Origin of the sequence: Litchfieldella anticariensis FP35 = DSM 16096 (assembly GCF_000409775.1) — a bacterium.
Classification (GTDB): domain Bacteria; phylum Pseudomonadota; class Gammaproteobacteria; order Pseudomonadales; family Halomonadaceae; genus Litchfieldella; species Litchfieldella anticariensis.
In genome coordinates, this window is the sequence record NZ_KE332395.1 from 1 (window position 1) to 57,671 (window position 57,671).

General features: G+C 59.3%; 49 protein-coding genes, 1 pseudogene and 1 riboswitch (1 of these 51 running past the window's edge). Of the genes and pseudogenes, 15 read left to right on the top strand and 35 right to left on the bottom strand.

Annotated features, from left to right (window positions below; translation table 11 throughout):
* Nucleotides 1–126: 126 nt before the first annotated feature.
* Genes L861_RS21295 through L861_RS21310 form a run of 4 tightly spaced genes read right to left on the bottom strand, consistent with a single transcriptional unit; the run spans nucleotide 127 to nucleotide 5,883 of the window.
* Nucleotides 127–3,018 (bottom strand): FAD-binding and (Fe-S)-binding domain-containing protein, encoded by a 2,892-nt coding sequence (locus tag L861_RS21295; protein ID WP_016418733.1) that lies wholly within the window; start codon nucleotides 3,016–3,018, stop codon nucleotides 127–129.
* A complete protein-coding gene (locus L861_RS21300; protein ID WP_016418734.1) occupies nucleotides 3,015–3,683 on the bottom strand; it encodes a LutC/YkgG family protein in 669 nt (222 codons plus the stop codon). The genes L861_RS21295 and L861_RS21300 overlap by 4 nt, the downstream gene beginning before the upstream one ends.
* Nucleotides 3,680–5,131, bottom strand: a complete 1,452-nt coding sequence (locus tag L861_RS21305) for a LutB/LldF family L-lactate oxidation iron-sulfur protein (protein WP_016418735.1) — start codon at nucleotides 5,129–5,131, stop codon at nucleotides 3,680–3,682. The genes L861_RS21300 and L861_RS21305 overlap by 4 nt, the downstream gene beginning before the upstream one ends.
* Nucleotides 5,128–5,883, bottom strand: coding sequence for a (Fe-S)-binding protein (locus tag L861_RS21310; protein ID WP_016418736.1), 756 nt, complete (start codon nucleotides 5,881–5,883; stop codon nucleotides 5,128–5,130). Before L861_RS21310 ends, L861_RS21305 begins: the two co-directional genes overlap by 4 nt.
* A gap of 363 nt (nucleotides 5,884–6,246) precedes the next feature.
* Between L861_RS21310 and L861_RS21315 the strand changes: the two genes are divergently transcribed.
* Genes L861_RS21315 through L861_RS21325 form a run of 3 tightly spaced genes read left to right on the top strand, consistent with a single transcriptional unit; the run spans nucleotide 6,247 to nucleotide 10,304 of the window.
* Nucleotides 6,247–7,023: a GntR family transcriptional regulator gene (locus L861_RS21315; protein WP_016418737.1), complete on the top strand. Its 777-nt coding sequence runs from the start codon at nucleotides 6,247–6,249 to the stop codon at nucleotides 7,021–7,023.
* Nucleotides 7,016–8,929, top strand: a complete 1,914-nt coding sequence (locus tag L861_RS21320) for a sensor histidine kinase (protein ID WP_027947966.1) — start codon at nucleotides 7,016–7,018, stop codon at nucleotides 8,927–8,929. Before L861_RS21315 ends, L861_RS21320 begins: the two co-directional genes overlap by 8 nt.
* Complete coding sequence (locus L861_RS21325) at nucleotides 8,922–10,304, top strand: sigma-54-dependent transcriptional regulator (protein WP_016418739.1); 1,383 nt, start codon at nucleotides 8,922–8,924, stop codon at nucleotides 10,302–10,304. Before L861_RS21320 ends, L861_RS21325 begins: the two co-directional genes overlap by 8 nt.
* Here L861_RS21325 and L861_RS21330 read toward each other — a convergent pair.
* From L861_RS21330 to L861_RS21340, 3 genes are all read right to left on the bottom strand, one after another.
* Nucleotides 10,280–10,951, bottom strand: coding sequence for a metal-dependent hydrolase (locus L861_RS21330; RefSeq protein ID WP_016418740.1), 672 nt, complete (start codon nucleotides 10,949–10,951; stop codon nucleotides 10,280–10,282). The two genes, L861_RS21325 and L861_RS21330, sit on opposite strands and share 25 nt — an antisense overlap.
* A gap of 125 nt (nucleotides 10,952–11,076) precedes the next feature.
* Nucleotides 11,077–11,607 carry a gamma carbonic anhydrase family protein gene (locus tag L861_RS21335; RefSeq protein WP_016418741.1) on the bottom strand — a complete coding sequence of 177 codons (531 nt, stop codon included), beginning with the start codon at nucleotides 11,605–11,607 and terminating at the stop codon, nucleotides 11,077–11,079.
* Between the two features lie 44 nt (nucleotides 11,608–11,651).
* Nucleotides 11,652–12,992: a sodium-dependent transporter gene (locus L861_RS21340; RefSeq protein ID WP_016418742.1), complete on the bottom strand. Its 1,341-nt coding sequence runs from the start codon at nucleotides 12,990–12,992 to the stop codon at nucleotides 11,652–11,654.
* Nucleotides 12,993–13,161: 169 nt separating this feature from the next.
* On the opposite strand from L861_RS21340, the gene prlC reads away from it, so the two are divergent.
* The 4 genes from prlC to L861_RS21360 all read left to right on the top strand — a co-directional run bounded on the left by prlC (nucleotide 13,162) and on the right by L861_RS21360 (nucleotide 19,089).
* Nucleotides 13,162–15,213 carry an oligopeptidase A gene (prlC, locus tag L861_RS21345; RefSeq protein ID WP_016418743.1) on the top strand — a complete coding sequence of 684 codons (2,052 nt, stop codon included), beginning with the start codon at nucleotides 13,162–13,164 and terminating at the stop codon, nucleotides 15,211–15,213.
* Nucleotides 15,214–15,261: 48 nt separating this feature from the next.
* The gene (locus L861_RS21350; RefSeq protein ID WP_016418744.1) at nucleotides 15,262–15,519 is read left to right on the top strand and encodes a YheV family putative zinc ribbon protein; all 258 of its coding nucleotides are present in this window, start codon (nucleotides 15,262–15,264) and stop codon (nucleotides 15,517–15,519) included.
* Between the two features lie 271 nt (nucleotides 15,520–15,790).
* On the top strand, nucleotides 15,791–16,798 hold the full coding sequence (locus L861_RS21355; RefSeq protein ID WP_016418745.1) for a TAXI family TRAP transporter solute-binding subunit: 1,008 nt from the start codon (nucleotides 15,791–15,793) through the stop codon (nucleotides 16,796–16,798).
* A gap of 95 nt (nucleotides 16,799–16,893) precedes the next feature.
* Nucleotides 16,894–19,089 carry a TRAP transporter permease gene (locus tag L861_RS21360; RefSeq protein ID WP_016418746.1) on the top strand — a complete coding sequence of 732 codons (2,196 nt, stop codon included), beginning with the start codon at nucleotides 16,894–16,896 and terminating at the stop codon, nucleotides 19,087–19,089.
* A 73-nt stretch (nucleotides 19,090–19,162) separates the two neighbouring features.
* Here L861_RS21360 and sodC read toward each other — a convergent pair whose 3' ends face one another.
* The 3 genes from sodC to yddG all read right to left on the bottom strand — a co-directional run bounded on the left by sodC (nucleotide 19,163) and on the right by yddG (nucleotide 21,742).
* A complete protein-coding gene (gene sodC, locus L861_RS21365) occupies nucleotides 19,163–19,702 on the bottom strand; it encodes a superoxide dismutase family protein (RefSeq protein ID WP_016418747.1) in 540 nt (179 codons plus the stop codon).
* A gap of 77 nt (nucleotides 19,703–19,779) precedes the next feature.
* Nucleotides 19,780–20,619, bottom strand: coding sequence for a methylenetetrahydrofolate reductase [NAD(P)H] (gene metF, locus L861_RS21370; RefSeq protein WP_016418748.1), 840 nt, complete (start codon nucleotides 20,617–20,619; stop codon nucleotides 19,780–19,782).
* Between the two features lie 217 nt (nucleotides 20,620–20,836).
* Nucleotides 20,837–21,742 carry an aromatic amino acid exporter YddG gene (gene yddG, locus L861_RS21375; RefSeq protein WP_016418749.1) on the bottom strand — a complete coding sequence of 302 codons (906 nt, stop codon included), beginning with the start codon at nucleotides 21,740–21,742 and terminating at the stop codon, nucleotides 20,837–20,839.
* Nucleotides 21,743–21,940: 198 nt separating this feature from the next.
* On the opposite strand from yddG, the gene L861_RS21380 reads away from it, so the two are divergent.
* The gene (locus tag L861_RS21380; RefSeq protein ID WP_016418750.1) at nucleotides 21,941–22,879 is read left to right on the top strand and encodes an AEC family transporter; all 939 of its coding nucleotides are present in this window, start codon (nucleotides 21,941–21,943) and stop codon (nucleotides 22,877–22,879) included.
* Here the strand turns inward: L861_RS21380 and L861_RS21385 are convergent.
* Together L861_RS21385 and L861_RS21390 are read right to left on the bottom strand one after the other, a co-directional pair.
* Nucleotides 22,863–23,585 carry a helix-turn-helix transcriptional regulator gene (locus tag L861_RS21385; protein WP_016418751.1) on the bottom strand — a complete coding sequence of 241 codons (723 nt, stop codon included), beginning with the start codon at nucleotides 23,583–23,585 and terminating at the stop codon, nucleotides 22,863–22,865. The two genes, L861_RS21380 and L861_RS21385, sit on opposite strands and share 17 nt — an antisense overlap.
* A gap of 89 nt (nucleotides 23,586–23,674) precedes the next feature.
* On the bottom strand, nucleotides 23,675–24,328 hold the full coding sequence (locus L861_RS21390) for a glutathione S-transferase family protein (RefSeq protein WP_027947963.1): 654 nt from the start codon (nucleotides 24,326–24,328) through the stop codon (nucleotides 23,675–23,677).
* Between the two features lie 133 nt (nucleotides 24,329–24,461).
* Between L861_RS21390 and L861_RS21395 the strand changes: the two genes are divergently transcribed.
* Nucleotides 24,462–25,034, top strand: a complete 573-nt coding sequence (locus L861_RS21395) for a TetR/AcrR family transcriptional regulator (RefSeq protein ID WP_016418753.1) — start codon at nucleotides 24,462–24,464, stop codon at nucleotides 25,032–25,034.
* A gap of 11 nt (nucleotides 25,035–25,045) precedes the next feature.
* On the opposite strand, the gene L861_RS21400 is transcribed toward L861_RS21395, so the two are convergent.
* Nucleotides 25,046–25,867 carry a UDP-2,3-diacylglucosamine diphosphatase gene (locus tag L861_RS21400; RefSeq protein WP_016418754.1) on the bottom strand — a complete coding sequence of 274 codons (822 nt, stop codon included), beginning with the start codon at nucleotides 25,865–25,867 and terminating at the stop codon, nucleotides 25,046–25,048.
* Nucleotides 25,868–25,945: 78 nt separating this feature from the next.
* Between L861_RS21400 and L861_RS21405 the strand changes: the two genes are divergently transcribed.
* Nucleotides 25,946–26,416 (top strand): DUF6152 family protein, encoded by a 471-nt coding sequence (locus tag L861_RS21405; RefSeq protein ID WP_236617190.1) that lies wholly within the window; start codon nucleotides 25,946–25,948, stop codon nucleotides 26,414–26,416.
* Nucleotides 26,417–26,425: 9 nt separating this feature from the next.
* Nucleotides 26,426–26,890, top strand: a complete 465-nt coding sequence (locus tag L861_RS21410; RefSeq protein WP_016418756.1) for a hypothetical protein — start codon at nucleotides 26,426–26,428, stop codon at nucleotides 26,888–26,890.
* A 53-nt stretch (nucleotides 26,891–26,943) separates the two neighbouring features.
* Here the strand turns inward: L861_RS21410 and L861_RS21415 are convergent, their stop codons facing one another.
* From L861_RS21415 to metK, 11 genes are all read right to left on the bottom strand, one after another.
* Entirely contained in the window at nucleotides 26,944–28,356 is a 1,413-nt protein-coding gene (locus L861_RS21415; RefSeq protein WP_016418757.1) for an NADH-quinone oxidoreductase subunit N, read from the bottom strand.
* On the bottom strand, nucleotides 28,356–29,843 hold the full coding sequence (locus tag L861_RS21420; RefSeq protein ID WP_016418758.1) for a complex I subunit 4 family protein: 1,488 nt from the start codon (nucleotides 29,841–29,843) through the stop codon (nucleotides 28,356–28,358). Before L861_RS21420 ends, L861_RS21415 begins: the two co-directional genes overlap by 1 nt.
* Nucleotides 29,840–31,705, bottom strand: coding sequence for an NADH-quinone oxidoreductase subunit 5 family protein (locus L861_RS21425; RefSeq protein WP_016418759.1), 1,866 nt, complete (start codon nucleotides 31,703–31,705; stop codon nucleotides 29,840–29,842). Before L861_RS21425 ends, L861_RS21420 begins: the two co-directional genes overlap by 4 nt.
* Nucleotides 31,705–32,070, bottom strand: a complete 366-nt coding sequence (gene nuoK / locus L861_RS21430) for an NADH-quinone oxidoreductase subunit NuoK (protein WP_236617191.1) — start codon at nucleotides 32,068–32,070, stop codon at nucleotides 31,705–31,707. The genes L861_RS21425 and nuoK overlap by 1 nt, the downstream gene beginning before the upstream one ends.
* Entirely contained in the window at nucleotides 32,042–32,665 is a 624-nt protein-coding gene (locus L861_RS21435; RefSeq protein WP_016418761.1) for an NADH-quinone oxidoreductase subunit J family protein, read from the bottom strand. Before L861_RS21435 ends, nuoK begins: the two co-directional genes overlap by 29 nt.
* Nucleotides 32,666–32,674: 9 nt before the next feature.
* A complete protein-coding gene (locus L861_RS21440; RefSeq protein ID WP_016418762.1) occupies nucleotides 32,675–33,604 on the bottom strand; it encodes a complex I subunit 1 family protein in 930 nt (309 codons plus the stop codon).
* Complete coding sequence (locus tag L861_RS21445) at nucleotides 33,601–34,902, bottom strand: NADH-quinone oxidoreductase subunit D-related protein (protein WP_016418763.1); 1,302 nt, start codon at nucleotides 34,900–34,902, stop codon at nucleotides 33,601–33,603. The genes L861_RS21440 and L861_RS21445 overlap by 4 nt, the downstream gene beginning before the upstream one ends.
* Complete coding sequence (locus L861_RS21450; RefSeq protein WP_236617192.1) at nucleotides 34,893–35,183, bottom strand: NADH-quinone oxidoreductase subunit A; 291 nt, start codon at nucleotides 35,181–35,183, stop codon at nucleotides 34,893–34,895. Before L861_RS21450 ends, L861_RS21445 begins: the two co-directional genes overlap by 10 nt.
* Before the next feature lie 508 nt (nucleotides 35,184–35,691).
* Nucleotides 35,692–37,236, bottom strand: coding sequence for a phospholipase D-like domain-containing protein (locus tag L861_RS21455; protein ID WP_016418765.1), 1,545 nt, complete (start codon nucleotides 37,234–37,236; stop codon nucleotides 35,692–35,694).
* A gap of 146 nt (nucleotides 37,237–37,382) precedes the next feature.
* Complete coding sequence (gene ahcY / locus L861_RS21460; protein ID WP_016418766.1) at nucleotides 37,383–38,792, bottom strand: adenosylhomocysteinase; 1,410 nt, start codon at nucleotides 38,790–38,792, stop codon at nucleotides 37,383–37,385.
* A 16-nt stretch (nucleotides 38,793–38,808) separates the two neighbouring features.
* Nucleotides 38,809–38,900: riboswitch (S-adenosyl-L-homocysteine riboswitch) on the bottom strand.
* A gap of 136 nt (nucleotides 38,901–39,036) precedes the next feature.
* The gene (metK, locus tag L861_RS21465) at nucleotides 39,037–40,257 is read right to left on the bottom strand and encodes a methionine adenosyltransferase (RefSeq protein WP_016418767.1); all 1,221 of its coding nucleotides are present in this window, start codon (nucleotides 40,255–40,257) and stop codon (nucleotides 39,037–39,039) included.
* A 345-nt stretch (nucleotides 40,258–40,602) separates the two neighbouring features.
* On the opposite strand from metK, the gene tkt reads away from it, so the two are divergent.
* Entirely contained in the window at nucleotides 40,603–42,612 is a 2,010-nt protein-coding gene (tkt, locus tag L861_RS21470) for a transketolase (RefSeq protein ID WP_016418768.1), read from the top strand.
* 128 nt (nucleotides 42,613–42,740) lie between these two features.
* On the opposite strand, the gene L861_RS21475 is transcribed toward tkt, so the two are convergent.
* Nucleotides 42,741–43,793: a class I fructose-bisphosphate aldolase gene (locus tag L861_RS21475; protein WP_016418769.1), complete on the bottom strand. Its 1,053-nt coding sequence runs from the start codon at nucleotides 43,791–43,793 to the stop codon at nucleotides 42,741–42,743.
* Between the two features lie 221 nt (nucleotides 43,794–44,014).
* On the opposite strand from L861_RS21475, the gene L861_RS21480 reads away from it, so the two are divergent.
* Complete coding sequence (locus L861_RS21480) at nucleotides 44,015–45,358, top strand: IS1182 family transposase (protein WP_035569199.1); 1,344 nt, start codon at nucleotides 44,015–44,017, stop codon at nucleotides 45,356–45,358.
* 237 nt (nucleotides 45,359–45,595) lie between these two features.
* Here L861_RS21480 and L861_RS21485 read toward each other — a convergent pair whose 3' ends face one another.
* The gene (locus L861_RS21485; RefSeq protein ID WP_027948140.1) at nucleotides 45,596–45,985 is read right to left on the bottom strand and encodes an Hsp20/alpha crystallin family protein; all 390 of its coding nucleotides are present in this window, start codon (nucleotides 45,983–45,985) and stop codon (nucleotides 45,596–45,598) included.
* A 20-nt stretch (nucleotides 45,986–46,005) separates the two neighbouring features.
* On the bottom strand, nucleotides 46,006–46,467 hold the full coding sequence (locus L861_RS21490; RefSeq protein ID WP_016418772.1) for an Hsp20/alpha crystallin family protein: 462 nt from the start codon (nucleotides 46,465–46,467) through the stop codon (nucleotides 46,006–46,008).
* A 190-nt stretch (nucleotides 46,468–46,657) separates the two neighbouring features.
* Here L861_RS21490 and L861_RS21495 point away from each other — a divergent pair, with 190 nt between their 5' ends.
* A complete protein-coding gene (locus tag L861_RS21495) occupies nucleotides 46,658–47,050 on the top strand; it encodes a CidA/LrgA family protein (protein WP_016418773.1) in 393 nt (130 codons plus the stop codon).
* Nucleotides 47,043–47,753, top strand: coding sequence for an LrgB family protein (locus tag L861_RS21500; RefSeq protein WP_016418774.1), 711 nt, complete (start codon nucleotides 47,043–47,045; stop codon nucleotides 47,751–47,753). Before L861_RS21495 ends, L861_RS21500 begins: the two co-directional genes overlap by 8 nt.
* 10 nt (nucleotides 47,754–47,763) lie before the next feature.
* Here L861_RS21500 and L861_RS21505 read toward each other — a convergent pair whose 3' ends face one another.
* From L861_RS21505 to tssM, 8 genes and pseudogenes are all read right to left on the bottom strand, one after another.
* Complete coding sequence (locus tag L861_RS21505; RefSeq protein WP_016418775.1) at nucleotides 47,764–48,894, bottom strand: hypothetical protein; 1,131 nt, start codon at nucleotides 48,892–48,894, stop codon at nucleotides 47,764–47,766.
* Between the two features lie 136 nt (nucleotides 48,895–49,030).
* A complete protein-coding gene (locus tag L861_RS23855) occupies nucleotides 49,031–50,023 on the bottom strand; it encodes a hypothetical protein (RefSeq protein ID WP_016418776.1) in 993 nt (330 codons plus the stop codon).
* On the bottom strand, nucleotides 50,013–53,570 hold the full coding sequence (locus tag L861_RS21515) for a hypothetical protein (protein WP_016418777.1): 3,558 nt from the start codon (nucleotides 53,568–53,570) through the stop codon (nucleotides 50,013–50,015). Before L861_RS21515 ends, L861_RS23855 begins: the two co-directional genes overlap by 11 nt.
* Nucleotides 53,567–54,430: a DUF4123 domain-containing protein gene (locus L861_RS21520; RefSeq protein ID WP_016418778.1), complete on the bottom strand. Its 864-nt coding sequence runs from the start codon at nucleotides 54,428–54,430 to the stop codon at nucleotides 53,567–53,569. Before L861_RS21520 ends, L861_RS21515 begins: the two co-directional genes overlap by 4 nt.
* Nucleotides 54,431–54,765: 335 nt before the next feature.
* Nucleotides 54,766–56,400, bottom strand: a pseudogene (locus L861_RS25345) (contractile injection system protein, VgrG/Pvc8 family); the annotation flags it as partial.
* Nucleotides 56,397–56,684, bottom strand: coding sequence for a type VI secretion system PAAR protein (locus L861_RS21540; protein ID WP_016418780.1), 288 nt, complete (start codon nucleotides 56,682–56,684; stop codon nucleotides 56,397–56,399). The pseudogene L861_RS25345 and the gene L861_RS21540, both read right to left, overlap by 4 nt.
* A 40-nt stretch (nucleotides 56,685–56,724) precedes the next feature.
* Nucleotides 56,725–57,315 carry a GNAT family N-acetyltransferase gene (locus L861_RS21545; protein ID WP_016418781.1) on the bottom strand — a complete coding sequence of 197 codons (591 nt, stop codon included), beginning with the start codon at nucleotides 57,313–57,315 and terminating at the stop codon, nucleotides 56,725–56,727.
* On the bottom strand, nucleotides 57,299–57,671 hold the 3' portion of the coding sequence (gene tssM, locus L861_RS21550) for a type VI secretion system membrane subunit TssM (RefSeq protein ID WP_016418782.1). Its footprint extends 3,299 nt past the window's final position; the window shows 373 of its 3,672 coding nt (coding positions 3,300–3,672); the start codon falls outside the window, past its right edge — the gene reads right to left on this strand; the stop codon is at nucleotides 57,299–57,301. Before tssM ends, L861_RS21545 begins: the two co-directional genes overlap by 17 nt.

A 57,671-nucleotide genomic window follows, 5' to 3' on the forward strand; every position in this document is an offset into this window, starting at 1 on the left:
CACCGCCAACAACGTGTGCCCGTCGTCAGCAGCGGATGCGTACTCTACGGATTCATCGGGTTTCCTGCAAGTGTTTTTTGACACCATGATGCCAAAAAGATGGCAAAGGAAAAGCCCCTCTCTCACTCATGCCTCTGAGACCCTCTCTTTCCGCTCAACGACTTCCTTTGAGCGACTAACCCGATCGACCAGTGAGAGGATCGAACGATAGGGAATACCACCATGCAGTGACAGGCCGATTTCGCAGGTGCGCGAGTTGGAATAGCCGGCCACGCACCCCTTCACTTGATGGGCCAGCCCTTGCAGTGCCGAGGCATTGAGTTCCGGCGTGGAAAAGCCCTTGTCACCGGCAAAACCGCAACAGGTGATCCCCGCGGGTACCACTACATTGGTGGAACAGGCTTTGGCCAAGGCCAGAAACTTGTCGGTCAACCCCATGCGCGTACTGGAGCAAGTCACATGAACGGCAATGCACTCGTCCACCGGTGTAATTTCCAGCCTCGGCAACAAGTGATCATGGGCAAAGTTCACCGGCTCCATCAGTACCAGGCGCTCGTCCAGGGTCTCTCTCATACGCAAAGTACATGGGCTAGTATCACACAGCACCGGGTAGCGTCCGTTCTGGCTGGCGGCCAGCAATTCGCGGTTGAGTTCCCGCGCCTTGTGGTCGGCCTCGCCAAACTGCCCTTTGGACTGAAAGGCCATACCACAGCACAGATGTCCCGGCATGGCCGGAATGATGACCTCGAATCCCGCCTTGTCGAGCAATGCCAGCGTCAACTCCATTACCGAACGCGATTCCTGATCGTCGCGATTGGCACCGAAAACTCGGGTGGCGCATGACGGCATATAGACGACCTTGTCACGTATACGGTCATCCCTGTTCACAGACCGTTTCAACACCTTGACCGAGGCAGCCCGGGGCATGCTTGGCAGCCATTGCGGCAACCGCTCTCCACTAAGTTTGCGCAAGGTCTGACTGACTTTGATCAAACCTTTGTCACCAAGCACGGCCTGTCCGAATGCTGCCATGTTGAGAGCTCCGCGGCCGAAGCGTGTGGTTCCGGAGAAATGCCGTCCCACCAGGCGCGCCACACCAGCCTTGCCAACATTGCGTTCCCGGCGCAGGCTGCGAATCAGGTCACCGGTATTGATGCTCACCGGACATTGGGTGGCACAAAGCCCATCGGCGGCACAGGTTTCGTCGCCCTGATACCGGTAATCACTCCAGAGCTGCTCGATACGCGCCTTATCGTCGTCGTTTGCCTGTTCGCCCAACGCTTCGAGTCGTGCCAGCTCACGGCGAATCACGATACGTTGACGCGGGGTGAGCGTCAGATCCCGCGACGGACAAACCGGCTCGCAGAAACCACACTCAATGCACTTATCCACTAATGGATCGGCAGCCGGTAGCGGCTTGAGATTTTCTAGGTGCAAGGTCGGGTTGCGGCTCAGGATCACCTCGGGATTGAGCAGATTCTCGGGGTCGAACAGTGCCTTGATGCGCCACATCAAGGCATAGGCATCAGCCCCCCACTCGAGCTCCACATAGGGCGCCATATTGCGTCCGGTTCCGTGTTCGGCCTTGAGCGAGCCGCCGTATTCGACTCCCACCAGTTGGGCAACCTCATTCATCAATGCCTGGTAGCGTTCGATCTCTCCTGGTTTCTCGAAACCTTGTGGAAAAACGAAGTGCAGGTTGCCTTCCAGCGCGTGCCCGAACAGGATGGCATCCTGATAGCCATGCTTGTGAAACACCTCGGTGAGCGCCAACACGCCTTCATCGAGTCGCTCGATGGGAAACGCTACGTCCTCGATGACCACCGTGGTGCCAGTTTCACGTATCGCGCCCACTGCAGGGAACAACCCCTTGCGAATCTTCCAATACAGCTCGTAGGTTGGCTGATCACGGGTGAAAGTCAGCGGCTCCAAGGTCTTGAGGCCTTCCAGGGCAGCATGGACCTGCGCTTCCCGCGACTCGAGTTCTGCTTCGTCATCGCCACGCACGTCGATCAGCAGCGCCGCCGTCCCCTCTGGCAAGGTCTTCAGTACCTCCGGCATGCCTGGCTTGTCCTGCACTGAGCACAGTGCAGCACGGTCCATCAACTCGACGGCAGAAACTAGTGTCTTCTTGAGTGCAATGGTGGCACGGCAGGTGGTGGCCATGTCTGGAAAGAAGGCCAAGGCAGCAGCCTTGACCGGCTCATCGGGCACGGTGTCGTAGGTAATCGAGCTGATGAAGCCCAACGTCCCCTCGGAGCCGATCATCAGGTGTTTGAGGATCTCAATGCCATCAGTGAAATCGACCAGGCTGTTCAAGGCATAGCCAGTCGTGTTCTTGAGCCGGTACTTATGACGAATCTTGTCGGCCAGTACGGGATTGGCCAGCGTCTCGCGCGACAACCGCTCGAGCGCCTCCAGCAACTCACCATGTGAACGCCGGAAGGCTTCGCGACTGGAGGAATCGGCAGTATCCAGCACGGCACCATCAGCCAGGATCACCCGAATATCGCGCAACGTGCGATAGCTGTTCTGGGCCGTGCCACAACACATGCCCGAGGCGTTGTTGGCGGCGATGCCACCGATCATACAACTATTTATCGAGGCGGGATCGGGCCCGATCTTGCGCTTGAAGGGAACCAGCAACTGGTTAGCCCGCGCGCCGATCACGCCGGGTTGCAGCTTGATCGCCGCCCCATCGTCGAGAATCTCGTGGCCACGCCAGGCTCGACTCAACAGGATCAGTACCGAATCGGTCACTGCCTGACCCGACAACGAGGTACCAGCAGCCCGGAAGGTTACCGGCAAGCCACGGGTATGGCATTCGGCCAGTGTAAGAATAAGCTCGGCCTCACTTTCGACTCGCACGATCAACTGTGGAATCAAACGATAGAAACTGGCATCAGTGCCATAAGCCAAGGTACGCAGCGGGTCGTCGATAAGCCGTTCGCTGGGGATCGATGCCGCCAGAGCCGTCTTGAGTTCGTGATAGGCTCGGGGGTGTCCGGATACGCTCATGTGGCCTCCCGCTGGTGGCGAATCAGCACTACCAGCTCACGCGGCCCATGCACCCCATAGGCCAGGGTCTGCTCGATATCGGCAGTCTTGCTGGGCCCGGAGATCAACAATGCGTTGGTGGGCATGCCGCCAGCCCAGCCATGCGTCTCGATCACATCGAAGAAGGTGTCCTCGATGGCATCGGCATCGAGGACCGCGATATGGACCGGCGGTACCAGGCTGATCAGACGCGGCTCGTCGGGGCTCGGCCACAGCCACAGGCTGCCGGTTTCGGCGATGGCACCGCCGGTCGAGGTCAGGCCGGCATCCACCGTTTCGAACTGCTCTCGCTTCCAGTCTTCGATATCACGATCGACATCGACCAACTCGACACCTTGATTCCTTAGCGCCGTTCGGGCCGCTACCGGTACTGGATGCTCATGCCCCAGCGCCAACCGACGAATCGATTTGGCAGCCAGCAACTCGATCAAGCGCTTTGTCCATTCAGCATGGGTAGTATGAATTACTTCGCCATGCACCGAGGTAATCAGCCGCTCAAAGCGCTCGAGGCGCTCTTGTGGGCTCCAGCCTCGACCCGTCACCACAGTGAAATCGCTTTGCGGCGCCTGCAAGGGGCCATCGCTACGTTCACGCAAGCGCTTGAGGATAATTTCGCGAGCACTCATGACCGTCCCTCTCCAGCCAGCTCCTCCCGGTGTGCTTTGACCAGGGCATGCAGCGAGACCTTGGCTGGCTTGGGAGCGGTTCGATACTCGGTCCAAGGGCCCAGCTTGGCCGGTGTTAAAGCACGCAGCTTGCCGGCGATCACCGTGCTGCCACGCCAGGCAGCGGGATGGGTAGCCAACCACTGCCAGCCTTTCCAGGCCAGCAGTTCTTTGCGCGACCGCTTGACCCCGGCACCAGGTACATTACCGCGGCCCTCACCGACAGATTCCTTGCGTAACCGCACCAGCAAGTCAGGGATTGGAATCTTCACAGGACATACCTCACCACAGGCACCGCATAGGCTCGATGCAGTGGGCAGATCCTTGGTTGCCTCCAGCCCCAGCATGTGCGGCATCAGGATCTTGCCAATGGGACCAGGGTAGGTGGTGCCGTAGGTATGGCCGCCAACACGGGTATACACCGGGCAGTGATTCATGCATGCCCCGCAGCGGATACAACGTAGCGTGTCGAGCAATTCATTGTCTTGATAGATGCCAGAACGGCCGTTATCGACCAGCACCAGGTGGACTTCCTCGGGGCCATCATGCTCACCGGGCTTTCGCGGCGAGCTGATCATATTGAAATAGGTGGTGACATGCTGGCCGGTCGCCGAGCGAGTCAACAACGCATAGAGCGGCGGAACATCGCGCAGATGTTCGACCACTTTCTCGATGCCAGTGACGGCGATATGCACCGGAGGCACCGTGGTGGTCATGCGCCCGTTACCTTCGTTTTCCACCAGGCACAAGGTACCAGTCTCGGCCACCGCAAAGTTGACTCCCGATATCCCCACGTCAGCGGCCATGAACCGCTCACGCAACTGAGCGCGAGCGGCAGCGGTCATGTAGTCGACGTCACGAGTTCGCTCGGTCCCCGTCTTGTCGTGTAGGATCTCGGAGATCTCGTCGGTATTGAGGTGTATCGCCGGCATGATGATATGCGAGGGGGTCTGTTCGTTGAGCTGTACCAGATACTCACCGAGATCTGACTCCAGCGCTTCGATTCCCGCCTCTTCAAGATGCGCGTTGAGGTGCATCTCCTCAGACACCATTGACTTGCCCTTGATCACCGACTTGGCGCCGCGTGCCTCGCACAGCTCACGAATGATCCGGCATGCTGCCTCACCATTTTCTGCCCAGTGCACACGGATACCGTTGGCCTGGCAGTTGGCTTCCAGTTGTTCAAGCAGATCGGGCAACTTGGCCAGTGCGCGCAGACGAATATTGGCCCCCAACTCACGCAATGCCTCCAGGTCCCAATCACTGAACACGTCCCGGCGCTTGGTTATCAGCCCATCCATGGCACGCCGGAAGTTGGCCCGGATTTGCGGATCATCCAGCGCCTCATGGGCCTGACGATGAAATGCCTGAGGTGTATAGGTCTGTGGGATAAAATGCTGCACGCTCATGAGGTCCTCCGCCACAGATAGGAGGCAATATGCTCTCCTCGCACTGCCTTCTTCTGATGTTCGAAGCGCCCCGCAATATTCATCAGGCAGCCGCAATCGGAAGTGACAAAGTGCTCGGCACCGGCCGCTTCAATGGCTTGGGTCTTGTCTTCGACCATGGCAGCGGAAATCTCTGGATGACGTACTGCAAACGTACCACCGAAACCACAGCACTCCGCAGCACGCACCTGCTCCACCAATTCGACTTGGCCGAGTTGGGCCAGCAGCGCGGGACCTGTCTCTGCCAATCCCATCTCACGGCGTGCACTGCACGAAGTATGCATGGCCACTTTCTGTGGCTCTCCCTTGTCGGCGAACTTGACGTGACAGACATGCACCAGGAATTCGGTCAATTCATAGATTCGCTCAGCGATGTCTCGAGCCTGGGCTTCGCGAGGCGTACCGGCAAACAACTGCGGGTAGTGAGTTCGCATCATGCCGCCACAAGAGCCCGAGGGCACGATGATCGGCCAGGAGTCGGGGAACAAATCGAGCTGGGCAGCCGCCACGGCGCGTGCCTCATCATGATAGCCGGAGGTGTATGCTGCCTGGCCACAGCAGGTCTGATCGTCAGGAAACACTACCTCGATCCCCTCGCGCTCAAGCAAACGAATCCCATCGAGTCCCGCCTGTGGGTAAAACATGTCGATTAGACAGGTACCGAAGAAATAGACCTTCTCCGGCTTCGGAGGGTAGAGCTTGACTGACATCATTATGGTTCTCCTCGGCTCGCGACCCTCGCCCGGCAGGCTTTCCGACTCAACCGGACCATCACGATGGTAAATTGGTTTTACCAATTTACAGATAGCATTGATGCACCTTAGGAGGCTCTAGCAAGAAGTGTCAAATACAACTTGCAAGTTTTCCCAATATCACAGCTTATACTTTGGTATCGTCTAGCAGGAATCGGGCATAAGTCACTGAAAACCACCTCTTGCATGCACACCGACAAAATTGTGCATCGAGTGCAATATCGCCTAGAATTGGTAATACCAATTACCAATGGGCGTCCGGCATGGCTTTTTGGCACAATCCTTCACACCCGCTGCCAACGTCCGCTTGCATGAGAAACCGCCATGGCCTATCAACCCGTTCGCCAACCCCGTATCGCCGATGTTATCACCGAACGTCTCGAGGCGATGATTCTCGAGGGCAGCCTCAAGCCTGGCCAACGACTACCGCCGGAACGGGCGTTGTCCGAACGCTTTGGTGTCTCGCGACCATCACTTCGCGAAGCCATCCAGAAGCTCGCTGCCCGAGGACTGTTGACCAGTCGCCAGGGTGGGGGCACCTATGTGACCGAGGAGCTCAATGCCCGTTACAATGATCCGTTGCTGGACATGCTTCCTCGTCACAAGGAGTTTCATCTCGACTTGCTGGAATTCCGTGATGCCATGGAAGGCATTTCCGCCTATTATGCCGCGCTCCGTTCCACGCCAGCCGACAGAGCGATGTTGATCGAACGCTTCGAGGAACTGGAAGCCAGTTTCGCGGGGCGAGACCCGACCCTGGAGGCCAAGGCCGATGCTGCCTTTCACCTGGCCATTGCCGAGTCCGCGCATAACGTGCTGCTGCTGCATACCATCCGTGGCATCTTTCACTTGTTGGAAAAGAGCATCGTCGACAACTTGGCCCACCTGTTCGAGAAACCCGACTCGCGCCCTCGCTTGATGGATCAGCACCGTGCGCTGCTCGATGCCATTCTCGAAGGCCGTCCTGAAGATGCTCGCGCTCGAGCCCACGAGCACTTGGTGTTCGTCGAAGAAGAACTGCTGGAGATGGAGCGTGCCGAAACGCGAGCCCAACGCGCCCTGCGCCGCGCCCAAGCCATGCCCGAACGTGCTGGTGGCTAAGCTCAGCTCTCGAGCGCGAACATGGCGCCTGTGGCTCCTGCTTCTGGTGCCGCTGGGTTTCGTCGTGGTCGTCTGGCAGTCAGCGCTAGTGGCACGCGACCAAGCCTTGCAGACCCTGCGCAGCGAGGCAGAGAACGAGCTTCGCCTGTCAGCGGCAGGTCTTGAAGGTCATTTATCACGTCATGACTATCTGCCCGAACTACTGGCCTCCCGAGAGGTTGTGCAACGTTTCCTGGTATCACCCGAGCAACAGGACCCGATGCCGGTCAATCTGCTGCTCGACCATTTCCGTGAGACCGCCGATGTCTCGGACATCTATTTGCTAGACCGCGATGCCAATACGCTGGCAGCCAGCAACTGGTATCTACCCAATACCTTCATCGGCCAGAACTACGCGTTTCGCAGCTACTACCAGGATGCCATCGCCGGTCGCCAGGGTCGCTTCCATGGCCTGGGCGTACAATCGATGGAGCGTGGCTACTATTTTTCCGCCCCGGTGATGCTGGATGACGGCAATCACGATCCCGACGGCGTGATGGTGGTCAAGGTCCTGCTCGATACCGTCGAAGACAGCTGGGCAGACCAAAGCGCTGAGCTGTTGGTCACCGACCAGGACGATATCATCTTCATGGCCAGCCGCCCCGAACTGCGCCTGACAGCGCTTTCCTCCCTTTCCGACTCAGAGCGAGAGGCACTGCTTGCCACCCGCCGCTATGCCGACGAACCACTCCCACCGTCAGGAATCAAGGTTCTCGAGACACGTCGCGACCAGAGCCTGCTGGTCAGTTTTTCCCAGGGCCCACTGAAAGGCGAAGAATACTTGCTACTGACACGCTCCCTACCCGAGTTCGGCTGGAATATGCACATCCTCAAGCCCCAACTTCCGGTACGCCGCGCGCAGTGGCAGGCGGCACTATTGGCCGGCGGATTCTTCAGTGTGGCGCTGTTCGCCGGCGGCTTCGGTTGGCAACGATTACGCCTGCGACGCGAGCGCGAGCAGTTTGCCGAGCGTGAACGTCAGACTCTGGCCCGGGCTCGCGATGAGTTAGAGCTCAATGTCGAACGTCGAACCCGCGACCTGGTAGACTCCAACCGGCGCCTTTCCGCCGAGATTGAAGAGCGACGGCGAGCTGAAGCCAACTTACGCCAGACCCGCGATGAACTGGTCCAGGCCGCCAAACTGGCTGTACTCGGACAACTCGCCGCCGGCATCAACCACGAACTCAACCAGCCATTGGCAGCGATTCGAGCCTACGCCGAAAACGCGCGAACCTTTCTCGCCCGCAACCGGCTGGAAACGGTTGATGCCAATCTCGAGCAGGTCGTCGAGTTGACCGCACGCATGGCCGAGATCAGCGCTCAGCTCAAGCAGTTCTCCCGCAAGAGTGGTGACAATCTGACCGCGGTATCGGTCCCTGCTTGCTTCGATTATGCCTTGCGCCTGTACCAGACACGCCTGAGCGCAGCCGGCGTTGTGGTCGAGCGTCACTGGCCCGATCAGGACGTCTGGGTGCGCGCTGATCTAGTACGCCTCGAACAGGTCATGGTCAACCTGATCGGCAACGCCTTGCAGGCCATGAGCGACACGACGGAGCCACATCTGGCACTCAGCATCACGCCACACGATCATGAAGTGCACATCAGTGTGGCTGACAACGGTCCCGGCATCGCCGAAGAACATCTCAAACGTATTTTCGAACCCTTCTTCACCACCAAGTCATCCGGTACCGGGCTTGGCTTAGGCCTGTCGATCTCGTCGCGTATCATCGATGACCTCGGTGGACACCTCGAAGCCAGCAACCAACCCGGTAGTGGCGCTTGCTTCACTATCATCTTGCCCACCAGTCCCGAGACTGTCATAACCTCCGTTCATCGCGACGCCCAGGAGTCCCGCCCTCATGCATGACGACACGGATACCCCGGTACTGATCATCGACGACGAGGAGCACTTGCGTATCACCGCCAGCCAGACACTGGAACTGGCCGGTTACACGCCCCAAGCCTTGATCAGTGCCGAAGCCGCCCTGGAACGGCTCACACCGGATTTTCCAGGGGTGCTGGTCAGCGATATCCGCATGCCCGGCATGGACGGCATGACACTGTTGCGTGAAGTCCGTCGACGTGACCCGGATCTACCAGTGATCCTGATTACTGGCCACGGCGATATCTCCACGGCAGTGGAAGCCATGCGCGAGGGCGCCTGGGATTTCCTGGAGAAACCCTTTGCCGGCGAACGCTTGGTAGAGATGGTTCGGCGCGGCATCGAGAAGCGCCGCCTGAGCCTGGAAAATCGCCAGCTCAAGGCTGAATTGGAAGCACAACAGTCCGCTCCTGGGCCACGCATCGTCGGTCGCACACCGGTCATGCAGCGCCTGGCATCGATGGTCCAACGCATCAGCCAAGTCGAGGCCGACGTGCTGCTATTCGGTGAAACCGGTACCGGCAAGGATCTGGTAGCCCGCTCTCTACACGAACGCAGTGCACGTAGCGGCCAGCCTTTCGTTGCCATCAACTGTGGTGCTGTCCCCGAAGCCATTATCGAATCCGAGCTGTTCGGCCATGAGAAAGGGGCTTTTACCGGCGCCATGGAACGTCGTATAGGCAAGTTCGAACATGCCAATGGGGGTACGGTATTCCTCGACGAAATCGAGTCGATGCCACTTGGCTTGCAAGTCAAACTGCTGAGGGTGCTGCAGGAGCGTTGTGTCGAACGACTGGGGGCTAATGTTCCAACACCACTGGATATTCGCGTGATCGCGGCTACCAAGACCGACCTCAAGGCGGCGGCTGATGAAGGCCAATTTCGTGAAGACCTCTACTACCGGCTCAACGTAGTGACCCTGCCGATTCCCGCCCTGCGTGAGAGACGTGAGGACATCCCCTTGCTATTCCAGCATTTCGCGGTCGTCGCCGCCAACCGCAGTGGTCTTGAGGCACCGCCGTTGGATGCCAATAGCATCTCGACCTTGATGGCCCATGATTGGCCGGGCAACGTCCGCGAGTTGCGCAACCTCGCTGAGCGCTATGTGTTGTTGGGAGCCGCTCACGATTACCGGCTCGATGCCCTGCTCGACGGCGCCGACCCAGGACTTGGCGACATGGCGCTACCGCAGCAGGTGGAGCTATTCGAGAAAAGCCTGATCAGCCAGTCGCTGGCCAGCCACCGAGGACGTATTCCCGCTGTCTGCGAACATCTTGGCCTGCCGCGCAAGACGCTCTACGACAAGCTCAAGAAATATAGCCTCAAGGCTGAGGACTACCGCCACGCCACCACACCGTGAGATAACAACTCGACCAGGGCCTGCCAGGGCGGTAGCCAGGGCACCAAAGCGCCCGTGAGCAACAGCATGAGTATCGCATTCCCCGGCTGGCGGTAGTCGAATAGCTTGAATGCCGTACCAAAGGAACGCTTGATACGCGTACCGACCAAGTCGACGCTATATAGCTCATCAAGCAACATATGGATCAGCGTTCCTGCGACCAGTGCCAACCCTTGGGCCCAAGCCATCCAGGCACTTTGAGCAAACCACTGATAACTGACGACCACGGTCGTCAGCCCACACAACGACGATGCCAGCAACGAATGCCAGATGCCGCGATGTACGGAAAAGTGCTTGAATACCGCGCTTAGCACATAACGCACGCCGATATATAACCCGCCACAGGCAACGACTATTGCCCCTGGGCTGAGTTTCCCCTGCAACAGCAACGCTCCCCCCACTACCGCCAGTACGGCAAACAGCGTGAATATCAAACGAACGGCATGGGATTGGTCAGAGTCGACATCCGGCAGGATCCCGCCTAAAGCGGTCAACACTGCCAAGGAAGCAGCGTCGGCAATCGATAACTGAGCAACCTGCCAGCCACCGACGCCAAGCAATGCGCCGCCAGCCACGGCGACACTGAGATGGGTACGAAAATCAGCCATGCAAAACTCGACAAACACTGGATGAAAATCCAGATTATGCGCAGCATGGTCTGAAAAAACAATCAGTTGCCAAATAGCGACACATTCAAGCGAAGTGTTAGATTACCTGCCCGTCGGCCAGATAATCAGTCCTTGAGATATTGGTCCTTGAGTTTGACGTAGTTGCCGGCGGTATAGGGAAAGAACTCGCGCTCCGACTCCTTGAGCGGCCGCATGGCCTTCGCCGGGCTGCCAGCATAGACATGGCCGCTTTCCAAACGTTTGCCTGGGGTAACGATGGCGCCGGCAGCGATGATCACCTCGTCTTCGACTACCGCGCCATCCATGATGATAGCGCCCATGCCAACCAGCACACGATTACCGATGGTACAGCCATGCAACACCACCTTGTGGCCAATGGTCACGTCATCGCCGATGACCAGAGGGTGGCCGCCAGGATTGAAATCACTGGCATGCGTGATGTGCAGCACACAACCGTCCTGCACGCTGGTTCGTTCTCCGATGCGGATGCGATGCATATCGCCACGAATGACGGCCATCGGCCACACCGAGCAGTCATCGCCCAGCACCACATCACCCAACACGACACAAGCCGGATCGATATAGACCCGTTCACCGAGACGTGGCGTGATGCCCTGAAAGGTTCGGATACTCATAGTCGTCTCCTGGTTAACGAGACCTGAGCGGTCCCATTACACTGTCATATTAGCCCGGACAGTAGTACGACCAACGTCAAGGGAATCGACACGAAGCGCACCAACGTCCGCCACGCGCGAAACCCGTTGGGACCAGCGTCCAAGGCGCGTAACGCCGTATCCCGGGGCAGCACCCAGGCAGCAAAGGTCGCAATCAACAGACCACCGATGGGCAGGAAGATATCGGTCGGCACCGTGGTCACCAACTCGAAAAAATTCATCCCGGCTAGCCAGTGCACGTCGGCCATGGTCGAGAATGACAGCACCGATAACAGTCCTGCCAACCATACCCCTCCGGCGACGATTGCCGTGGCTCGGCTGCGCCGCAAACCGAAGCCTTGCAATGTTGCCACCATCGGCTCGGCAAGATTGATCGATGACGTCCAGGTGGCCAATAGCAGCAGCAGGAAAAACAACCCTAACCACAATGATCCCCAAGGCAAATCGGCCAAGGCAATCGGAAGCGTCACGAACATCAGTCCTGGTCCCTCGCCCGGATCCATGCCTTGAGAGAACACCACCGAAAAGATGGCGATACCAGCCATCAGTGCCACCGCTACATCGAGGATCGCCACTGCCCCAGCGGCACGTGGCAAGCTCTGATGGTCGGGCATGTAGGCGCCATAGGCCATCAGGGCACAAGCCCCTACCGCCAGAGTGAAGAAGGCATGCCCCAGGGCGTTGATGACTACCCCAACGGTGATCGCCGAAAAGTCTGGGCGGAACAGCCAGACCAAAGCAGGAGCGAAGCCATCGGTAAAAGCGGCATGGATCACCAATACCACCAGCAACGCGTACAGCAGCGGCATCATTAAATTGTTGAGCTTTTCCAGCCCGTTGGACACGCCAGCCGCAACGACCGACATGGTCAGCAGCAGGAATAGCGTATGATTGAAGGTCATGCGCAACGGGTCGGCAAGAAAGGCCTCGAAATTGGCTCCGACTTCCGCCGGCCCCAAGCCAACGAAATCACCATTGACCGCCTCGATCAGAAACTCGATCGACCAGCCGGACACCACCGAATAGAACGACAGGATAAAGAACACCGTCAGTGCGCCGAACACACCGAGCCAACGCCAATGTGGAGTGGTCTTGGCCTGCTGTGCGAGATAGGCCAGCGAATGCATCGGACTGCGACGCCCTGCGCGGCCAATCATGATTTCAGCCATCATTACCGGCACCCCAAGCAGTACCACGAAAGCGACATACAAGAGCAGGAAGACAGCCCCACCGTTCTCACCGGTCATGTAGGGAAAGCGCCAGATGTTACCCAGCCCCACTGCCGCACCGGTGACTGCCAGGATAAAGGCTCGCCGCGAACTCCAGCGCTCCAGAGTTTCGTTCATGTCTGATGATCCTTGAGATACCAGCTACAGGGGTGACTACCCGAGGGCATTCAGCCACCGAGGCGCAAGCCTAACAGCACTGGAGCCAACGGGGTAGTTGGGCCAACGCCATTGAAACCCAACGACCACGCCCGCATCTAACCACAAGATTTCACTCCGGAGGTTCGATATGTCCCGCAATCCGCTGCTCGAGACCCACACTCTGCCACCTTTTGGCGAGATCCAGCCCGACCAGGTGGTGCCGGCCATCGAGCGGCTGATCGAGGACAACCGGGCCGCCGTCGAGCGACTGGCCGAGCAAGCCAACCAAGCACCACCCAGTTGGGAAAGCCTGGCCGCGCCTCTCGAAACCCTGAACGACCGCTTGTCCCAAGCCTGGTCACCGGTGTCGCATCTCAACGCCACCATGAATTCCGACCCCTTGCGCGAGGCCTACCAGGCCTGTCTGGGCATACTCTCCGAATACAGTACCTGGCTTGGCCAGCATGAAGGCCTGTGTCACGCCTACCAGGCCCTGAAGGACTCACCGGCTTACTCTCGTCTCGATGAAGCGCAACGGCGCAGCGTCGATAACACATTGCGCGATTTCCGCCTGGCCGGTGTCGACCTGCCCGCCGACAAGAAGCGCCGCTATGGTGAAATCCAGGCACGCCTGTCGGAATTGGCCAACACATTCTCCAACCACGTTCTGGATGCTACTCAGGCTTGGCACAAGGATGTCGATGATGCCATGGCTCTCGATGGCCTTCCCCAGAGTGCCCTTGATACCCTCAAGGCCAACGCCGAGGCGAAGGGAATGGAGGGGTATCGCATCACCCTGGACTTCCCCAGTTTTTTCCCAGTGGTGAGCTTTGCCCACGACCGTGAGTTGCGCCGCGAGGTATACACTGCCTTCGTCACACGTGCTTCCGATCAAGGACCGGGCACTGGAGAATACGACAACGCCTCCATCATCGAGGAAACCCTCCGATTACGTCGTGAACTGAGCAACCTGCTGGGCTTCGACACCTATGGCGACTACTCTTTAGCCACCAAGATGGCCGAATCTCCCCGCGAAGTACTTGACTTCCTCGAGGATCTCGCACATCGGGCCTTCCCCCAAGCTCAGCAGGAGTTCGCCGAGCTTACCGACTACGCTCGTCAGGAATTAGGACTCGAAACCCTCGAGCCATGGGACGTGGGCTACGCAAGTGAAAAGCTGCGCGAAGCCCGTTATTCGATTTCCCAAGAACTGCTACGCCCTTATTTTCCTGCACCTAGGGTGATTGATGGACTGTTCCGAGTCGTCGAGACGCTCTATGGCGTACAGTTCGAAGAGGACGACAGCGCTCCGCGTTATCATCCGGACGTGCGTTTCTTCCGTATTACCGAACATGACGAGCCCATCGCCGGTTTCTATCTCGACCTTTACGCGCGGGAAGGCAAGCGAGGCGGTGCCTGGATGGACGAATGCCGGGTCCGCCGAGCCCGCGAGGACGGCAGCCTGCAATTGCCGGTCGCTTACTTGACCTGTAACTTCACACGACCGGTGGGCAACAAACCCGCCCTGCTGACTCATGACGAGGTCACCACCCTGTTTCATGAATTCGGCCACGGTCTGCACCATATGCTGACCAAGCAACAGGTCGCCGACGTTTCCGGTATCAACGGTGTCGCTTGGGATGCCGTCGAGCTGCCCAGCCAGTTCATGGAGAACTTCTGTTGGGAGCGCGAGGGGCTGGACCTGATCACTGGGCACGTCGACACAGGTGCCAAGCTGCCTGACGACCTGCTAGAGCGTCTCCAGGCGGCCAAGAATTTCCAATCGGCCATGGGCATGGTGCGCCAGTTGGAATTCTCGATGTTCGACTTCCGGCTGCATCATGAGCTGGCCGCTCCGTCCGCCACTGACGTCCAGGCTCTGCTCGACAGTGTCCGCGACGCTGTCTCGGTAGTCCCCAGGGCCAGTTTCAACCGCTTCCAGAATAGTTTCAGCCATATCTTCGCCGGTGGTTATGCAGCGGGTTATTACAGCTACAAGTGGGCCGAGGTATTGTCTGCCGATGCCTATAGCGCCTTCGAGGAAGCTGGAATCTTCGACCCCGAAACCGGCGCGCGCTTTCGTCGCGAGATTCTCGAGCAAGGCGGGGCCCGTGATGCTGCCGACCTGTTCCGGGCCTTCCGTGGTCGCGATCCCAGCGTCGAGCCCTTGTTGCGCCATAGCGGTATTCGTGCCGCCTGAGAATGCACTGAACAGATCGACGGAAGAAATGGGAGGAGGCCCCCAGCAATGGCAATATCCAAACGCTTCATCGCCGGCGCCGTCTGCCCACGCTGCGCCGCCATGGATCGCGTTCGCACGTGGGAGCAGAACGGGATTCGCTATCGTGATTGCGTCAACTGCGATTTTTTCGAACAGCTCCCCATCGAGGAGGAGGCCGCTTCTGAGTTGGCAACTCGGGTCAATCGTCCACGTGAAGAGCAGAAGCGCGATGAGCTGCAGACGGTGAAGATTCTCGACCCCAAACCCTCATCCCGCGACACATGACCCATCCACTCCTTCGGTACATTTCCTGACAAGAGCAGGAAAAGTGCCTCCTCCCTTCAGCACCAAGGAATGTGCGGAAATCCGCACACTTCTTGGTGCATGAATGTGCGAACTCCCAGACAACTCCCGCCTCACACTCTTCGACTTTAGTGGAAATAGGGTTTCTTAATTCTCTGTTTTGACTATGTTTTTATAGTTAACGGCATGATCATTGCCGTTAGAGAAGAGCCAGACATACGTCATTCAATGATAACGAACTAGAGGGAATCGCATGTCAGCTATCAACTGCCGTTCTGCCTTGCCACGTGTCGCCAGTGTTCTGATCTCCGGCGCTTGCGTTGGTGGCCTTCTGATGGCTTCTGCCGCGCACGCCGACCGCTCAGAGTGGCCGCAGAGCTTTACCATGGGCACCGCCAGTCAGGGTGGTACCTACTTCGTTTACGGTTCCGGCTGGGCCAACCTGATCGCCGACGAGCTTGGCTTGTCTGGTGGTGGTGAAGTCACCGGTGGCCCGACCCAGAACCTCGCGCTGGTGCACAGTGGTGAAATCGCCTTCGGCATGACCACCATGGGCCCGGCAACCGACGCCATGAACGGGGAAAGCCCGTTGGCCCCAGGTGTCGTCATGGACAATGTCTGCGCCATGTTCCCGATGTACGAGACACCGTTCTCGATCGCGGCGCTTTCCAGCTCGGGCATTACCTCCATCTCCGAGATCCCCGATGGCGCACGCATTGGGTTCGGTCCGGCTGGTTCGACTTCCGATACCTACTTCCCGGCGATTCTCGAGGAACTGGGTGTGAACTTCGAACGACGCAACGGTGGCTGGAACGACTTGGGTGGCCAGCTCCAGGACGGACTGCTCGATGTCATCGCCTTCGCCGCTGGTATCCCGATCCCGGCCGTCAGCCAGCTCGAGGTACAGACCGACGTCAACATCATCGAGTTCACCGAGGAAGAGCAACAACAAGCCATCGACGCCTTCCCGGTATCGGAGTTCTCAATTCCGGCCAGCACCTATACCACCCTCGAGGATGACGCTCGTGCTGTCTCGATGTGGAACTTCGCCATCGCCGGTTGCGACCTGCCGGAAGACTTCGTCTACGAAGCCACGCGCATCACCATGGAAAACAATGATCGGATGCGCGAGATCCACCGTAGCGCCGCCACCACCATCCCGGAGAACGTGGTTCACAACAAGGTGATCCCTTTCCACCCCGGCGCCGCTCGCTGGTTTAACGAGAACGGCTACGAAATCGACGAAGCCATGATCCGCTAAACTATTCAATACCCCATGACAAGGGTCGGTGCCTACAACATCGGGCACCGACTCTCGAGTGGGCCCTATCGCTTGACTCTCAAGGGTAACTTCTCATGGGCAACACCCCCGATAAACGACCCGAGGCCCAGGCCGACAGTGCTCTCGACAAGACACCCGAGACCATTGCGCAGGGTGTCGACGAAGAAGTGGTGGAAGGCAATCGCCGACTGTTCTCCGGTTGGATGTGGTGGCTATTCAGCGCCCTGGCCATCGTCTATTCCAGCTTTCACCTGATGTCACTGAATGTCTATCCGCTAGAAACCTGGTCGTTTCGTATCATTCATATCTGTGGGGCGTTGATCCTAGGCTACGGCTTCTATACCGGTGCCCGTTTCGTCGCCGAAGGCGAACGGCCAGCAGCACCCTGGATGCGCTGGCTGAGCTATGCCCTGCTGATTCCAGCACTCTATTCCTTGCTCCAGGTCTTCTTGATGTGGCGTGAGATCAGCGGTGGCGCCATGCGCATCGCACCGAATGTCGAGACCTGGCATTTCGGGCTACCTCTGATTGCAGTTTCAGCCGCCGCTATCGTGCTGTCTTGGGTCTATCGGCAAACTCGTGAGCGAGTGAGTCCTCCCGAGTTGGTACTGATGGTCTGCGCCCTGGCCAGCGCCGGCTATTTCCTGGTCATCTACAACACACCATTGCGCATGTCGACCGGCACCACGTTCGCCCCGATGGGAATCTCCTATGCGGCCATCGCGGGAACGTTGCTGATTCTCGAACTGACCCGTCGCGTGGCTGGCCTGGCACTGGTGATCATCTCGCTGATATTCCTGCTATATGTCTTTGCCGGCCCTTACTTGCCGGGATTCCTGGGCTATCCAGGGCTATCGGTCGGACGCTTCTTCAGCCAAGTCTATACCGATGCCGGTATTCTCGGCCCAACCACTGCCGTTTCGTCGACCTACATCATTCTGTTCATCATTTTCGCTGCCTTCCTGCAAGCCTCCAAGGTCGGCGACTACTTCGTCAACTTTGCTTTCGCTGCCGCCGGTCGCGCACGTGGTGGCCCCGCCAAGGTGGCCATTTTCGCCTCCGGACTAATGGGCATGATCAATGGCACCAGCGCCGGCAACGTGGTGTCCACCGGCTCGCTGACCATTCCGCTGATGAAGAAGGTCGGCTATCCAAGCCGCAGTGCCGGTGCCATCGAGGCGGCCGCTTCCACCGGTGGGCAAATCATGCCTCCGATCATGGGCGCCGGGGCCTTCATCATGGCCGAAATCACCGGGATCCCCTATACCGAGATCGCCGTCGCAGCGCTGATTCCGGCGATCCTGTACTTCGCGTCGGTCTACTTCATGGTCGACTTCGAAGCCGCACGCAAGGGCATGCGCGGTATGCGTGGCGACGAGATTCCACGCTTCTCGCGCCTGATCAAGCAAGTCTACCTGTTCGCCCCGATCGTGATTCTGATCGCGGCACTGTTCATGGGCTACTCAGTGATTCGTGCTGGAACCCTGGCCACTGCCTCAGCGGCCGTGGTGAGCTGGCTATCGCCGCACAAGATGGGGATTCCCTCGATCCTCCGGGCACTCCAGCTGGCCGGCACCATGTCGATCCAGATCATCGCCGTTTGTGCCTGCGCCGGGATCATCGTCGGCGTGATTTCTCTGACCGGGGTCGGTGCGCGCTTCTCGTCACTGTTGCTTGGCCTGGCCGGGTTCAGCCAGTTACTGGCACTATTCTTCGCCATGTGTATCAGCATCCTACTGGGAATGGGCATGCCGACCACGGCCGCTTACGCGGTAGCCGCCTCTGTCGTTGCACCAGGGCTTATCAACATCGGCATCGAGCCGCTGATTGCTCACTTCTTCGTGTTCTATTTTGCGGTGGTATCGGCCATTACCCCGCCAGTGGCCCTGGCCTCCTATGCGGCAGCCGGCATCTCCGGGGCCAATGCCATGCAGACCTCGGTGACCTCGTTCAAGATCGGCCTGGCGGCCTTTATCGTGCCGTTCATGTTCTTCTACAGCCCGGCGATGCTGATGGAAGGCAGTGGCTTACAGATCCTGCGCGTGGGCGTGACCGCGACACTCGGCATCGTGATGCTGGCAGCGGCGGTACAGGCCTGGTTCTTCGGGCCGATCAAGGCCATAGTGCGGCTGATACTGCTGGTGGGTGCCGTGTGCATGATCTACGGAGGCATCTACTCCGACTTGGCCGGACTGGCGGTTGGTATCGCCATCTTCCTGCTGCAACGGCGTCTGCCACTAGGTGGGGACAAGATATCAGTGAAGTCCTGAACGTCCCCCACGACGTAAAAACCCGCCGCCACGTTCATAGTGGCGGCGGGTTTCCTTTATTGGCACATCGGGTTTAGAGGTTCACCGTCCCACAGACCATGCGGCTACCGCCGCCGCCCAATGCCTTGGGATCATCGGAATAGTTGTCGCCCCCTTCATGGATCATCAGGCTGTGTCCATCGAGATCGTCGACACTCATGCGTGGCGCCAGCACCGGCGTTGTTGCTTCTCCTTCCTCATTCACCACCAGTACCGGTAAGTCGCCCAAGTGGCCCTCGCCATAGGGCCCTTCATGACTGCCAGTCTCTTCGGGGTCGAAATGGCCACCAGCGGCCTTAGCGGCGGTCATCTCACCCGAGTCGCCCTCGGCCGGCTCGCAGTTAGGGTTTTCATGTACGTGAAACCCATGTGCGCCAGGCGTTAGATCACTCAGTTTCGGGGTCAACAGCAGGCCATATTCACTGTCTTCCAGAACAACGGAGCCGATCTTATCTCCAACTCCTTCGGCACTGACCTTGTGAATATCGATCTCATGGCCTTCGTTGGCTTGACTGAAAGCTGCCAGCAGAAGGGATGTGGTAGCGACTCCCAGGACAATACTAATCCGCTTCATGCGTCTCTCCTTTCCTGATTCCATGGATGCAGAATCAGCCTAGACGCTCACTGGCGAGGCAGCCAAGCCCCTTTTACTCAAGAGAGATTATCAAGCACCTTGAGCGTGGCCTCGGCCTGGTTAAGAGTATAGAAGTGCAGTCCCGGGGCCCCACCCTCGATCAATTGCTGGCACAGTCGAGAGACCACTTCCTCGCCAAAGGCTCGGATCGACTCGCTATCATCCCCATACGCTTCGAGCTGCTTGCGCATCCAGCGAGGGATGTCGGCACCGCATGCATCGGAGAAACGCGCCAACTTGGTGTAGTTGGTGATCGGCATGATGCCAGGAACGACCGGCACCTCGACACCGAGGTGCCTTACCCGATCGACGAAGTGAAAGTAAGCTTCAGCATTGAAGAAGTACTGAGTAATGGCGAGATTGGCCCCAGCCTTGACCTTGCGTGCGAAGTTCTCCAAGTCCTTCTCGAAGCTCGGTGCTTGAGGGTGTGATTCGGGATAGCCGGCCACCGCAATCTCGAAATGGTCACCGGTTTCCTCACGGATGAACTCGACCAATTCATTGGCATAACGCAGCTCACCGATGCCACCCATACCCGATGGCAAATCACCCCGCAGCGCCACCAGACTACTGATTTCGTCGTTACGATACTGGGCCAGCAATTCGCGCAATTCACCTTTGTCGCTACCGATGCAGGACAGGTGTGGCGCCGTTTCAATACCGCATTCACGTACTGCCTTGACGGTCTGGGTGGTACGCGCTTGAGTAGACCCACCGGCACCATAGGTCACCGAGAAGAAACGTGGCTTGCGCTCGGCCAGGGCATCGCGTACGCCCATCAGTTTCTCCCGCCCGGCATCGGTACTAGGCGGAAAGAATTCAAAACTGATGTCCAACGAATGCTCTTGTAAACTCATCGAATCAACCCTCTTCGGTCGCCCTGGAAAACGACTCTCGTATTCGGTATTTTCATCTTCAGGCTCGTTGCCAGCGCCGGAACTGTCACCACAGGCGCCGGCCAGCCTCGGTTATGGTCGCATTGTGCCGACTTCACTGGGCGCCGACCAATGAAAGTTTCGTCATCTTGTATCGATTTCAATCATATAAGAAAACGCTGCAATAGAACTAGCGGTACTAAGCCTCTTCCTCTCGGGGCGCTCTGTGTGGCCAGCGCAACCTACCACTGCCAACGAGCATTCCCAGGGTGATCAGCACAGCCGCCGTCGCTAGTCCAGATGTCGGCTCGGCGTAACCGCTGACGATCAGTACCAGAGTCGACAACAGCGGGGTGAAGTAAGCCAGGAACCCCAATAAGCGCAGATCGCCGCGCTTGACTCCCACATCCCAGGTAAAGAAGGCACTGCCTACTGGCCCTACGCCCAGGCCAACCACGCCTAACCAGCCAACTCCTTGGGGCCATACGGTCGTTTCGAAAAGTAGATGACACAGCATCGCCAATAGTGCCGTCACCAAGCAAAAACCACCGACCGCTGCAGTAGGCACGTCACGGACCGCTCGAGACAGTACCGAATAGCCGCTCCACACGAAGGCACAAGCCAAGGCTGACGCATAGCCAAGCAGACTGCCGCCGGCATCCACATCACCGCCCACCAGCAACGCCGCTCCGGAGAACCCCAGCACGGCACCGACGACATGACTTAATCTCAGCCGCTCACCGGGCAACAAGGCAACGAAGAGCACGATCAGCAGGGGCCATAAATAGCTGATCAACCCGGCGTTGGCCGGTGGTGCATTCTGCTGAGCAACGAAATAGAGGGCATGGTAGCCGAATAGTCCGCCGACCCCCAGCGCCCAGACCTTGGGTGGCTGTATGAACGAAGTCGACAGCGAAACCCCGCGCACCATCAACCAGAGCATGAAGCAGCCAAAGGCGATGGCGAAGGCCAGCGCCGTCAACAGAAAAGGCGGCATTGGCCCAGAGAGCTGCGTCAACGATGCCAGTAGCGCCCAGTTGAGCACGGTGGTTGCTCCAATGGCAGTGGCACGGGTAGGCGGTGTAAGCAAGGTGCTATCGGTCATGGCAGTTCCCCGGTCGTGAAAGCAAGCCCAGCTTGCCGATCACCTCCCGTCATGACTTGAACGATTCTGACCTATTTACAGCCGCTTGCAGGAATGCGCAGTCGCTTACTTCATGATCAGGTAGTTTTGGCGGCCCAGCGCTGACAATCAGCGCCGAGACAGGCATGATGGTCGTCTCTATATGCGGAAACACGAATAATGCAATTCGATCTCGGCGCAACCCTGATTGCCCCCTTGTGGATGCTGCTGGCTTTCGTGGGCCTGGGCTGGTTGTGCGCCCGTCGACTGGCCATCGATCCCCGTCCGATCGCAACGCTGCTGATTTATATCATTGCCCCGCTCACCTTCTTTCGCGGCCTGACCCTGGGTGGCCCAACCCCAACCTATCTGCTGCTGACTCTGGGTACCTTCGTTACCGCCAGCCTGGTGTGCCTGCTGGTTCAGCGCTTGATACGCCCCTTCTTTCCTGACCAGGAAGTCGCGCTACTCGCCTTTTCAGGCGGCACTGGCAACACCGGCTACTTCGGGCTGCCCATCGCCATGGTGTTGCTGCCGCCCGAGGGCGTGACCCTGTATCTGTTTTGCCTACTGGGGATCACACTCTATGAATTCACGGTAGGTTTCTATATCAGTGCACGCGGGCAGTTCTCAATGCGCCAGAGTCTGGTCAAGATCTGCCGACTGCCGCTGATCTATGCCTTCCTTGCCGCCCTGCTGACCAGTGGCATGGGGATCTCGATTCCCGGACCAGTGATGAATGCGCTCGATGTCTTCCCCGCCAGCTATACGCTGCTGGGCATGATGATCATCGGTATGACCTTGGGACGTGTGTCGATACGCGAGGTGGACGCGCGCTTCATCGGCACCTGTTTCATAGTGCGCTATGGCCTTTGGCCGCTGCTGGTTGGTGTCAGCGTGCTCGTCCTGCAAGCTAGTGTGGGGATTCCGGGCGAGTTGGCCGTGGCATTGTTGTTGATCGGAGTCGTTCCCATGGCCGCCAATGTGGTGGTGGTCGCCATGGAGCTTTCGATTCGTCCGGAGAAAGGCGCTATCGCTGTACTTTTGACCACACTCGCCGCTCCCCTGCTGATCCCGCTCTATCTGTCGGGGTTGCTGTGGCTCACCGGCATGACATGAGATTCCGCCACTGGCGAGGCGACGCCCCATGATGAGCACGAAAGACGCGCGAGAAATGCGCTGAATCAGCAAAGCCACAAGCTTGCGCAACGTCAGTCAGACTCGCCCGAGTATCGCACATCAGTTGCCTGGCCCGTGCCAAGCGCCGCTCGATCAACCAGGCATGAGGTGCACGACCGGTCAAGGCACGGAACTGTCGCGCAAAGGCTGCTTCAGCCAAATGACAATGTGCCGCCCAATCGCGTACCCGCCATGCTCGCGCCAGATCAGCCTCGACTTCGGGCAGCAAGCGCAACAGACGCAGGCGCGGCTCGCGCGCCTCATTCGATGGCTGCGCCAGTACCTCATTCAGCCACCTCACCACTTCCTGCGTAGAGGCGGCTTCGAGGCACCGGGCACGGTTCAGCAATGTTGGCGATAGCCGGCGTGGACACCTGTCGAACAAGTCCTCCAACTGCAGCGCCTCGCACCACTCGATAGGAAGGTCGAGTACCAGAGCGACGTTGGCACGCGGTGCCAGATAATGGTGCTCGTTGCCTACGCCAATGGAAGCCAGCACACCCGGCTCGACTCGCATGCCTCGCCCACCAATTTCCAATTCGACGCACCCGTCCAGCCCCAGCAGAAGCTGATGAAAGCTATGACGGTCGGTCAACACGCGTTCAGGGTAGGCACGTGTCTCGATGATGGGGTGGGCCAGCACCATGGCAGGTCTCTTGTTAATGGCTTGACGAATGAAGCGGCGGACACCCGCGTGTCCGCCGCTTCAGTTTGGCATAACTTATCGATTGCCGATCATGCCACCTTGGCATCGATCAGCACCTTGCGACCGGATTCCCGCTCAGCCAATCGCTGCACATAGGTTTGGAGGTGCGGTACATCGGCCCAGAGCGGCTTCGCCGGAGGCAGTTTGTAAAGGTAGTCGAGCATCGGCGCCGCGATGACATCGGCGATGGTAAACCGCTCACCGACGAGATATTCCTGTTCACCCAATTGCTCCTCGAGCAATATCAGCATACGCGACACATCTGGTTGCACTTCTTTCACCCTATCCATGCGCACACTGCCGCCCTTACCCTTTGGGAATACGAACTCCAGTAGATAGCGGCGCACCAACGCCTGGTCGACATACAGCGCCAGCACCGCACTCCACTGGTCGACCTGGGCTCGTAGCCATGGGTCGCGGGGTTGCAGTGCCGGACCATCGTGGGTGGCGTCAAGGTAACGGCAGATCGCCGTGGTTTCATACAGCCGGTGGTCGCCATGCAATAACACGGGTACCTTGCCAAAGGGATGCCATTCGAGGTGTCGCTCCCCCTGAAAGTCGATCCGCTTGCCATCGACAGTGGTTCCCAGCGTATAAGGGATTCCCTTCTCTTCGCAGCATAGCTGGACGCTTCGCACGAAATTGCTGAACTGGGGGCCGTAGATATGCACCTGATCACTCATGGCTAACTCCTGATCGTTCATGACTGCTTCCTGAATGCTTATGGACCACTTGACCCTAGCGCCAGGCACGATATGTTCAAGAACATATAGTGGAATCATGTCATCGCTAGGATATCGAGAAAGGGAGAACACCATGCCTTGGAGCGAAACCCACAAGCTCCGCACCCGTGAACGTATCCTGCAGTCGGCGGCCATCCTGTTTACTCGACAGGGATTCGACGGTGTCAGTATCGATGCCGTCATGAAGCATGCCGGGCTTACACGCGGTGCCTTCTATGCCCACTTCACCTCGAAAAGCGAGCTGTACACCCAGGCGATTCGCTTCGCCGCCCGGCACGGAGCGGCCCAACTGAACGCAGAGGAAAACGCCACTGCCAGGATCGAGCGCTATCTCAGCGAGGAACACCTTCGCGAAGATAGTATCCAATGTCCGCTGGCCTGCCTGGTCAGTGATGTTGCTCAGCAGGACAAGCGGGTCAGAGCGACTTATACCCGCTTGCTTGAAGGCTTCGTCGACTACTTCAGTTCGTCTACAGCGCCAGGCAATCCGGCACGCCGCCAGGTTATGCAGCAAGTGGTAACGATGATCGGAGGCATGGCGATTGCGCGAACATTGACCGACGAGGAACTGGCCAACGAGCTACTCGATGCCTGCCGGGAGCTGGCGCTATCGTTGGCACCAGAGGGTGGAAGCAAACGGCCCTGAAACAATGGCACTCAGACGTTGACCAGAACGCCTGGGGATGTGACTGGCGTCGATACGACCTTGGGCTCGATGGCGATCACTTCTCCTTGCCAATCGATCAACCGTAATTGCCCAGTAGAAGTTTCCGCCAACGCCGTGCAATGCTCGACCCAGTCGCCATCATTGCAGTAGAGCACCCCATCGCGCGTACGAAAACCTGCCTTGTGGATATGGCCGCCAATGTAGCCATCAAGTCCCTCACGTGCCGCCTGGTGGAGTGCTGCCTGTTCGAACTGGTCGATGTAGCGCTGCGCAGTACCCACCCGGCGCTTGAGTGCGCCGGCCAGCGACCAATAGGGTAAGCCGAAGACCCTACGCAAACCATTGCACCAACGGTTCAACCGCAGCACGAACTGATGCATGCCGTCGCCCAGCATCAGCAACCAAGGGGCGATACGTACGTGGGTGTCGAACTCGTCACCATGGCTGACCAATAGCTGACGCCCATCGCGAGTTTCATGGATCACGCGTCGCTCGATACTGACATTGTGGATGCGCAGTCCACATAAGCGACGAAAGGCAGCATCGTGGTTGCCAGGAATGTAGATCACCTCGCAGCCACCGCGTGCCAAGCGCAGGATGCGAGCAACCAGTTGCTGTTGCGCCGGCGGTAGCACTGCTCGCTTGCGCATGGCGATCAAATCGACCATGTCACCGACCAGATAGAGCCGTTGAGGACGCACGCGGCGCAACAAGCTGGACAACAGCGATGCCTGACAATCCGGCGTGCCCAGATGGACATCCGAAATGAATAAGGTGCGATAGTCGGATGCGAGGGTTTTGCTAGTGTGCATGGGTCGGCCTCCGCCATGAAAGCGCGTCCAGCATCGCAATCGGCAATGACGACACTATGGCGATACGATGACGTTTCGATGACGACACAGCGTGATCCGCTTGCAGGCACAGCGACCAAGACTAGCCTAGGAATGAAGGCTAACGAACCATGCGAGGCCGCCGACATGATCATCATCCAGCATCGCCTATTGCTGCTTGCAGCACTTTGCCTACTGCTTCTCGGCTATGCACCCTCCGCCGCATTCGCCCATCATGGTTGGAGTTGGACCACCGGCGAAAACATCGAACTTACCGGAACCATCACCGAAGCGAGCCTGGGTAATCCGCATGGCAGGCTCACACTGGATGTCGATGGCACGGCCTGGACCGTGGAGGTGGGCCAACCCTGGCGCAATGAACGGGCGGGGCTCAAGGAGGGCGATCTGGCCGAAGGTGTCGACATCCGTGTACTCGGCGCCCCATCGGCCAACCAGGACGAAAAACGGCTGAAAGCTGTCAGGCTCTGGATCGGCGACAACGAATACACGCTGTATCCCGATCGGGTTTGACCCACGGCGATGGAGGCACTGTTATCGCTGTTCGAGCAGTCATCGCTAGCCCAATGGATGCGGGTCTCGCGCTGGGGTTATGCATCGGTCAATACGCTGCATGTGCTGGGAATTGCCCTGCTAGTAGGCGCCATCGTACCGCTTGATCTACGCCTGCTGGGATGGTGGCGCAACATTTCCCTCGAGCCGTTGGCCCGTTTGCTACAGAGTGCCGCGATCACTGGGTTGCTGCTGGTGCTTGCTACCGGGCCATTGCTATTCATCGGCCGGGCCACCGAATATGCCGCACAGCCGCTATTCCTGATCAAGCTAAGCCTGATCGCTCTGGCGATAACCAACGCTTTGGTACTCAATCTCGGCTCAGGACTGGCAAGCGCCTCAGCATTGCGTCTGCGCATCGCCGGCGGCATTTCCCTGCTGCTGTGGCCAGCCATCGTGATCGCCGGGCGCTTTCTCGGTTTCGTCGCTGACTGAAGGCTCGTCACAGCCATGGACGACCTCTTGTGGCCATCCCATACCAATTCGATCTAGTCCGCAAACCGTATGGATTGCATCACTGCCAGGCCTCCTTCCACCCCCAGGCTCGCCACCACCAGCAACATGATGCTGATCAGCATTGCCAGCCGAGACCACAGCCCCAGCACATGCGTCTCGCCTTGCGATGTCTTGAAGATCATCACCGCCACCACCCGCAGGTAGTAGTACAGAGAGACGAGCGTATTGATCGCGGCGACCACCGCCAGCCAAGGGTAGCCGGCATCGATGGTCACCTCGAAGAGCAGGAACTTGCCGAAGAAGCCAGCCAAAGGCGGAATGCCTACCAATGACAGCATTGCCACGATCAGCACGATGGCGGCGAGGGGTTGTCGACATGCCAGACCGCGATAGTCGTCAAGTTCGGTGCGTCCACGCAGGTGCGTCACCACGCTGAACGCCGCAAGATTGGCCAAGGCATAAGCCACGAGGAAGGCCAACAGCGCCCTCAGTGCCTGTGGCGCGATACCGACCACCACCACTGCCATCAGCGTATAGCCCGACTGCGATACCGATGACCAGCCAAGCAGGCGCCTGACGTCGGTCTGACGTAATGCCGCCAGATTGCCCAAGGTCATGGTGACCACCGCTATCAGCGCCACAATGGCCGGCCAGATCTGACTCGCCGGTAGTAGAGAAACGAAACGCGCCAGCGCTACCGCCGCGCCAACCTTGGGAGCAACGGTCAACAACGCGGCAACCGGTGCCGGCGCCGCCTGGGCAACGTCAGGCATCCAGACATGCGCAGGGAACGCCGCCAACTTGAAGCTCAGGCCGACCACGATGCAGGCAGTGGCGATACTCAATGCCAGCGGAGCCCCATCGCCACTCTCACCAAGTGCCTCAGCCATGTGCTGGTAATCGGTATCGCCGACCAGACCGAACAATACCACCACGCCGATCGTCAGCAATGCATTGGTCAAGGCGCCGACCAGGAAATACTTCATCCCCGCTTCCAGCGCCGGGGGCCAGGCGCGGTGAAAGGCCACTAGTGGATAGCTGGAGGCCGAGGAAAGCAACACCCCTAACACCAGCTCCATGGTGTCGCTCGCCGATGCCATCATGATCACGCCAAGCAGCGTGAACAGACATAGCGCGTAGTACTCACCGTGCCGGCGATCACTATGCATCCAATCCGGCGATAGCAGTACGACCACCATTCCGCTCAGCAATATCAATAATTTGGCAACGATCGCCGGGGCATCCAGCGCCCAGACACCAGAAAAGGTCAGCCCAGGAGCCTGCTGCCACTGCATCAGGGACAAGACGGAGGCCACGCCCAGGATGACCAGCGTCAAACCGGCAGCCCAATCCTGGCGCTGTTGTGGCGCAAACGCCGTGAACAATACGACGATCACCGCGCCGACCAAAATGACGATTTCGGGAAGCAGGTCACCGACTGGCATCAGCGACCTCCCACCAGCACCGAGGATGATGCCTCAATGAGGGTGAGCAGGAAGCGTGGAGAAACGCCAATCACCACGATGCCCAATGCCAATACGGCGAGAACACCCCACTCGGCTCGGCCCAATTCGGGGAATTCGCCAAGATGCGATGGCAATCGGCCGAAGAACAAGCGGCGTAGCATGTCCAGAAACAAGGCAGCGGTAATCAGAATACCGATGATGCCGAGCACCGCCAGCCATGGATAGACCGCGAAGGTGCCGGTAAACACCTGGAATTCTGCAACGAAGCCAGCCAGGCCCGGCATGCCCAGGCTGGCGAAGGCTGCCAGCACCGTGAAACCGGTCAAAAGTGGCGCCTGATGGGCCAGACCACCGTAGTGGTCCAGATCATATTCGCCAGTACGTTGCCAGAACGATCCAGAAATCAGGAATAATGCCCCGGTGATCAAACCGTGCGCGACCATCTCTACCGTTGCACCGGTCAACGCCAGTTGGCGCGCTGCCTGGTTATCACTCACCAGCGCCGCGGCAACCGCAATACCTAACACCGTATAGCCCATGTGATTGATCGAGGTATAAGCGATACGTCGCTTGAGATTTTTCTGACCCAGCGCCACCAGTGCACCGTAGAGAATCGCCACCAGCGCGATAATGGCGATGGGCAGTGCATAGTGAGCGAAGGTGACATGCATCATCGCAAATGGCAGGCGAATCATGCCGTAGGTCCCCATCTTGAGCAGCACCCCAGCAAGGATGGCCGAAGCCGGCCCCGGCGCATCGACGTGAGCCGGAGGCAACCAGGTATGCAACGGCACCAACGGCGTCTTGATCGCCAGCCCTAGCATTAGTCCCAGGAATATCAACCCGGCATAAAGGCCAGTTCCCGCCAAGGGCTGTTGCTCGATGAGCACGCGCATGTCGAACGTCGGAGTGTCGAGCGACAGGTAGAGCCCGATGATCCCGAGCAACAGCAATAGCGAACCAGCAAAGGTGTACAGAAAGAACTTGAGCGCCGCGGTCTGCGCTTCCCCGTGGCCCCAACGCCCGATCAGAAAGAACATGCCCACCAGGGTCAGGTCGAAGAATACGTAGAACAGCAACAGATCCAGCGCCAGGAACACGCCTAGTGACATGGTTTGCAAGAACAGCAGCCACGCGTAGTACTGACGCGGTTGGTCACCGGCATCGAACGGATAGAGGATTGCCGCGACGAACAGCAGAGCGCTCATCGTCGCCACGACCAATGCGATGCCATCCACACCGACGCGATAGGCCATACCCAGGGACGGCACCCAGTTCACCTCGTCAACATGCTGGAACAAGGAGCCAGCCGGATCGAATCCCATCCATGCCACGACCAGCGCCAATAGCGACAATGAAGCAAACCCCGCAGCGACTCGACGGGCCTGCAACGCACTTATGTGCGGGGTACCGACAAGTGCAATGGCGCCAAGTAAGGGCAAGGCGAGAGCAGTGCTTAGAATCACAGGTAGGCTCCTAGCAATAGAATCACGACAATGAGCCCGAAGCCGACCACGATACCGCTGTAGTAGTGATGCATCTGACCGCTCTGAGCCTGACGGGCCCATTGCCCACCCCATTTAGTCAGACGCGACAGTCCTCCCGGCACGCCCTCGGCCAGCCACTCAGCACGACTCGCATTCCATCTTGCCAACCACCGGGCACAGCGGGCCGTGCCACGCAGCCCGGCATCAACGACATGATCATCGAAACGTGCCAAAGACATGCCGAATGTCAACGTGGTGGCGGCCGCTCCTTGTGCCAGCTTCGGCAAGCCGAACCATTCCCCGGCATGGACCTGCCAGCCATGCGGTATCGTCGAACGCTCACCACGCACCATGCTCGCTCCAGCGACGATGCCCAATACGGCCAAGCCCAGAGAAAGCGCCAACAGCCAGAGATGACCGGAAGGCAAAGAGAGGCCTAGTGGCTCGATGACCGCCTGATGCGCTGACGGCGACCACCACAGCGAGAGCCCCAAGGTAGCCAGAGTCAACGCAGCCAGCGCCCCTAGTTCGGGCACCGAAGAAATGCGAGAACCAAGCAACCCATCGCGCTCATGCCAGCCATACGCCAGCAGTTGAAAGCGCGTGGCATATAACGCACTCAGGCACCCGGCAACGGCCACGAGCAAGGCCAGCCATAGCGACTGATGACTGGCGGCGGATACGACCTGCTCCTTGCTCCAAGCCGCCCCCAGCGGAAATATTCCCGCTAGTGCCAGACTCGAGACCAACGTGATGACCGCTACGCGCGGCATACGACGGCCTAGGCGCATATCGGCCAACCTATAGCTACCGGCATGACGCTCGGCCAAGCCTGCCGAGAGAAACATGCCCGCCTTCAGACAGGCGTGGGCGATGAAATGCAACAGAGCCACACCGGGAAAACCGGCTCCGATCGCCACCCACATCAACCCGTACTGCGCCGAGGTCGATGCTGCCAACAGCTTCTTGGCATGCCCTTGGAAGGTGGCAACCACGCCGCCGGCCAGTGCCGTGGCCAGACCAATGGTGACGGTCAATGGCATGAACCAGACAACAGCGGCCAGTTCCGGCTGCAAGCGCGCAAGCAGATAGATACCCGCGGCCACCATGGTCGCCGCATGCAGTAGTGCCGATACCGACACCGGCCCCGACATCGCCGCAAACAACCAGAATGAGAACGGGATCTGCGCCGACTTGGCCGCCGCCGCTAGTATGATGCCGGCCGCTGCCACCTGCAGCAGGCCACCGTCGAGTACACCCAGCGCCGTATAGCCGAAACTGCCGGTGCCGGCGAAAACCGCCGCTGCAGCGATATACAATCCAAGATCGCCGAGCCGGGTGACCAGGAACGCCGTCGCGGCATCGCGTGGAATATCGCGCTCTCCCCAATGGTGGGAGATCAACGCCCAGGAGCAGGCCCCAACCAACTCCCAAGCGATCAGCAAGGTTAAGAGGTCACCCGCCAATACCAGCAACTGCATGGCACCGATGAAGGCCACTATCAGTGCCACTAGTCGGGCGCCATTGCCTCCGACACCCTCACGCCCCGTATTCCGAGGCAACTCGTGGTACCCGGAATAGACGACGATGGGTAGCGCAATCAACGGCACCGCCAACGTGAACAGCATACCGGGTGTGGATAACTTCAGCGTCAGGACCAGCGCTTCGCTCCAGCGGTAGCTGCCACCCCAGTCGTTCATTATCGCCACCGCCGCCAACACCAGGGCGACAATGACGCCTCCTACCGCACTCAATATCAGCACGGCACGACGACACCATCGTCCATACACATAGACGAGCAACGCACACAACAACGGCAACAGCGGCACCGACCACAGCATTACTGCTTCAACTCGCTCAATGCTTCGGTCATGTCGGCCTGTTTGCCGCGATAGACCGCGACGACCAGTGCGAAGCCCATGGCCATCTCAATGGCCATTACCGCCATGACAATGATGGTCAGCAACTGCCCCTCCGGCGCGCCTGCCCCGCTCAAGGCCCAGAACGCCACGGCGGCGAGCATCACACCATTGAGCATCAGTTCCAGTCCCATCATCAGCATGACGAAGGATTGCTGAGACAACGCACCGTACAAGCCGATGCCTATCAATGCGGCGGCCAACAGCAATAATGTCACCAGCGTCATCCACACCTCCTTGCGTGCAAGTAGTGCCTGCCTAGTGATGGTGATGATGGTGGTGCTCATGGCCACCATCCTGGTCCTCCTTGGGCTTGCCCGCCGGATCGCCACCAGGCGCCAGCCCTGGTGGTAACGAGCCTTCGTTCGCGGCACCATATCGCCCACGATGGCTCGATAGCACCACCACACCGATCATCGTGGCGAGCAGCACGACGGCGGCCGATTCGAAAATCAGCATCGAGCCACCGAGCATCTCATGCCCCAGAGACGCCACCGGTTCGAGGCCGGCCGGTAGCGGCCGGTTGGGAAAGCGGGTCAGCAGTGCCATTAAGCCCAGCACCAGGAAAGCGGTCACGCCAGCCCCCATCGAGATACGGTGCTGGTGGACCATCACCATGGGATTCAGACCCGCCGGGTTCATCATGAACATGACCATGAACAGCGCCATGACCATCATCTCCACACCCATCATGAAGAACATCGCCACTCCCAGGTATTCAGCAGCCAGCAGCAGCATGATCGCGCCCACGGCGATGAACGACAGCAATAGAAAGAACGAGGCCCTCACCATCGAATCGGTGCGGAATACCCGCCATCCCGAGACCACCGCCAGGACGGCCAACAGCAGGAAAGCAATATCGACAAGGATTCCGTGATTCATGACCATTCCTCACTGCCAGAGCGCCGCGACGCCCGCCCATATCAGGTCGACAAACGCCAGTGGCAGCAGTACCACCCACATCCCCGTCACACAGCGCTCCGGCGCAACACGAGGCACGACACGACCGAGCCACAGCAACACGGCGAGCACAGCCAGCATTTTCACGACCATCCACAACGGTCCCGATAGCCAGGGTCCTAGCCAACCTCCTAGAAAAGCACTTGCCGCAATGCCACTGAAGGCCACCAGCATCGCTGCACGGGCGACATCCCAGACCAGCCGTGGCGGTCCCGAGACTTCACTGGCGGTTCCGCCGGCCAGATCCGTTGAGTCGGCGAGGTTGAGCGGCCCCCAAAACGTCATGCCCAAACCGACGACCAGGAACAACGGCAACCCCAGCGGCTGACGCACGACATTCCACAAGCCCTCCTGCGACATCACGACTTGCGTGAGCTGCAACGACTCGGCGGGTAGCGCCACGCCGATCAGCACGAACATGCTGATCAGCAGGTAGGAAAGCCCCAAGGCGACATAACGATAGGCGCCAATCAAGGCCAACGGTGCATTGGCCGACCAGCCGTGCAGAAAGATCACCACCGTGGCCAACGCTTCCACACTGCCCCATAACACCACACTGGTGGCTAAATCGGTCGCCACCAACGTCTCCGACCAGGGCACCAACGCCAGGCCCGTTGCGGCCAAGGCCAGATAGAGCGCCGGCGCTAGCCGCCAGGCCCGCCCATCGGGGGCCTCGGTAACATTGGCCTGCTGAACCAATAACCAGGCACCGCGTGTCAATGGAGACAGCCAGGGGTTGCCCGCTCGCGGAGCCCCGAGGCGGGTAGCGATCACGCGGTCCATGACCGCGACCGAATAGGCTCCACCCACCAACACCGCAAGAACGACGATGATTGGCAGAACCATCTCGTTCAGGATCATGACGAACGCTCCTCGCTCCTTGTCAGCGGCTTGTCCTCAACCAAGGGCCAATCCGAGAGCGCAGCAATATCCAGGCTAGCGATGGTTGCTAATGCACTATCCCACTCCAGTCCGGGGATGATCTCGTCAAGCAATCGGCTGGCATCTGTCGGGCACCGCTCATCGGACCAAGGGCCTCGAGGTGTCTCGATGGCAACGCTATTTTGAGTATGAAGATCTTCCCGGGCAGCTTGCTTCGCCAACTGCAATGACTGCTCGATTTCTGCCAGGATCTGCTGCCAGCGTGCTCGGGTATCGCCAGCGTTGTGAAATACCGGCGAGAACCCTAAGCGTTGGTAGTTGGCATCTTCACTGCGCAAATCATCATCGAGCCCAGCGGCACGACTCGCCGGGCCACCAACCCGGCGCGCTTGCTCCACCTCGAGCACGCCACCATCCAAGGCGGCCAGGTAAAAGAAGCCATAGCGCTCCAGGCGGCGACGCAGCGCATCGGCTCGCGAGTCACTGGTCAAGCGCATGGCCAAGTGCAGGACATGCAAGGCGGCGGACTCCCACCCAGCCAAGCGCAGACCATGGAACAAGCGGTGAAGGTGGTAACGTACCCGCGCGAGTTCGAGCCGGGCGATGGGGACCGATCGTTGTCGCGCGTCATGGAATACCGGGTCGAGTGCCACGAGATGGGGAAGAGATTGCGTGGTCCAACTCTGGACCAGATCGCCCTGCACGGTCACCTCTGCACTCATGCCAGGCGGAAAGGCGGGGAAAAACGGGCCTATACGAAAGGTCAGCGAATCGAGCGTCAGCCCATCGCGAATGTCGTCGTGCATGTTCATGGCCATGGGTCGGCCGTAGGGAACGCCCCCCATCATGCCCTCGCCACCATGGCCGTCATCGCCCAGCCCCTCCCAAGGATTGGGAGGATTGTCCGGCAGCAGGCGCGGTGAACTGCCTCGGCGCTGCAGCAGCAACTCACGATGGATAGCAGCCAACGCCCCCGGTAGTGCCTCGATATCATCGATACGCGTGGCATCTTCCAGTTCGGGAAGCGGTTCACAGCGAAACCACAGCGAGGAGGAAGGCCAAGGCAACTGATCGTGGACCCGGCGCAGCGCCTCGAGCAGATCGGGCTGCACACCGCCAGCCACCAACAGTACGCTGGCGTGGCGTGGCGAACCAACCAGTTCGATATTCGTCGCTTGCGCCAGACGACGCAGTACGACATCGCCTCCCATACCAAGCGCTGGGAACACCGGAACCGGCGTGAGCCCTGCCAGGCGGTGCAGCCAGCTCACTGCCATTTGAACACTCCCTCGCGCCAGGCATAGACGATACCCACCGAGAGAATGGCGAGGAACATGCCCATCTCCATGACCGCCTTCAGCCCTTCCTCGACATAGACCACTGCCCATGGATACATGAACATCATCTCCATCTCGAAGGCGATGAGCAGCAAGGTCATGGGGTAATAGCGGACGTGATAGCGGTTCCAAGCGTGGGTATCCGGTGAACCTCCCCCCAAGAAGGGGGCACGCTGTGGATAGGTCGGCATCGAAGAATGACGCTGAGGCAGCCATTGCACGAGCCATCCTGCCCCGAGAGCAAATAGCAAAATAATGAAGAGTGTGAGCAGCTCCATGCGAATCCCTCGCACCGCTGTCGCATCGAAAGACAAGTTACATTTCTGCCAATCGCTGCAAAATGCAGCCTAAAAGCATTTCCTCACATGAAAAACCTACCAAAGAAATCTATTCTCAAGGCTAGATGGCTTGAAAAATCTGAGCAAGCGATGGGTACATATTTTTACATCAACCCACTAATTGGCTGATATAAAATCACAAGCCAATAGCAACCAAGAAAAACAAAAGACTTCTTATTCAAGGAAAACAGAGAACACCAGAAAACGAGACCGAGATCATTCTACAGCCATGTATATAACCACAGATTAAAGAAAAACATTAAAAAATCACTTCATACATCAAAGATATTTTGCCCTAAAACATGACATGAAAATAAGCATATTGATGTTGTACCCAAGATGGAATTATCAATATCTATTGCTAGATGACACGCTATTTAGGAGAGAAAAATCAGAGCAGATGTTCAACGTTAAGCAACCTAGGAAGCCAGGCCTTGATCTTGCGCCAGGCACTGCCAGGCTCTTCCTCCAGCGTCACGTTACGCCCCGCCACTTCCGCACGCCAGGCCAACTTTCCATCGTTAGTCAATATCACCTCGTAACTGCGTTGGAGCGACATGCCCTGCTCCGCCAACGACCAGAGTTGTTGAACAAGTGCAGGGCTATCGATCAGCAACCCGACTTCACTGTTCCACCACACCGAACGAGGATCGGCGTTCATCGTCCCGATAAAGGCTCGTTCGTCATCGAAGGCGATGGCCTTGGTATGCATCCCCGAAATCTCACCGGAGGTATGTGGTCCATTTTCTGTCGGCAGGCTAGTGCGCAGCTCGAACAAACGCGCACCATGGGATAATAGAGTTGGCCGCCATGGCATGTAGGCACCGTGCAGCGAGGGCTGATCCGTCGATTCCAAGGAATTGGTGAGGATTGTCAGCCTGATTCCCCGTTCGGTCAGTGCCTCGTAATAGTGGATACTGGCTGGGGTCGGCACGACGTATGGCGATATGATCAACAGTCGCTGGTCCAGATTCTGAAAGGCATTGTCCAACTGGCCTAGCAGTGTCAGTTCCAGTTCAGGGTAGCCCTGAGAATCGAGCTTTTCCGGCCGATCCCACAGCGCGATAGCGGGTGCCCATTCCAACGATGCCAATAGGGCCTGACCAGCCTCACCGACGAAGCGCTGGGCCGATGGCCGTGTCGATAGCGCATCTTTCTGGCGCGCATCGGCGCTGAACGCCACAAGCAGATCGCGCCAAGCCGTTGGCGGGGCCTGTTCGAAGTACTGCAGCGGCACTGCCATGGGGTGGTTCCAGTAGTCGTCGAAGCTGTCCGAGAGCACATTCACCACCGGGCCGATCGCCATGACATCGAGGTCATTGAAATTGACGTCGCCTGGAGCAACCTCAAAATAGGCGTCGCTCAGGTTGCGCCCACCGGTAATACCTACCACACCATCCGCCAACCACAACTTGTTGTGCATGCGTCGATGTCGCTGATCGAAGTCGGCGGCCAATGCCAGCAAGTAACCCGGCCAGTTGTCTCGTCCTGCGGGAACCGGATTGAAGACGCGTACCTCGACATTTGGCTGACTGTCAAAAGCAGCCAACATTTCCTGTTTACCGACACTGGTCATGTCATCGATCAGCAGACGCACCCGAATGCCACGTTGCGCGGCATTCAACATCCGCTTCAACATCGCTCGCCCGACCCGGTCATCCGCCAGGAGATACGTCTGCACATCGAGAGTTGCTTGCGCCTGATCCGCCAGCGCAGTACGCAAAGCAAACGCTTCCGGTCCCTCTGTTATCAGCCTCAGACCGCTCAACCCCGCGTATTTCTCGGTGGCCTGCTGAACCCAGGCCCCTAGATAGGTAGCCTGCGCGATATCACGATCCAAGGCTGTCGAGAATGTCCTGGGGACCTCGATCGTCGCACAGCCGTCCAGCAGCAAAGCGCCGGCCAATGCCAGTAGGAGTCTCTTGTCAGCAGTCACGGTCTGCCTTATATCGAATTCATGTTATTAGAATGATAAATCGTGCCATCTCCGGAGGCACTGGCTTCGCTATCGCGGAGTCGGTAGTTCGGGGGTATAGAAACGCCGCCTCACGGCGGCGTTCCGAGTGACTATCAGTATATACCTCAATAACGATATTCGTCCGGCTTATACGGCCCCTCCACCGGCACACCGGTATACTCGGACTGAGCCTCGGTCATCCGCGTGACGACACCCCCGAAGCCCTCGACCATGTAGCGGGCCACCTCTTCATCGAGGTGCTTGGGCAGCACGCTAACCGAAAGTCCACCGGCCTTGTCGTCATCGCTCAGCTCAGCGAAACGGCGCTCATAGAGGTGGATCTGCGCCAACACCTGGTTGGCGAAGGAGCCATCCATGATCCGTGAGGGGTGACCGGTGGCATTACCCAGATTCACCAGACGGCCTTCGGAGAGCAATAAGAGGTAGTCGTCGCTCTTGGGGTCGTACTCGTCCGGATCGCTATCGCGATAGACCTTGTGGACCTGAGGCTTGACCTCTTCCCAATGCCATTGGCGACGCATGTAGGCAGTATCGATCTCGCTGTCGAAGTGGCCGATATTACACACCACCGCCCCCTTCTTGAGCGCCTTGAGCATCGGGGCATCACAGGCATTGATGTTGCCGGTGGCGGTTACCACCAGGTCGATCTTGCCCAACAATTCACGATCGATGCTATCGATGCCCTTGTTGATGCCATCAACGTAGGGGGACACCACCTCGTAGCCGTCCATGCACGCCTGCATGGCACAGATCGGGTCGATCTCACTGACCTTGACGATCATGCCTTCCTGGCGCAGCGAGGCGGCCGAGCCTTTACCGACATCGCCGTATCCCACCACCAACGCCTGCTTGCCAGCCATCAGATGGTCGAGGCCACGCTTGATCGCATCGTTAAGACTGTGGCGACAGCCATACTTGTTGTCATTCTTCGACTTGGTCACTGCGTCGTTGACATTGATGGCCGGCACCTTGAGCTTGCTGTCGCGCAGCATCTCCTGCAGGCGGTGCACGCCGGTGGTGGTCTCTTCGGAGATACCGTGGATGTTGGCAAGCAGCTCAGGGCGCTTGTCATGCAGCAGCGCGGTCAGGTCACCACCATCGTCGAGCACCATGTTGGGTGTCCATTCATCAGGGCCTGCAACGGTCTGCTCGATACACCACCAGAACTCTTCTTCGGTCTCGCCCTTCCAGGCGAACACCGGAATACCGGCGGCAGCAATGGCGGCAGCGGCATGATCCTGGGTCGAAAAGATATTGCACGACGACCAGCGTACGCTGGCGCCAAGCTCGATCAATGTCTCGATCAGCACCGCGGTCTGAATGGTCATATGGATACAGCCGGCGATTCGCGCACCCGCCAGCGGCTGCTGCTGGCGATATTTCTCACGGATCTTCATCAATGCCGGCATCTCGGTTTCAGCGATGCGGATCTCACGGCGGCCCCAATCGGCCAGGGTGATATCGGCGACCTTGTAATCCTGGGGGGTCGTGTCAGCGGAAGCCAGTTGGCTCATCGTTCTACTCCATTCCGGGGAATGGGCGCCGTTGCCTATGCACAGCGTCTGTCCGAGCCTCGCACCCGTCTACGATCGTCACCGGGTGCTGCAGCGCCCCTCGGACAGCAGCAACAGAACAACCGAGTTCTTCGCAGTTCACTACAGCTCAAGCGGTTTTTCAATCAACGTTGCGTTTTCGCCAGCCTGAAAACATCAACGCCCCGCATAGCAGGGCGTTGATATCGACGATTCGCATGGGAACTCAGAGGTCGGCGGCGTCGCGCAGAGCTTCGGCCTTGTCGGTCTGCTCCCACGGGAAGGCGAGGAAAGTCTCGGTGTGTTCCTCACCACTGACATCCTTCCACGTATAGGTGGTCTCGAAGGGCTCACGACCAAAGTGGCCGTAGGCCGCCGTGAGGCGGTACATGGGATGCAGCAGGTCGAGCATGCGGGTGATGGCATGCGGACGCAGGTCGAAATGCTCGCGCACCAGTTCGATGATACGAGCGTCGCTGACCTTGCCGGTACCGAAGGTGTCAACCGACATAGAGGTCGGCTCGGCGACACCGATAGCGTAGGAGACCTGGATCTCACACTTGTCGGCCAAGCCCGCGGCAACGATGTTCTTGGCCACGTAGCGGCCGGCATAGGCGGCACTGCGGTCGACCTTGGATGGGTCCTTGCCGGAGAAGGCACCGCCGCCATGGCGGGCCATGCCGCCATAGGTGTCGACGATGATCTTGCGCCCGGTCAAGCCACAGTCGCCCACAGGACCACCGATCACGAACTTGCCGGTCGGGTTGATGTGATACTGCGTGGTCTCGGTCAGCCACTCGCTCGGCAGCACATGCTCAATGATCTCGCGCTTGACCATCTTGCGTAGATCTTCCGGGTCGACATCCGGGTCGTGTTGGGTCGACAGCACCACGGCATCCACGGCGCAAGGCTTGCCGTCGTCGCCATAGCGGAAGGTCACCTGGCTCTTGGCGTCCGGACGCAACCAGGGCAGCATCCCGTTCTTGCGCAGTTCAGCCTGACGCTCGACCAGGCGATGCGCATAATGGATCGGCGCCGGCATGTAGGATTCGGTCTCGTTGGTAGCATAGCCGAACATCAAGCCTTGGTCGCCAGCTCCCTGATCCTCGGGCTTACTGCGGTCAACGCCCTGGGCGATGTCCACGCTCTGTTTGCCGATCAGGTTGAGCACGCCACACGTCTCGCCGTCGAACCCCACGTCGGACGAGGTATAGCCGATATCCATGATCACCTGACGCACCAACTCTTCCAGGTCGATCCAGGCCGCGGTGGTGATCTCACCGGCAACGATGGCCACACCGGTCTTGACCATCGTTTCACAGGCGACGCGTGCCTGCTTGTCACGCGCGATGATGGCGTCCAGCACCGCATCGGAGATTTGATCGGCAATCTTGTCCGGGTGCCCTTCGGAAACGGACTCGGAAGTAAACAGGGAGTATTCGCTCATCGCGTCCTCGACCCTCTCTGTAAAAAAACGCTTGATGCAGTGCTCGACGAAACCCGGCTGGGCGTTGCCGCCGATTTGGGGGCAAGAGTTTACACCTTGGTTTGCCTCGTTCCTAGAAATTTACTGTTGACCGAATCGTGATGCTATCCCTTGCCGCCTATTCCGTGCCTGAACCGGGATGACATACGATTTGATGGATGATCGCATCTCGGCGACAATAAGCGCCCTGATTCACCCGCGCCGTCCCTCGAGCGGCGTCACCCAGCTATCGGATGCCGGTCGATTGCAGTCAAGACTGTGGTTTGCCGGCGTTATGCTTATTTGCCGCAGGCGAGGAGCTACCCCATGCCGTCCCGTTTCGAACTGGCCAACGCCATTCGCGCCCTGTCCATGGATGCCGTGCAGAAGGCCAATTCCGGCCATCCCGGTGCCCCCATGGGCATGGCCGACATCGCCGAGGTACTGTGGAACGATTACCTGTCCCACAACCCGTCCAATCCCCATTGGGCCAACCGCGACCGTTTCGTGCTCTCCAACGGTCACGGTTCGATGCTGCTCTATTCGCTGCTGCACCTGACCGGCTACGAGCTGGGCCTCGAGGACCTGCAGCACTTCCGCCAGTTGCATTCGCGCACTCCCGGCCATCCGGAGCTGGGCTATACCCCGGGGGTCGAGACCACCACCGGCCCGCTGGGTCAGGGCCTGGCCAACGCGGTGGGCATGGCCATCGCCGAGCGTGCCCTGGCGGCGCAGTTCAACCGCCCCGGTCACGAGATCATCGATCATTACACCTATTGCTTCGTCGGCGACGGCTGCCTGATGGAGGGCATCTCGCATGAGGTGAGCTCGCTGGCCGGCATGCAGGGGCTGGGTAAGCTGGTGGTGTTCTATGACGACAACGGCATCTCCATCGATGGCGAGGTCGAGGGTTGGTTCACCGACGATACCGCCAAGCGTTTCGAGGCCTATGGCTGGCACGTGGTGCCCAATGTCGACGGTCACCAGCCCGACGAGGTCAAGGCGGCCATCGAGCTGGCGCGTCAACACGACGACAAGCCGAGCCTGATCGTGTGCCGCACCATCATCGGCTTCGGCGCGCCCAACAAGCAGGGCAAGGAGGAGTGCCACGGCGCGGCCTTGGGCGAGGACGAGGTGGCCGCGGCGCGCGGGCAGCTCGACTGGCCGCATGCGCCCTTCCATGTGCCGGAGGCCATCTACCAGGGCTGGGACGCGCGCGAACTGGGCGCGAAGCGGGAGGCCGACTGGGAGGCGCGCCTGGCGCGTTATGCCGAGGCCTATCCGGCCGAGGCCAAGGAGCTGCAGCGCCGCTTGAAGGGCGAGTTGCCGGTGGATCTCACCAGCGAGGCGCTGATCGAGCAAGCCCAGGCCAACGCCGAGAGCGTCGCGTCGCGCAAGGCGTCGCTGGGCTGTCTCAATGCCCTCGGCCCGCAGTTGCCCGAGTTGCTCGGCGGCAGTGCCGACCTGGCGCCGTCCAACCTGACCTTCTGGAAGGGCGCCAAGGCGATCAGCGCTTCCGAGCCCAGCGGCAACTACCTGCATTACGGGGTACGCGAGTTCGGCATGGGCGCGATCATGAACGGCATCAGCGCGCATGGCGGCTTCATTCCCTACGGGGCGACCTTCCTGACCTTCATGGAGTACATGCACAACGCGGTGCGCATGGCGGCGTTGATGAACCGCCAGGTGATCTACGTGTTCACCCATGACTCCATCGGGCTCGGCGAGGACGGCCCCACCCACCAGCCGATCGAGCAGCTGGGGGCGCTGCGCAGCACTCCCAACCTGTCGACCTGGCGCCCGGCCGATGCGGTGGAGACCGCCGCTGCCTGGGACGCGGCGCTCAAGCGTCATGGCGCGCCCACCGCGCTGGTGCTGTCGCGCCAGACCCTGCCGCACCAGGCGCGCACCCAGCAGCAGTTGGGCGAGATCGAGCGTGGTGGGTACGTATTGAAAGAGAGCATCCTCAAGGACAACGTGGTGACACCCGAGCTGATCCTGATCGCCACCGGCTCCGAGGTCGGCCTGGCGATGGATGCTGCCGTCGAGCTCGAATCCCGAGGCAAGGCGGTGCGCGTGGTGTCGATGCCCTCCACCGACACCTTCGATGCCCAGCCCGCCAGCTACCGGGAATCGGTGCTGCCGGCCGGTGTGACCAAGCGCCTGGCTATCGAGGCCAGCCACTTCGCCTACTGGTACAAGTACGTGGGCCTCAATGGGCGCATCGTCGGCATGGACGGCTTCGGCGAGTCGGCGCCGGGCGGCGACCTGTTCAAGCACTTCGGCTTCACCATCGACAATGTCGTGGAGCAGGCCGAAGAACTGCTGGCCAAGTAAGCGTCACGTACGGAAATGACAAGGGCACGGCTCGCGCCGTGCCCTTTTTCATTGCTCTCTTCTCTGCCAACCTTTCCTCAGGCTTTTGTACGAAAAGTCGTCGAGCGATGGCAGTTTTCGGACAAAATCTAGGCGATCGTCACATCCGGCGACAGGTACACATCCTGTATCGCGTTCAGCAATTCCACCCCTTCCGTCATCGGCTTCTGGAACGCCTTACGCCCGGAGATCAGCCCCATGCCACCGGCGCGCTTGTTGATCACCGCGGTACGCACGGCCTCGCCAAGATCGGAATGCCCCTTGGAGCCACCACCCGAGTTGATCAGCCCGGCGCGGCCCATATAGCAGTTGGCCACCTGATAGCGGGCCAGGTCGATGGGATGATCCGAGGTCAACTCGTCGTAGACCTTGTCATGGGTGTGCCCAAAGCCAACTGCCCGGTAACCGCCGTTGTTCTCGGCCAGCTTCTGTTTGACGATATCGGCCTTGATGGTCGCCGCCAAATGAATGGCCTGGCCGGTGAGGTCCGAGGCAACGTGATAGTCGGTGCCGTCCTTCTTGAAATCCGAATTGCGCAGATAGGCCCACAGCACGGTGACCATGCCCAGCTCATGGGCACGCTCGAAGGCTTCGCTGATCTCCATGATCTGGCGACGGCTCTCCTGGGAGCCGAAGTAGATGGTCGCCCCCACGGCTACGCAACCCATCTCGTGGGCCTGCTCTACCTGGGCGAACAAGGTCTGGTCGTAGATGGCCGGATAGGTCAGCGTCTCGTTGTGGTTGAGCTTGAGCATCATCGGGATCTTATGGGCATAGCGCCGCGCCACCGACGACAGTACTCCCAGGGTCGACGCCACGCAGTTGCAACCACCCTCGACGGCCAGCTCGACGATATTCTTGGGGTCGAAATAGATCGGATTCGGCGCGAACGAGGCTCCCGCCGAGTGCTCGATCCCCTGGTCCACAGGCAGAATGCTCAGATAGCCGGTACCGGCCAGTCGGCCATGATTGAACAGGCTCTGCATATTGCGTAGCACATGAGGGGTACGATCGCTGTCGGCCATCACCCGGTCCACGAAGTCCGGGCCTGGCAGGTACAGGTCTTCTCGGCGGAACCCGCTACAGGTGTGACCAAGCAGGCTATCAGCCTCCTCGCCCAGCAGTTGTTCAATGTCCTTCATCGTCGCGTCCTCTCCTTGAGATAGTGTCTACTCTTCCAAATGCAGGATGTACTCTTCCAAGCGTAGAGGAAGATCGTGCTCATGATGCCCCTCCACGCTTCGGCAGCCAACCCCGGCTCTACTAGCCATACCACAAAAGAAAGACGCCCTTCCATGGGGAAGGGCGCCAGATTGCTGACAAAGTCCTGGCCCTTCGGCCAGGACTTTGTTGTTATTAGGGAATGCTAAAAGATCCCGGTCCTACCCAACACGAGCTGGAGATGGTCACGCTGGAAGAGCTGGTGCCTTCCGATCATCTGCTCCGGCGCATCGATGCCATCATCGACTTCTCCTTTATCCGCGACGAGACCCGTCACTTGTACTGCGAGGACAACGGTCGCCCCGCGCTGGATCCCGTTCTCCTGTTCAAGGCGCTGTTCATCGGCTACCTGTTCGGCATTCGCAGCGAGCGCCAGCTCGTCCGCGAGCTTCAGGTGAACGTGGCCTATCGCTGGTTCCTGGGCTTGCGTCTGACCGACAAGGTGCCGGACGCCTCGACCTTCAGCCAGAACCGGCGCCGGCGGTTCCGTGACAGCGATATCGCGCAGCGACTGTTCGATCATGTGGTGGAGCAGGCGATGCAACAGGGCCTGGTGGGCGGTCGTGTCCTGTACACCGACAGCACCCACATCAAGGCCAATGCCAATCGCCGTCGTTTCACGATGCAGGAGGTGGAGACGACACCGCAGGCCTATCTGGCAGAGCTGGAAGAGGCGGTGGTCGCCGATCGGGAGGCTCACGGAAAAAAGCCGCTGCCGCCTCGTCGAGAGGCGGAACCCGAGCCCACCGCCAAGAAGATCAGTGATACCGATCCCGACAGCGGCTACATGGTGCGGGAGGGCAAGCCCAAGGGGTTTTTCTACCTGGATCACCGAACGGTGGATGGCAGGCACGCCATCATCACCGATGTGCACATCACGCCCGCGAGCGTGCACGACAGCGTGCCCTACCTGGAGCGGCTGGATCGCCAACGCCGACGCTTTGGATTCGATGTGGCCGCCGTTGGGCTGGACGCCGGTTACTTTACCGCCGCGATTTGCCAAGGGTTGGAGAAGCGCCAACTTTACGGTGTGATCGGTTATTGTCGGCCCAGCAAGCCGAAAGGCATGATGCCGAAACGCCTCTTCGTGTATGACGCCGATCAGGACGGTTACCGCTGTCCAGAAGGCCAGACGCTGCGTTATGCGACTACCAACCGGGAAGGCTATCGTCATTACCACTCGGACCCGGTCTGGTGCCGGGAGTGCCCACGCCTAGCGACTTGCACACGCAGAGAGCACTACCGCAAGACGGTGACTCGCCACGTCTGGGAAGACGCCAAGGAGCGGGTGGGGAGCCGCCGGCTGGAGCCGGTAGGCAAACGAATTTACGAGCGCCGCAAGGAGACGGTGGAGCGCAGCTTCGCAGATGCCAAGCAACTCCATGGGTACCGCTATGCTCGCATGCGGGGAATCGCTGGAATGCGAGAGCAGGCCTTGCTCTGTGCGGCAGCGCAGAACCTCAAGAAAATGGCCTTGGCGGCCTGAGAGGGGCCCGGTCGTCGAATTTTCCTTCCAGCGACACCTTCAGGAAGCCCCATACTCGCTTGAGAGCGCCATTTTCTGCCTCTCGAGAGATAAATCGTGTTGTAGCGCTCCCTTCCGTCGCGAGCAAAGAACGCGAGCGTAGAAACACAAACCCCGCAAAAAATGCGGGGTTCGTCAGCAGTCTGACGCCCTTCCATGGGGAAGGGCGCCTGATGGAGAGGAACTCAGCATTCTGCATCAAGCCGCTCGCACTTCGATACGACGGCTGCGGTGAGTCTCCTTCTTGGGCAGCACCAGATGCAGCACGCCACTATCGACCCGCGCTTCGATGGCCTCAGTATCGATCTCATGACTCAGCGTGAAGCGACGCGCATACCGTTGAGCACGAACCTCCGCATAGGTCGCGGCAATGCCTTCCGGCATGTCGATCTGGATTTCGCCCTCCAGGCTGAGTACGTTGTTGTCCACCTCGATACTCAACCCCTCACGCGTCACGCCAGGCATGTCGGCAAGGATATGCAGCGCATTGTCCTCCTCGTAGATGTCCACCAGTGGCAACAAGGCACTGTCTTGCCGTTCACGAGTGGCAACTTCACGGGACGCTTCACGCTTGGTGACATCGTTCATGACCATTCACCTCCTCACTCTCACGCTGCCTGAATCTCGATACGCCGTGGCTTGAGTTCCTCGCGCTTGGGCAGCAAGATCTCGAAGACACCATTGCGGAAATGCGCTTCAGCACGGTCGACATCCAGCCCGTCGGGCAACGCGATGGAACGCGCAAACTCGCCACTGAACCGCTCGCGACGGAAATAGGGGCGTCTTTCTTCCCCCTCCGCTTTGGGCAGTTGCACCTCACGCTTGCCTCTCAGCGTCAGCACATTGTCCTGAACGTTGACTTCGAGATCGGAAGTGGACAAACCAGCCGCAAAGACATAGACGCGAATCGCGTCGTCGGTACGACCGACGTTGATCATCGGGAAACTGCCACGCGGGACCGAGCGGATATCCGCCGCCCAGGACTCCGGAAAGAACTCATCCAGAAACTGTTGGAACCAGTCCATGCCTTGGGACTGATTTGTATTGAAACGCCTGAGATCTCCGAACATATCGAACACCTCCTACGCTATAACAGGTCATCTATTTTGCGGGTCACCCCGAACCGCGGTACCTTGAGCCTCTCGCTCACCCAGGTCCCGTACCACAGAAATAGGTACACTACGGCGATTTTCAAGGCCCTGTTCTGGCACTGAAACCATGGGACCGCACTGCCTTTTACAGTTCACGACAAGGACGATCATGTCGATACTGCGCGGCTTCCTGTGGCTACTCGGCTTCCTGATACTCGGCGATACTCTGGTGACGCTTCTGGCGCTGCCCATTTCCAACGGGGTGGCCGGCATGTTGCTGATCACCGTCTGGCTGATGGTACGTGGGCGGCTGAATGACGATATCGCCATTGCCAGCCAGTCGCTGATCCGCCTGCTGGCGATGCTGATCATGCCCGGTGTGGTGGGAGTCTTCTTCATTGCCGATGAGTTTGCCGGTCACTGGCTGGCGATCGCGGTCGCCCTGATTGTCGGCACCTTGCTCAGCGTCTTGACCACGCTATGGCTCATGCTGCGTTTCATGCCCAAGGCTGCCCAATCCAGCGAGGAGTCGACGAACAGGGCGGGACATCCTCATGAGTGAATTGCGCGACCACTTGCTAAGCACCCCCATCCTGGCGATCGCCCTGACCCTGGCCGCCTATCTTGCCAGCCTCAAGGTCTTCGAAAGGCTCGGTCGGCCAAGCTGGTGCCCACCGGTGCTGCTCGCTGCCCTGCTGACGGCCGCCACCTTATGGCTGCTGGCCATCGACTATGCCGACTACCGGCTCGGTGCCGGGTGGCTGACACTGCTTCTCGGCCCGGCCACAGTGGCACTCGGCGTACCGCTATACCAGCAGCTCCACCATATCCGCGCGCTATGGCGACCTATCCTGGTCAGCCTGCCCCTCGCCGCCACGCTGGCCGCCTTCTATTCCATCGCCCTGGCCTGGTTATTCGGAGCATCCCCACAAGTACTGGCATCGCTGGCACCCAAATCGGTCACCGCCCCCATCGCCATCGGTATCACCGAGCAGATCGGCGGCTCCATTCCGTTGATGATGGGCGGCCTACTGATCACCGGGGTGATGGCCACCACTTGCGTCGGCTTGCTGGCCAAACACCTGAAGATCACCGATCAGCGGGTGCTGGGCTTTGTGCTCGGCGTCAACGGCCACGCCATTGGAACCGTACGCGCCTTCGAACTCGGCCCCACCGCCGGCGCTTTCGCCTCACTAGGCATGAGCCTGACCGGCATCTTTACTGCGCTGTTTCTGCCACTGGCATGGCGGGTGTTGGGGTTATGAGAGATGAGCGTCAGGCCGTCAGTTTCTCCTGCTCGTAAACCTCGGCAAAGACCTCGGTGATGAGCCGCTGCAGGTTCCGCTCGTGCAACGCCTTGACCTTCGCGGACAGTCGCTTCAACTCCTCGCTGGGCTTGGCCCATTGTGCTTCGGGGGGTGGCTGTGACCATTCATCGAGGCTCGCCGGCAGGCTCTTGCGCCCCGCCTTCTGGATGGCGCGGATTTCCCATTCGGCGAGATGAAAGGGAATCGTCCACAGGTCGAGAATGTGCCACAGGTACCATATCGTCACCTTGAACAGACCGATCTCGCCCTCACGGTAGCGACGATGCAGGCGCGCTCGGGCGTTGTGGAAGGTATGCACGCCCTCATAGGGTGGATCCCCGGGGCGCTGCAGGCCGTGCGGATCCTGGATCTCCTCGCGGGTATGTACCTCGTACTCCATATAGGCGCGCACCGATTCCCATAGCCCCATCGCCAACGGCATCCCGGGCTGCGGCAATTCGAGGAAATGCTGCTGCTCGGTCTCGGGATCGATAAAGCCGATGCCTAGCCCATACTGGCGCTGAACACCATATTGGGTCGCCCCTTGGGCCTGAGTCACCCAGGCCGCCACGCTCTCCCAGGGCACGATGATCGGTGGCTTGCCCCCGCCAGGCTGATAAGCGACTTCACGGCGCTGGCGATGGAAGCGGGTCGGGACATCCTTGCGGAACTTAAAGTGGTACTGGCATTTGATCACCAAGGCCAGTATCAGTGCCAAAGTACAGATGACCAAAGCAGGCGCAAAGGCCTCATTAATAACCCCATTAAACCCCACAAAGAAATACTCAACATCCTTACTGACAAGCCACAGAGCCCCCCCCCCTATCGCAGGAAAAAGGAAAACCATCATTAAAAAACCAATAAAAGGAATCCCTAATGTAAACTGCCAAGTAAAAGGCGTCGGCATGCTCCCGCCGAAGTCCAGATAGGCATCATTCACCTCACCGATGGCCTGATTGAAATCCACTGGCGCCGATCCCGTAGGCAGGGGAGCAGGCGACAGGTAGCTAACCTTGCCACCGGGAAAGGTCTCGATATCTCCGGCCCGGTGAGGCTGGCGAATATCGGGACGCGGTGTCTGGGGTTTATTGGCTGCCATTTGTGATGCCTTGAATCATATAAGAAGAAGTGGATCGATTTCCTGCCATCCCGCCGGTTCACCGCGTACGGCCACGTCTGGCAAAACGACACCCTTGGGCCTGCGTTGGGGGCCACAACTGACAAGTTGTCACTTATCAGCGGATACGGATGTTCTTGCGGTACTTCTCTTTCTGGATTTTCTTGACGCTTTCCTCGTCCATGTCGCGCCAGTAACGCGGGTTGCGCTTCTTGCGCTTGTCGGCGCCGGCCGTGGTGGGGTCCTTGTGGCGGTGGATCTCCAGCGCGGGCACGTCCGGCAGTGGCTGGGAAACGTCCATGTAGCGCTGCAGGAACTGCCAGGCAGCGATCAGCTCTCCCTGCATATTGGTGGAGGGAAACTGAGCATCTAGCGTCTGCTTGAGGCGCTCCATGGGATGATAGAGGATCAGTGAATAGGTCGAACTGCCCTGAGTATCGGGCGAGCTTTGCAGAAAGGCATCGAACTCGTGAAACGGCGCCTGAAGGAGCCGCTTCCAGGGTTTCTTGGGATGGTAGATGGTAAATAGCCCTGTCTGGCGATTGGCTTCCCAGAGCGGGCCTTTTCGCATACCGAGAAAAATGTCGGGCCTTTTTTGATTTAGTACCCCCCCCCCTTTCCATAAAACAAATGTTACTAACGCGACGGGGAAAACAAGTTTAGCCATCATAAGTATGGCCAAAAAAGATTTCTCATACTCTCCGTCAAAAAAAGCCATCCCCAACATTCCTAAAATTGCCACACACATCACTAAGAGGCTTAGGAAAAAAAAACCTTTTCCAATAGCAGTGGACATGTAGATCAAATATGCAGACAACTTATAGTTTGGAGGCATAATCGCTTGATGGTCGTAACGCACCTTCAAGCTGCAAAAGACCTCATCGCCTTCCAGATTTTTCTCGGCACGCTGCGCTTCCCAGTTCTGGGAAATGGCAATGTTGTTGAACCCATACTCGTCTTCCGTGCCAGTGTCTCGGGTCTTGCGGTCCCACGACAACCGGGTACCAAATATCTTGTCACGCTTGGGATGGGCTTCCTCCCATTGGCGACGCTGCTCGGGAGTATAGGCCGTAGCGGCATAGTAGCCGTCAAAGGTTTCGTTAGCTGACATCGAGGGTTTCCTTGATCCAGTAGTCGTCCGTCGCATCCTCGAGACTCAGAACTTCCGTCATATCACTGGGCATCTCCTCCAAGGGGGGTGGGGCCGGGAAAATACGCCGGTTGGGCAGCAACGGTGGGCGCGTGGTTTCGCGGAACTGGAGTTGGATGTCCCAACGATAGACATCCCCGCTACCGAAGCCATAGACCCGCTCGCTCTTGGGAGTATGAACAAAATAGGTGATGCAGTGAGACGCCAATTGCGTCAAGAGTGGAGGTACCCGGGTGGAGGAGCGTCGTTCCCAGATACTGCCGGCAGGCGATACACTACGCTCGCCCCGCACCAGCGACAACGCCGCGACATCCTGCAACTCAACGCCCATCCCGGGCAGGGCGCTGCGTACCTCGATAGCCGTGTTGATCCCCTGCTGCAAGTTTGGCTGCGCTTGCCACAAGCGACCCAAGGGACTGGTCGTGCCAGACGGTCGATCATGCGTCTGGCCGAGCCGGGCCAGCAACGCATCGCGCTCCACCGGGGAGACGCGACGTATCGAAACCTGGATATTGGCCAGCAGGCTCTGTAGGCGGTAGTAGGCTTCCTCTGGATCCAGTAACCACGGGGCGTCGTCACGTTGATCGCCGAAGGGCCCGTGTTTGAGCCACTGTTCCACCGGGCCATCGGTGAGCCAGATACCGGAGATACTCCCCCCCAGCAATAACGCCAGGCCGATCCACCCCACCGGGCCACTAAACACCATCAGCAAGGTGGCACCGATGGCAGCAGCGGCAAAAGCAATGCCGGCATCAGTATCACCCTCGTCGAAGCGGCCGACTGCCTCCCAGGTCATGGAGATGGCCAGCAGCAGACCCGAGGCCTTGGTGACCGACCAGTTGACCCGAATCAGGCTGGGGAACAGGCGCGAGACGATGTTGGTTTGAGAATTACGTATCAGCACCTTCTGGCTGATCTCGCTAACATACACGATCGGTCGTGGGGCCTGATGGCGCTTGGCGATATAGTCGCTTAAGTTCAAGGTAGCTAAGGTCAAATCAACAACAGCTGCAGCGAGAGACACCCCTGTTTTTAACTCAAGTTCCCGGAGTGCTGGTAAACTCTGCCACAAGTTCATCGCTTCAGCGACCACGAGAATATACGGTAATTTGATAACTTCGGCGCCGCGCTCGGCCCAGCCAATCTGGGTTCTTCCCCGTCGTACCATCTTGGCGGCCTGGGAATCGGCATCGGCGAAGACGAAGCGAACTTCACGCGCTTCCCCTACCTCTTGCATGGATCTCAGACGCTGCTTGTTGGTACCTCCCAGCAGCTTGTTATCTTGAGTGCGATAGACTTCACCATAGAATTGGCGCTGGTTGTTGCGGGCCAGGTATTCCCGCTCCGCCTTGTCGAGCCCGAACGTCAGTCCCGAGGCAACGTCCTCGACACCGAGCAATACCTTGCGGCTCATATCGACACTGCCCAGTGGTTGGAAGGTCAGATCGCCGATGAGTGCATGCAAGGCGCCACGCGAGGCATTGAACGATGGCAGGTAAAGCCTGGCCGCCATGGCCGTTCGCTGGCTTTCATCGGCCACTTGAGCCAGCAGATTGTTGCCACTTTCGGCAATCTTGCCGAACAGCGTGTCCAAGGCGTTAGTCCAGCGCTTCAACTCGCCGGTGGCACTGGTTCGGGCCATGGCCGCAAGGATCGACACCTCCAGCGTGTACAGTTCATCACTGGCGGGTGGCTGGCTACGCTGACTTTCGTTGGCCAGGGCCAAGGGACGGAAAGTGCCACTACCATCGTTGGCTTCTTCTTCCGGCAGGCTGAAGGGCTGCTCGACGGGGTATGTCTCGCTGTCCGGAAAGCACATGGCATGCAGCGGCTCGCGGCTGCCGTCTTCCAGCAGTGCCAGCAAGGTACGCTGTGCTGCCCGAGCATGCGAGCGTCCGAACTGGTTGGCGATATCCTGATTCAGCAGCGTATCGGCGCGCTGGGGGTCGAGGCTCAGGGCGGTGAAACACTGCTGGGCGATCTCGAAGCCGCTGAGGTAGTCGCCGCCCTCCAGGCTGAAGTAGTCGGCCAGCACACGCTGATAGCTCGCATCGCCCAAGTAGTCGGCCAATCGGGTCTGGTGGGCTTCCCACAGGTCATGGGCGATATCACGCGCCAGGGTAGCCACAGCGGTATGGAACTTGCCGGCGCGATAGCCAAGAACCTCACCGTCAGCAAACTCGTGCAGAGGGTTGTCCTGGTCGCCGATGCGCTCGGGCATGAGGCGCTTCTGTACCATGATGGCGCTGCGGTAATGCGGCCGGCTGGCACAACGCTCGAGCAATGCCGACAAGTAGCCTTGCGACTGCTGGGTTTGAACCAGGGCATGACGCAGCTCGAACATGGGATCGTCGATGACGAGCCCCGGAATCTGACGTTGCCGGGCATCTTCGAAGACATCGCTACCCGCTGGCGCATCTTTCCAAGGCAGTGGCGTATTTTCTTCACCATCCGAAGCACCACTCGCTGCAGTGTCGCGATGGCTTTGAGTGATCGCTTCCGCGGCGGCAGCGCGCAGCCCTGCCTCCAACCTCGAGGGCGAGTCCGGTTTCTTGGCGTTGTTCCAGGCAACGTTGACGGCTTCGGGACCTCCAGCATCCAGTTGCTGTTGCTCGGTCTCGATTTCTGCATAACGTGACGTCACCGCCTGCCCGGTCAGGTCTTCAGTCCATAGCGGCGGGTGGGCGATCTGCCATTCGAGCCCAGGGCAGCGCTCACGCTGAGCAGATAGCTGCTCGGCAGCCAACAATCGTCCGCTCGACACGGTTTGCGCCGGCGCCTGCAGCGACACCGACTGAAAACGTTGATTGAGCACAGTGGGGTTGGCCTCGAGGTAATTCAGGCGAGGGGCGGACCACTGAACGTCGGAAAAGGCGACCTTGACCTCCGACGACAGCCAGCTCAGGTCTTGCCTTGCCGGCAGCCAGATTTCCACGAGCGGCTTGCCCACGCTAGGGCGATGATTATCGGCGTATTCGCCAGCATTATCCCGATGTTGTGCCAAATCGACATCGCGGAACTCCCATTGCCCGGATTCCGACATGGCGATTTCTATTTCCCGCCAAATGGCCCCTTGATAGTGAACGTAGAGATAGCCGGGGCGGGCCGGGAGCGCATGCTTATTCCCATCCAATAGCGACTGCCAGAGAGCCAGAGGCATAACGGGCTGCACCACATGATGCTGCCACACGGTGCGTTGCGGATGTTCCTGCCAGGGCGTCTGCTGGACACGTCGGAACAACGGCACGCGAATCGGTGCTCCCTCTTCGCTGGCGATCTCCAGCCATACATTGCGTTCCGGTTGATCCTTCCAGGTCCAACCATGAATCCGGCTCAACGGTTCCGGCAAATCCTCCTCTTCTACCCGAGCCGTCAGGGCCTCCTGCTCCTGCTGATCGGTCCGGTCATAGAAAACGAAACGGTGTCCCTCAGGATGTTCCTTACCCATGACCTGGATAAAGAGCTTCTGATCTTCACATGCCTTGTGCTCGCTGAGTTCCCCGCTCATACGACATCCCCTTCCCTGGCGTGATCGATATGTTCCCTGAGCACGTCCAGACGACGGCTGACAGGGACATTTATCAATATGTCATGGATCTCCGAGTCTGCGAGACGTCGGATCAACTCAAAAAACTCTCTGTACTGATCGGCAGGAATTTCGAGTTGCTGAGCCGCACGATAGTGCTCGATAAACCGATATCTCGTGTCACCATCATCGAGGCTTTCCTCTGGCCTCCGATAGGCGCGCCAAGCACGCCTTGCCAGGATATGTGCTTCCAGTGCGTCTTCCTGCTCCCTGGACAATGCAATCGGTTGTGTTGCATTCAACTCCAGAGCTTCGACATCACTTTCATCGTGGCAGAGCGCGTGCCAACATGGTCCTTCATTGTGCTGTTGCTGCAGTGTTGTCCCGAACCAGATCCAGCATTCTAGAGGTCCAAGCCATTGCCGGCTTGGACGAGAAGATGACTCGAACAAGGCGGCAGCAATATCCGGATGGTAGTAGCGCAGCATGCCCTTACGGTCATCGTAAAAGCGCACCTCCAGGCAGCGTCGCAAATGCGCGAAGACCTCGGCCTCGGACGCTTGGCTCGACACTACGATCCCCGGAGAGATCCCCGTTTTAGGGTCCTGTTCGAAAGCGTGAAGAATGTCGCCCCTAACATCGTTCAGCCGCAATATCAAAGGGCTTCTTTTCAGGAAATCGGCGAATGGTGTTTCCAGAAATAGCCATTCGTACTCCACAGCTGGCGACATATCATACAACGATGCCAGCGTCTGGCCGGTTTCTTCGAGAACCAACCAGTGTTTCAAGCCGGTTTCGGTCCCTAATAATGCGGACAATGACTCTGCGCTGATCACTTTCATGACAATGCCGAATTTCCACACGGACAGTCCGATAAAGGACAGCTGCCATCCTGCTGCATTTGGCACTGTTCAATCAGAGGAATGTCATCTGCCATAGCCTGATCGAGCCGCTTGCCGAAGACAGGGCCCATGGTGACGTCTTCATGACGTTCCGGCGTCGCGCCATTGGGTAGCAAGGGCCCCTGGGCCGCTTGCCCCGAGCCGCTGCCCGGGCTGCCGCCGGAGTTGATCTTGACGCTGGGGCCGACGATGGTCACGCCGCCGGGGTCGAGCTTGACGAAGCTGCCGCCGGCCTTGAGGGTGATTTCGGCGCCGGCCTCGATCACCACTTTCATGCCGGCCTTGTGGTGCACTTCCTGGCCGGCTTCGATCAGTTGCGACTGACCGTAACGGACATGGCCGCTCTGGTCGACGATGAGGTGGTCATCGCCGTCGATCCGTGTGTGGCGCTTGCCGTGCACGGTGAGGTGGTCGTCGCGGTCGATCTCGCCAATACGATCGCGTTTGACCGTGAGGTGGCTGTCGTTGCGGATCTCCTCGGTGCGGTCGTGCTCGGTGAGCAGTTCGAGGTCCTTCTGGGCGTGCAGCCAGATCTGTTCGCGGTCCTTGGCGTCGTCGAAGCGCAGTTCGTTGAAGCCGTCGCCCTGGTGGGTCTGGGTACGCAGCACGGTGCGCGTCTTGTGCTCGGGCAGCGCGTAGGGCGGAATGTTGGCGGCGTGGTAGGTGCGCCCGGTGATCAGCGGCTGGTCGGGATCGCCCTCCAGGAATGAGACAATCACCTCGTGGCCGATCCGCGGCAGCGCCAACATGCCGTAGCCACCGCCGGCCCAGCCCTGGCTGACGCGCAGCCAGGCGCTGGCGGTGTCGTCGGGGGCCGCGTAGCGGTCCCAGGGGAACTGGACCTTGACCCGGCCGTGCTCGTCGCAGTGGATCTCCTCGCCCTCAATAGCGACTGCCAGAGAGCCAGAGGCATAACGGGCTGCACCACATGATGCTGCCACACGGTGCGTTGCGGATGTTCCTGCCAGGGCGTCTGCTGGACACGTCGGAACAACGGCACGCGAATCGGTGCTCCCTCTTCGCTGGCGATCTCCAGCCATACATTGCGTTCCGGTTGATCCTTCCAGGTCCAACCATGAATCCGGCTCAACGGTTCCGGCAAATCCTCCTCTTCTACCCGAGCCGTCAGGGCCTCCTGCTCCTGCTGATCGGTCCGGTCATAGAAAACGAAACGGTGTCCCTCAGGATGTTCCTTACCCATGACCTGGATAAAGAGCTTCTGATCTTCACATGCCTTGTGCTCGCTGAGTTCCCCGCTCATACGACATCCCCTTCCCTGGCGTGATCGATATGTTCCCTGAGCACGTCCAGACGACGGCTGACAGGGACATTTATCAATATGTCATGGATCTCCGAGTCTGCGAGACGTCGGATCAACTCAAAAAACTCTCTGTACTGATCGGCAGGAATTTCGAGTTGCTGAGCCGCACGATAGTGCTCCAGGTCGGTCTCGCGGTACTGCACGCAGAACTCGCGCTCGGCGAGTTCGCGGGTCACCGCGAAGGCAACCTCATGGAGGCCGTGTTCGGCGCACAGCGTATTGAGGATGGTCAGCGGCGAGACGTGCTGGAAGATGCGCGAGTTGTGACGCAGCGACAAGCGCCACAGCGCCGGGCGGATCACCACCTCGTAACGGGTGCGGCGATGGCCGCGATCGCCGCGCTGGAACTCGGCGGCGATGCCGTGCACGTGGCGCAGCGCCTCGCCATCCTGCCACAGGGTCAGGGTCAACTCGCGTTCCAGCCAGTCCGTGGGGCTCAACCCGCCATCGCGGCTGGCGAAGGCCACGCGCAGATGGAAGGGCGCGGAGAGCGCCTCCTCGAAGGTGAAGTCAACCACCGCCAGGTCGAGCGCCGGCTGACCGGCGAGGGTGAGCGTGAACTGGAGACCGGTCTGGTTGGCCATCTCAGCTGCCCTCCCCGCTGGCCGAGCCGATCACCACACCACCACAGTCCACGGCGTGGCCGGTCAGGGCGGCGGGCTTGCCATCGATCATGATGCTACCCGAGCCTTCAGCGATGGCGCGGGGGTGAGGGGAATTATCAGGCTTGGTGTGCGGCGCAAGGGGGTCGCCTTGGCGTGCCGCTGGCTTGCCGTCGATGATCACCGTCGGGCTGCCGGCAATCACCGGGGTCGGGGGAAACCCCTCGTGGTCGGTGCCGATGTCCCCTACGAGTACGAGCTTGCGTCCCATCCGTCGCTCTCCTTGTCTTGTCAGCGAGGCAACACTGCTATCAGTGCCACTCGGCCGGTGCCTCGAAGCTGACGATCTCCGAAGCGTTGATGTGCATGCGCTGGAAGCCGGCGGTCTCCAGACTGCGAATCGCTGCCTTGCAGGCTAACGGCAGGCGCGTTTGCAATGGCGTGCCGTTCAATGTGCGGCGAGCGGCCAGCAACAGCCGCGCACCATGGCCACTGCCCTGCCATGGCGGCTCGATGAAGAAGAAGCGCAGCTGCCAGGCCGCCTCGTCATCGGGCCGGCAGGCCAGCAGCATGCCCAATGGCTCTCCTTCCCCATGCTTGAGCACCAGCAAGCGGCCCTGCCAGTGCGCAACGCCTTCATCATTGCGTTGCAGCCACACCCGACGATGCACGGTGAACTCCAGGGCCCGGCGCAGGGTTTCGAGACGTGAGGGCTCGCGTAGCACCCATGGCGACTGTCCCTGTCCGTCGGCACGACATGCCGCCTCGAGAAAGCGCTCGATATCGGCCGGCTGGGCATCGGACAGCGCACGCGGCGCGGTATCCGCCTCGGCCGCGTGAGGTGCCGATGTCTCCGTCTCCCGTCGTCCGCCACCCAGCAATCGCTTAAGCGTCGTTAACATCGTTGGGGCCTCCTTCGGCATAGAGCGCAGTTGGCAGCTGGAAACCGGCCACCAAGGGACGCGTGAAGGGATTACGGGTAGCGTCGGCACGCAGCCGATAGCGCATCGTGCCGCCATCGACGTTGAAGCGCAGATCCAGCTCGCGTTCGCTGGCACCGATCACATCGGCCTCGTCGAGCAGGCGGAACCAAGCCCAGGCACCGTCACGACGCAAGCTTCGCGGGGAACGATTCACCTGGCTGGGCACCATGGTCACACGGCTTTCGGTGCCCCCGCGCAAGGTATTGGGCCAGATCATCGACACCCGGCTGTTGGCGTTGTGGGTATATTCGATCAACTGACCATCGACGCTGATT

Coding starts and splice junctions, on each gene's coding strand:
- L861_RS21350 (WP_016418744.1), top strand. CDS start 15,262: ATGGCAATATCCAAACGCTTCATCGCCGGCGCCGTCTGCCCACGCTGC.
- L861_RS21385 (WP_016418751.1), bottom strand. CDS start 23,585: ATGGTGCTGGCCCACCCCATCATCGAGACACGTGCCTACCCTGAACGC.
- L861_RS21330 (WP_016418740.1), bottom strand. CDS start 10,951: ATGGCTGATTTTCGTACCCATCTCAGTGTCGCCGTGGCTGGCGGCGCA.
- metF (WP_016418748.1), bottom strand. CDS start 20,619: ATGAGTTTACAAGAGCATTCGTTGGACATCAGTTTTGAATTCTTTCCG.
- nuoK (WP_236617191.1), bottom strand. CDS start 32,070: ATGAGCACCACCATCATCACCATCACTAGGCAGGCACTACTTGCACGC.
- ahcY (WP_016418766.1), bottom strand. CDS start 38,792: ATGAGCCAACTGGCTTCCGCTGACACGACCCCCCAGGATTACAAGGTC.
- L861_RS21520 (WP_016418778.1), bottom strand. CDS start 54,430: ATGAAAGTGATCAGCGCAGAGTCATTGTCCGCATTATTAGGGACCGAA.
- L861_RS21475 (WP_016418769.1), bottom strand. CDS start 43,793: ATGAAGGACATTGAACAACTGCTGGGCGAGGAGGCTGATAGCCTGCTT.
- L861_RS21380 (WP_016418750.1), top strand. CDS start 21,941: ATGCAATTCGATCTCGGCGCAACCCTGATTGCCCCCTTGTGGATGCTG.
- L861_RS21300 (WP_016418734.1), bottom strand. CDS start 3,683: ATGAGTGCTCGCGAAATTATCCTCAAGCGCTTGCGTGAACGTAGCGAT.
- L861_RS21410 (WP_016418756.1), top strand. CDS start 26,426: ATGGAGGCACTGTTATCGCTGTTCGAGCAGTCATCGCTAGCCCAATGG.
- L861_RS21435 (WP_016418761.1), bottom strand. CDS start 32,665: ATGAATCACGGAATCCTTGTCGATATTGCTTTCCTGCTGTTGGCCGTC.
- yddG (WP_016418749.1), bottom strand. CDS start 21,742: ATGACCGATAGCACCTTGCTTACACCGCCTACCCGTGCCACTGCCATT.
- L861_RS21310 (WP_016418736.1), bottom strand. CDS start 5,883: ATGATGTCAGTCAAGCTCTACCCTCCGAAGCCGGAGAAGGTCTATTTC.
- L861_RS21440 (WP_016418762.1), bottom strand. CDS start 33,604: ATGATCCTGAACGAGATGGTTCTGCCAATCATCGTCGTTCTTGCGGTG.
- L861_RS21355 (WP_016418745.1), top strand. CDS start 15,791: ATGTCAGCTATCAACTGCCGTTCTGCCTTGCCACGTGTCGCCAGTGTT.
- tkt (WP_016418768.1), top strand. CDS start 40,603: ATGCCGTCCCGTTTCGAACTGGCCAACGCCATTCGCGCCCTGTCCATG.
- L861_RS21335 (WP_016418741.1), bottom strand. CDS start 11,607: ATGAGTATCCGAACCTTTCAGGGCATCACGCCACGTCTCGGTGAACGG.
- metK (WP_016418767.1), bottom strand. CDS start 40,257: ATGAGCGAATACTCCCTGTTTACTTCCGAGTCCGTTTCCGAAGGGCAC.
- L861_RS23855 (WP_016418776.1), bottom strand. CDS start 50,023: ATGTCAGCTAACGAAACCTTTGACGGCTACTATGCCGCTACGGCCTAT.
- L861_RS21500 (WP_016418774.1), top strand. CDS start 47,043: ATGAGTGAATTGCGCGACCACTTGCTAAGCACCCCCATCCTGGCGATC.
- L861_RS21545 (WP_016418781.1), bottom strand. CDS start 57,315: ATGTTAACGACGCTTAAGCGATTGCTGGGTGGCGGACGACGGGAGACG.
- L861_RS21360 (WP_016418746.1), top strand. CDS start 16,894: ATGGGCAACACCCCCGATAAACGACCCGAGGCCCAGGCCGACAGTGCT.
- L861_RS21515 (WP_016418777.1), bottom strand. CDS start 53,570: ATGAGCGGGGAACTCAGCGAGCACAAGGCATGTGAAGATCAGAAGCTC.
- L861_RS21480 (WP_035569199.1), top strand. CDS start 44,015: ATGCTAAAAGATCCCGGTCCTACCCAACACGAGCTGGAGATGGTCACG.
- L861_RS21490 (WP_016418772.1), bottom strand. CDS start 46,467: ATGTTCGGAGATCTCAGGCGTTTCAATACAAATCAGTCCCAAGGCATG.
- L861_RS21445 (WP_016418763.1), bottom strand. CDS start 34,902: ATGGCAGTGAGCTGGCTGCACCGCCTGGCAGGGCTCACGCCGGTTCCG.
- L861_RS21395 (WP_016418753.1), top strand. CDS start 24,462: ATGCCTTGGAGCGAAACCCACAAGCTCCGCACCCGTGAACGTATCCTG.
- L861_RS21390 (WP_027947963.1), bottom strand. CDS start 24,328: ATGAGTGATCAGGTGCATATCTACGGCCCCCAGTTCAGCAATTTCGTG.
- L861_RS21405 (WP_236617190.1), top strand. CDS start 25,946: ATGACGACACAGCGTGATCCGCTTGCAGGCACAGCGACCAAGACTAGC.
- L861_RS21325 (WP_016418739.1), top strand. CDS start 8,922: ATGCATGACGACACGGATACCCCGGTACTGATCATCGACGACGAGGAG.
- L861_RS21495 (WP_016418773.1), top strand. CDS start 46,658: ATGTCGATACTGCGCGGCTTCCTGTGGCTACTCGGCTTCCTGATACTC.
- L861_RS21485 (WP_027948140.1), bottom strand. CDS start 45,985: ATGAACGATGTCACCAAGCGTGAAGCGTCCCGTGAAGTTGCCACTCGT.
- L861_RS21305 (WP_016418735.1), bottom strand. CDS start 5,131: ATGAGCGTGCAGCATTTTATCCCACAGACCTATACACCTCAGGCATTT.
- L861_RS21295 (WP_016418733.1), bottom strand. CDS start 3,018: ATGAGCGTATCCGGACACCCCCGAGCCTATCACGAACTCAAGACGGCT.
- L861_RS21315 (WP_016418737.1), top strand. CDS start 6,247: ATGGCCTATCAACCCGTTCGCCAACCCCGTATCGCCGATGTTATCACC.
- L861_RS21425 (WP_016418759.1), bottom strand. CDS start 31,705: ATGCTGTGGTCGGTGCCGCTGTTGCCGTTGTTGTGTGCGTTGCTCGTC.
- L861_RS21540 (WP_016418780.1), bottom strand. CDS start 56,684: ATGGGACGCAAGCTCGTACTCGTAGGGGACATCGGCACCGACCACGAG.
- sodC (WP_016418747.1), bottom strand. CDS start 19,702: ATGAAGCGGATTAGTATTGTCCTGGGAGTCGCTACCACATCCCTTCTG.
- L861_RS21505 (WP_016418775.1), bottom strand. CDS start 48,894: ATGGCAGCCAATAAACCCCAGACACCGCGTCCCGATATTCGCCAGCCT.
- L861_RS21400 (WP_016418754.1), bottom strand. CDS start 25,867: ATGCACACTAGCAAAACCCTCGCATCCGACTATCGCACCTTATTCATT.
- L861_RS21415 (WP_016418757.1), bottom strand. CDS start 28,356: ATGCCAGTCGGTGACCTGCTTCCCGAAATCGTCATTTTGGTCGGCGCG.
- L861_RS21340 (WP_016418742.1), bottom strand. CDS start 12,992: ATGAACGAAACTCTGGAGCGCTGGAGTTCGCGGCGAGCCTTTATCCTG.
- prlC (WP_016418743.1), top strand. CDS start 13,162: ATGTCCCGCAATCCGCTGCTCGAGACCCACACTCTGCCACCTTTTGGC.